Origin of the sequence: Bacillus sp. H1a (assembly GCF_000633475.1) — a bacterium.
GTDB lineage: Bacteria > Bacillota > Bacilli > Bacillales > Bacillaceae_G > Bacillus_A > Bacillus_A paramycoides.
Genome location: NZ_AYMH01000043.1, coordinates 114303 through 171973 on the forward strand (window position 1 = coordinate 114303; position 57671 = coordinate 171973).

Sequence of the window (57671 nt, forward strand, 5' to 3'; positions counted from 1 at the left end):
AGTCTTAATCTGTGCATCTTTGTAAAATGCTAATTTACTGTCATTATACTCTTTTGTATGTTTGTTAAATTGTTCTTTCGCCTTTTGAGCTTCCACATTTAACTCATTAACAGTTTTAACTTTTTCACCAATTTCTTTTAACTTCGTTTCTTTTACTTTTAATTTTTCATACAGCTCTTTTTCATTCGCTAATGCCTTCGTATAATTCTCATTCATCTTTTGGAAAGATTCATAACGGTTTTTATACGACTCTTCCACTGCTTTTGCTTGTTTTTGCAATTTCTTATCTTCAAGCTTCTCTATATTGCTTGGAACCGATTTCGTTTCCTTCTGAGCTTTTTCTAGCAGTTCTTTCTCGTTTTTCATTACTTTTTCACGCTCATCTACATTTGCAGTAGCTTGCTCGATCTTCTGCGTAACTGCTTCATTATGCTCTTTACCTTCTTGTAAAATTTGAGAATATAGTTCTTGCCCTTGCTTCTCTAATTTCTCTAATTTTTTCGTATCATCAACTAAAGATTTTTCTTGTGTCGCTGCTGCTTCAAAAGCCGTATATAAATTTTCTTCTGGCTTTTCACCGAAACATCCTGATAATAATCCTACTGATAATGCTCCAACTACTGCTACTTTTCCATACTTCAACTTCAATTCCTCCAATTATATACGGTTATCGTGCCAGAAGTTCACTGGGAAGTGATTCTCTTCATGATATGCTTCAAATTCATAACCCTTTTCTTTTAGGCCCTTTAAAATTGCCGGCACAGCAGCAACTGATTGCGGGTGAATATCATGCATTAAAATGACTTCTTGCGGTTTTGTTGCACCAGCTAATACATTTTGAGCGATTTGCGCTGCCGCTGCATCAACTGGTGCTTTATTGTATTTCCAGTCTAAAGAGTCAATTGTCCAGTCCCATACTTTCAAACCGTCCTCTACTACTTTATTTCGGAGACCTTCATTTAAACCGGGCGTCGATCCGTATGGAGGACGTGTTAATTTAGGGGATTTCCCAATAATATTTGCGATTAAGCCTTGATCTTCTTTCATTTCATTAACATACTCGCCATTTTTATATAACTTCGCAAAATTGTGTGTCATACTATGCATTCCAACATAATGTCCTTCTGCATTTTCACGTTTTACTAAATCAGGAAACTGTTTCACATTCGCGCCAATTAAAAAGAATGTCGCCTTCGCATCATGCTGTTTTAACATATTCAATAATTCAGCCGTATATTTTCCTGGCCCATCATCAAATGTAAGGTAAGCAACTTTTCTTTCCTTTCCATTAAAACGACTTGGTGCCGTTTTATTCATTTCAACTTTCGTTTGTTCACTTGCAAGCTGTATTACATTTTCTTGTTTCGCAACAGCTTTTGCTGGTGAAGTAATAGATTGAAACATGAAATACCCAATAGCTACTGCTGCAATCGCTATTAAAACGACTACTACTCGTTTAATGTTAAAAGCATTTTCCATTCTATCGAATTCCTCTCCCTATTAATCTTATATGTAAATCACCCAATATAATTATACATCTATTTATTTTATTACACTATATAAACAATTAATATATGAATTATAGTGGGAGCTTTATCAAAATTGTTGTTCCTACCCCTTCTTTACTTATTATACTAAGAGTACCTCCATGAAGCTCTACCATTTTTTTTACGATAGCTAGACCAATGCCTGCACCTGCAACATGATTATTAATTTGATAAAATGACTGCTCTATAAAAGGTAGATGCTCTTCAGCAATTCCAATACCTTGATCTGTCACTTTAATCACTGCTTGTCCTTCACTTTTAGTCACTTCAATGTGGACTGTACTGTTTTCATATGAATATTTAATAGCATTTTGAACAATATTCAAGAAAATTTGCTTTAGCCTATTTCGATCCCCCATCAATTCAATGCGTTCTAGAGTATGGATGAATTGAATTTTCTTCTTTTCAGCGTTAGGAGTTAATTGCCAAATCGTCTCCTCTAGTATATCGTACAATTGCACTTTTTGTTTATATAAATTAAAATGATTTGATTGTAATCTTGAAAAATCTAGCAATTCTTCTACTAAATGAATCAATCGATCTGTTTCACCAGAAATAATACCCATACCTTGCTTTATTTCTTCTTCCGTTAAATGATCTACAGTTTTTAACGTCTCACTCCAACCTTTAATTCCTGTTAAAGGCGTCCGTATTTCATGAGAAATAGAAGCAATAAATTCATTTTTCATCTGTTCTGCTTTTTCTATTTTATCAGACATATAGTTTAAACTATGTGCTAACTCACCTAATTCACCGGGATAGTCTTCTTTAATTCTATCTTTCAGTGTTCCTTCTGCAATTTGTGAAGAAGCTTGAATAATAGATTCAATTGGCTCAACAAATGAATTTGCCAGGCGTCTGCTAATTAAGAAGACAATTCCTGAAATAACAATACCTACAGAAATAGTAAACATCATGATTTCAATAATCTTTGCATTTACATGTGTTAAAACAGTCGTATATTTTAAAACACCGATAGTTTGCCCTTGATGTACGAGTGGACTTAATACTTCTAATTGTTTTTCATTATCTTTCGTAGTAGTAACTTGGTGATACATTTCCCCCTCTAGTAAAGAATAAGGAATATTTACTTTACCTTCTACCTTTTGTCCGCTTGACGACTGTATAATCGTACCGTGCCGATCGATCAATTGTAATTCTGTTCCTTCCAATTGAAAACTTCCAATGATGTCACCACTATATTCGTTCAAACGAATAAAATATAATGAATTATACTCAGAGAAAAAACGTGTACTCGTCTTCGCATGAGATTCTATATACTGCACAATACCATTATAATAATATTGATAAATAGAGACTGAAAATGCTATTTCAAACAATACAAGCATAAGTGTTATGACCGTCATAAAATATAAAGTCACTTTCCGTCTCATTTTATAGTTTCCTTCCACACATATCCTTTACCCCACACTGTCAGGATAAACTGCGGTTCAGATGGATTGCATTCTATCTTTTGACGTAACCGCCTCATATTTACATCTACGACTTTCGTCTCACCTACGTAATTAACTCCCCAAATCATATTTAATATTTCATCCCGTGAAACCGGCTTAGAAGCATGGTCCATTAAATATTGTAGTATCATATATTCTGTAGGGGTTAAATCCACTAATTGCCCATCTTTATATAAACTTTCTTCTGTAAGATTTAATGAAAACGGACCAGATGTAAGTATATTTGTTTTTTCTGCATGCACTTCTATTCTTCTTAATAAGGATTGTATACGTGCCGTTAACTCTACTGGACTAAACGGCTTTGCAATATAATCATCCGCCCCAATTCCTAACCCTTGTACCTTATCCTCATCTTGTACACGTGCGGTTAACATAATAATACCCATTTTTTTATTATTTTCCCGAATAGCTTCACATACTTGAAAACCGTCAATCCCTGGTAACATTACGTCAAGTAGTGCAACTTGAACAGTATGTTGATGTAAAATCTCTAATGCTTCTTCTCCTGTATTAGCCTCTAATACATGAAATCCAGCACGTTTCATATTTAATACAATAAAGCTACGAATTGGTATTTCGTCTTCCAATACTAAAATTGTTGGCATAATTCCCACCTCCTACTCTTGTTGATAATCCGCTAGCGGTTTTATATATGCTTTCACTTTTTCAAACTTTGATTGCTTCGGTACTGCATATACGTGAGAAGCTGTTTTAACTGCTGCCTCGTATCCTTTTATTTTGAACCAGTCTCTCCGCTTAAAAATATGGACTTCAAGCCAAACTTCATTTGTACTTGCATCCAAAAACTTTTGAACATTTGATTCCTTTTGCTGATCTGGGATAGTAATTTTCCCCATTAACTCTTCAGGAATTTTCACAAAATATCCTTTTTCTATATTGATATATCGTTCTTCTATAGGTTTAGTTCCATCTTCACTCCACTGTATGTAACGTTCAAAGAGCAGACTATCACCATGTGATTTATCTTCCCAACCTTTTGGACGTACAGTACGAACAAATTCAATAATGCCGTCTTCATTTACGTCTTTACTTTCCACAACATAATCATTGAATAAATCTTCTTTCCCGTCTATAGGTAATTCCTCATAATGATCCTTATCAAATTTCGCTACATATGTTACACCTGAATGAGCCCCAACTCCCGCATCAATTACAACCGCCTTGGACATTTTGGAAATACATCCAATCTGTATTCTTTGAATACTATTTATAAATGGGTCAAATGAAACTTCAGATATAGTCTTAAACTGCTCAATGAACTCAACTGTCAACTTCTCATCTTTTTCATAAGTAACAAGGCTTATATCATTAAGGCCATTTCTGTTTAGATCTTCTATAAATAGCTTCGTATAATGCCGATTATAAATCTCCTTCATATCATCATTTTCTTCCGAGAAAACATACATAACATGATCTAAAGATTCGCGACTTACAGAGATTCCAATTAATAACTCTCTCTTCCCATTCCCTGTAAAATCACCCACTTCAACGATATCTACTTCTCCTCCATCAAATTTATGCGTGGACTTTATTTTCCACCCATTTCCGATTTCCTCATATACAGCTAAATATACGCTATGATCTTCATTCGGCAATTTATAAAATACGATGGCTTCTTTTTTATTATCTTGTTTAAAATCCATTGACCAAATCATTTGTTTATCTTTATTAGACATCGGAGTAAGCAATCGATAATTAACAGGCAAATCTTTATCTATTTGCTCTTTCAATTCATTTATCCACTTCTCATTTGCAGGAGCCACCATTAAATTTGTCGGAGCTTCAGACATTTTACATCCAGTCAATATAAAGATGATTCCCATAATGCCTATCCATTTCTGCATATGATATCTTTCCTTACTACAGATTTTAAGTATTTCTCTATACTTTTGCTTCTCCAATATTCTCATACATATGAGTATAATTTTTCTAAAATAAAAAATCGTTACAGAAAAGTTACAAATCCATTTCCAAAAAAAAGATTGGCGGAGGCCAATCTTTTTTTACTATTCATTTCGAACTGATTTTGGTGTTACACCTAAATGTTCATTTAATTTATTTGAAATATCTTTTACATTTTTTTCGTTTGGAATGTAATAATAAATACCACCAATACGTTTATCTGTTCCTTCTATTTGCATCTTTTCCATTTGCAGATCCGATCCTGCCATATTTTTCGTAATAGCAAGCATATCATCAAATGTTAAATTTGTTTTCATATTTTTATCAACTGCATCAAGTAAAGAGCCCATTTTGCTAATTGATTGAACAGACATTGCTTTTTTCGCAATTGCTTCAATTACAAGTTGTTGCCTTTGACCACGCATAGCATCACTGTCAATTTTACGCGTTCTTGCAAGTGCAAGTGCTTGCTCTCCATTTAAATGTTGGAAACCTTTTTCTAAATGAATCATACCTGCTTGGTCTTTACTATCTTGTTCTGTGAAAGTAACCGGTACATCAATATCAATACCACCAAGTGAATCTACAATTTGTACAAATGACTCGAAGTTAAACTTCACATAATAATCAACTGGAACATTTAAAAATCGTTCCACTGTATCTCGTGTACTTTCAACACCACCAAATACATGTGCGTGTGTAATTTTATCTAATTTCTTTCTAGATGGAATGTAAACGCGTGAATCACGCGGAATACTTACTAATTTAACTGACTTATCATTTTTATTAATTGTCGCTAATAAAAGTGCATCTGTCCGAACCGCTTCGCCATATTGGCTTTTTCTCATTTCACTTCCGTCTACACCCATAATTAAAATTGAAATATTATCCTTTAAAGGTTCAACTTCTTTATCCCGTTTTGATGACTTATCAATTTTTGCATATGCATCACTTACAACAGCTTTTGCTTTGTTATATATAAACGATCCATATCCTACTCCTCCAAAAATAAGTAGGAAAAATGGAATTAAAATGAACCATTTTATAGACTTTCTTTTAGAACGTTTTTTACTGCTTCTCGTGTTTTGTTCTAATTCAGAGCTCATGTTCATTCTCCTCTCTTTCTCTTTTCCTAGTATAATGTATGTCTAGTAATCTTCATATTGAATTTCCTTTCAATCACCTTACATTTTTGTAAGGTTACATCATGAATCCAATATGTATTCCATTTCACATTATACTCTCGTGCTTATTTTTGGCAAGTCACCATTTACCAACTTCAAAAATTTAACACTTCTAAACATTCTGATTTACAGATTTACCATCCTGTTATTTGTGAATATAAGACTTCAACCTCAAAATCCAGTAAGTATGCAGAGGCAACTTTCCTTTAAAACCCCGATTGGTTCACCTAATAATGAGTAGGGAATGCCCCCACTCATTATAGCTTCACTTTATTGACTCTCATTTGGTGTATACATTATTTGCTTCCCGTTATTATAAATTAAAGCTGAATTTGCTTTAATTTTCGTTTTTTCTATTTCCACATCGTCATTCGAGAAATTCACAATGATTTTAATATCTTTTCCATATGAAGCAGATTGTACTAGCTTATCTTCTGACAGATATGCAAAGTTCGTCATTTCTTCTTTTACTGCCTTTTCATGAACTTCATTCCAAACTTTCAGATGCTGTGTAATTTCTTTTTTATGCTTATTCCACTCTACTTCATCTAAATGGTACAACGGAGGAACATTATACAATAACTCATATAACATACGATTTCCAACTTCATCTTTCACCTTCAAACTTCCCCATTCCCAGTGGTGCGTTGTAATAACGGAATTGTTGTATACTAATTTATATAATGGTACCGAATATACTGGATTTAAATATACTTGTTTATATTCTTCTTTCAACGGTACTTGTTTTGCATATTTTTCAGGAACATTTTGATTTGGTGACCAATATCCACCTACATAATACGGGCTTGTTTTGTTTTTCCTCATATCTTCATCGTCCCATTTAATAACTGGCGTTTCAATTCCATGAGCAAATGCAATCGTACTACTTGCAAAATCATTTCCGCCCTCAGAGCCAACTACCATACCTTTTTCTTGCGCAATATAATCCATTCGTTTTAATCTTGCTTTTAAATCTTGTTCTTGTGTCGTTATATGTTCCGTTGAATAGTCATCATAAATTTCACCCGTTGCATCACAATCAATAAACCATGAATTATACTTAGGTCCATTTTGTAATATATCGTTCATTCGTTCTTTTACACTAGGAAGTGATAATGTCGGATTTAATTTTCGGCCTCTCCCTAAAAACCCTTGCACCTTCTCTCCATTTTTCTTCGTTACAGTTGCTTCTTCATATAACGATGGATCATTAAAGGAAGCTGTGTTCCAATTTTTATCACCTTTTTCGTGAATGGAATGGTAAGAATCATACGGACCAACTAAATATCCCATTTTCTTAGCTTCTGTAACGAAATTAGGTTGCATAAATCCTTGTTCCCAGTTCGGCAAACCAATCCACGCTTTGTCTATCCCTGCTTCTTTCATTTCCTTTAAGATATCTGTTCCATCTGCAGAACCCCATTTACTCACCTCTTCAACTGCATCACCGAGTTCTGACTTTAATAAATGCTTATTTAAGCTATACAACTCCGTCTTCGCTAAGTGATCTACGCCTTTCTTTAATAGTGCACTAGCTTCCTGATCAACTTTCGGGAAAATATCCTCTTTATAAAATTCCTTCATTGATAATACTTCGTTTACATAACGCAAAATAACATTTTTTTGATACTTATCGATGAAATCTTGTTTACTTAATTGCTCAAATACATTCAGTTCTCCAGATTCTGAACTATTCTTTTGAATGAGTTCTTTTATATGGCTAAACAGTGGGCTATTTATTTGCTCCCTTAGCTTTGGCCAATTTACGTTACTTTCTGATAAACCATTTTGATTCCAAAAATAAAAATGACCTGCACCGTAAAGTTTTTCTATCTCTTTATTTTTTCTAGCCTTTTCTTGTAATGTTTTAAATTCACCTTTTTCAACGATATTATTCTTATATAGTTTGGCGATACTTACTGCATCATTATTTGTCACATATAACTGAAATCCATATGTTTTATTTTTATTTATACTCGGGAATTCATGTGTAAAATCAAATCCTATTTTCGGATCTGAATGAAATTTCAATTCATTATTAAACATATTGTTCGCAATATATACAATCGAATATTTCGAACCATTTAATGCGAAAAACTTCATGGAAAATGATTCAGCAAATGAATATGCATCATCCTTCAAAAACTTCTTCCAATTCTCATCATTACTTGGAATTTGCTTACCTTCCCATAACGGAAGTGTATAATTTTCAGCTTGTACTTTCGGCCATGTAAAACTTTCTGCACCAGTCGATTCCACTTCAATATTTAAGTGGTCTTTTTTCTTTTCTAAGTTTACTTTTACTTTTTGATCTGGATATTCCCATGATGTGCGATCCTTGTCTTTTTTTAAATTCGACACCTTCATTTTCGGTAACGGTTGTGATGCCTCTTCCTTTACACCATCATGTTCTACAGTTAACGTGAAAGTCTCTGGATTTACATCATAAGTAAAATCTTTATACGTCGCTTTCTTTATTTTAGACTCTTGTAAAGCATCATTACCATTTACATCACACCCGACTAAAGTCGAAAATGACATTGTTGTAAGAAGACATATTGCTATCATTTTTTTCATCTTCTGCACCTCCACCACTGAATATACAGGGGTTTTGTTACAGGAATGTGGCAAAAAATAATAGAGCTAGCATAATGCTAGCTCCATTCGGAATATGAAAAATAAATTCATGAACGAATCTATTCTGCTTTAAAGAAGATATGTAATACAATAAGACTTTAATCCATGCCTTTTCGCACTAACTAATTATTAGTCCAAACGAATCAAAGTTTTAACAAGCATTCTTTACCTGAAAAAATAAGTGTATATAATATATCCTAAAACTAGCACTAAAATTAATATTCCTGTACCTTTCCAATTCATACCCCCTACCATATCAACGTGGTTACCTGTTTCCGCTCTATTGAGCCCATCATTCAAAGAACCGGTAGGATTATTTTTCAATTCACTTTGTCTCATACGTTCTCTTTTTTCTTCTGCTGACTCTTTTGAACTCATATAATCACCTCCAAAATTAATACGCCCTTACTCAACTATACAAAATTAAAATTCATTTTATATTCTCTTTCTAAAATATTATTTCTTTGAAAAAATTCCGATTAAAAATGTATTCCCCATAACGTAAAGAAAGCTAGCGATGCTAGCTTTCTTTATAATCCAATATGTTCTTCCTTAGTTACAGTAACCCCTTTATGATCGATTTCAAGCTCACATACTTTCATTGCTGTAAATACTCTCGCTAATTGCTCAGCAATTTCTTGCCGCTTCTCATATGGAGTTAATATAAAAATGGATGGTCCCGCGCCACTAAGTGCTGTACCATATGCCCCAAACTCTTTTGCACATTTACGAATAGATGGTAATAACGGTATAAGTTCTAAACGGTACGGCTCGTGAAAATGATCTCTCTCCATCATCTCACCTACAACTTCCCACTTCTTTTGACATAATGCAGCTACTAACACATTGCTAATTGCACTAGCTTTAACAGCCTCATGAAAAGGAAACATCTTTGGTAGTACAGATCGACTTTCATCCGTATTTAGCTCTTCATTTGGAATAAGAGAAATTACGCCTAACTCCTTACTTTCAATCCTCACGACCGAAACATTCTTTCCGTCCAGTGCTCCAATTACAGTTCCACCTAAAATAGAAGCAGCAACATTATCTGGATGTCCTTCAAAATTTGTAGCAATTTGAACTTTTTGATCAGTTGTTAAATGTAAATTTCCAAGTTGATTCGCAAGCTCTATTCCTGCTACAATCGCTGATGCGCTGCTTCCTAGCCCTCTTGTCAACGGAATATTACTAGTAACTTCTATTATATGGGGTGATAAAGAAGAACATACTTTACATGCCGTACTAACAATTAAATTTTTATCGTCTGTTGGAATTGAATCGTCAAAAGAATGTACTACTTGCCACTTATCAGCTTCTCCTTTTACACTCACTTCTAAATATAATGACAATGCTATTCCTACTGAATCAAATCCAGGTCCAACATTCGCTGTGCTAGCAGGAACACGAACTCTTAATGGTATCACGACATAATCACCCCTTTAATATGATCTTTAATTTGTTCTATATCATTTGAAACACTTGCAATGTCTAATTTATTAGAAGAAATTGCGATATCAGGATCTTTCAAACCGTTTCCAGTTAAAACTGCAACAACTGTCTCTCCCTTTTTGATTTTTCCAGATTGAACATGTTTAATTACGCCCGCTAATGAAGCATTGGATCCTGGCTCTGCAAAAACTCCTTCAGTTTTTGCTAACAATCTATACGCATTTAAAATCTCCTCATCTGATACCATATCTATTTCACCATTTGACTGCTCAGCAGCCTCTACTGCATACGACCAACTTGCTGGGTTACCGATGCGAATCGCTGTTGCAATCGTTTCAGGTTCCTCAATTACATGTCCTTTTACAATTGCCGCTGCTCCTTCCGCTTCAAAACCGTGAATTCTTGGCTTCTTATAGCCTTTTTCCTTCTCATATTCACAGAATCCTTTCCAATATGCTGTAATATTCCCAGCATTCCCAACAGGAATAGCTAAAACATCTGGTGCGCTTTGCAACTGGTCACAAATTTCAAATGCCGCTGTTTTTTGTCCTTCAATTCGATAAGGATTCACTGAGTTTACTAATGTAATCGGCTCTTCTGCTGCAATATTTCTTACAGCCCGAAGTGCATCATCAAAGTTTCCTTCTATTGAAATGATCTCCGCTCCATAAGCGACTGCTTGCGCTAATTTTCCATGCGCAATTTTCCCTTCTGGTATTACAATAATACATTTCATTCCGAGGCGTGCCGCATAAGCTGCAGCCGATGCCGATGTATTACCTGTTGATGCACAAATAATTGCCTCTGAACCTTCTTCTTTCGCCTTAGCAACGGCCATTACCATACCACGGTCTTTAAAAGAACCTGTTGGGTTTGCTCCTTCATATTTTCCATATAACTGAATCCCTAATTGCTTTGATATATTTAATAATGGAATAAGAGGTGTATTCCCTTCCATTAAACTGACATCAGGTGTGTTTTCACTCACTGGTAAATAAGAAGCATACTGTTTTAATAGACCTTTATACATATTGTTTTTCCTCCTCAATAATGTAGTAACTGTTTATTTCACTTGCAACATCTTCTATCGCTCCTAGAACTCGTTCGAATTGATATTTTGAAGTTTGATGTGTCACAACAACGACCTCTGCAAGTTCACGATTCAAAGGTAATTGAATGACCTCTTTTAAACTCACAGAATAATTAACGAAACATTCTGTTACTTTTCGCAACATTCCAGGCTCATCTCGTAATGAAATGCGTAAAAAATATTTCGAAACTACTTCTTCATCTCCTTGTAATTCATATGGCTCGGGTTCTTTTAACGCACTTTTGTTTTTCGGAACTTGATTCATATTTTTAACGATTGAAATAATATCACTTACTACAGCAGAACCAGTTGGTAACTTCCCAGCTCCTGGTCCGTAAAACATCACTTCCCCAACCGCTTGACCGTGAACATACACCGCATTGAATTCGTTATTTACATTCGATAATGGATGATGACTTGGCAATAAAGTCGGTTCTACGCTTAAATGAATGGATGATCCTTGTTTCTCCGCTTTACCAATTAATTTCATAGTAAATCCTAACTTTTCGGCCATTTCTAAATCTTCTTTTTCGACCTTTCGAATACCTCTAACTTGAACATCATCTAAAGAAACATTCATCGAAAAACCTAAGTTAGCAAGAATCGCTACCTTTCTCGCAGCATCTAGTCCATCTACATCTGCTGTTGGATCTGATTCTGCGAAACCTAATTTTTGAGCCTCCTGTAAAGCCTCTTCATACGACCATCCATTTTGACTCATCTTTGTTAACATGTAATTAGTTGTTCCATTTACGATTCCCATTATTTTTTCAATTTGATCTGAGGCCAGTCCATCTGCTAATCCTCTTAATATTGGAATTCCACCTGCTACACTTGCTTCATAAAACAAATCGCAATTATTTTCATTTGCTAATTGTAGAAGCTCAGCCCCATATACAGCCATTAAATCTTTATTTGCAGTTACAACATGTTTTTTATTTTGCAAAGCCTTTATAATATGCTGTTTCGCTTCTTCAATTCCGCCCATTACCTCTACTACAATATCAATATTTGAATCATTTAGAACTTCATCCACATTACTCGTTACTACGATTCCCTCAATACAAACATCACGTTCTTTTTCTAAATCACGCACAACGACTGCCTTTACCTTTACTTCGCACCCTGTATCTAGTGCGATTTTTTGGTAATGTTCTTTCAAAATATGGACAACACCACTTCCGACAGTACCTAAACCCAATACCCCAACATTAATTACATTATTCATCTTCTAATCTCCTCCTAAAATTTTATTTTTCGCCTCTATCAATCACCTTGCTCTGCCATTTTTTCATACAGGTGGTGGTTATTTTCATACGTACTAATCGTTTCATGTTACAGCACCTCCCTTCAAAGTAATAAAAAAACACACTCATCCCTAGTAAAGGGACGAATGTGTTTTCGTGGTTCCACCCTTGTTCCAACCCAGACTTATTTTCTTCCAGATTGCTCAAGTTCAGATAACGGCTGATACCGTCAATAATTACTTGATTACTCGTTCACTATTGAAGTTCAAAGGTGGTAAGATCATTTCCCGTGTTAGGAAGCTCGCAGCCTTTGGCTCCCCTCTCTGTAAACCGTAAAAATCATCTCATGTCCTTATCGTTACTTTTTCGTTCATGTTTATTTGTTAACTCATTATACTCGCATAAAAAACAAAATCAATATATTTTTTATTATTTAAAATTTTCAATCTTAAAATCCATAAAAAAACACACTCATCCCTAGTAAAGGGACGAATGTGTTTTCGTGGTTCCACCCTTGTTTCAACCCAGACTTAATTTCTTCCAGATTGCTCAAGTTCAGATAACGGCTGATACCGTCAATAATTACTTGATTACTCGTTCACTATTGAAGTTCAAAGGTGGTAAGATCATTTCTCGTGTTAGGAAGCTCACAGCCTTTGGCTCCCCTCTCTGCAAACCGTAAAAATCATCTCATGTCCTTATCGTTACTTTTTCGTTCATGTCTATTTGTTAACTTATTATAGTTATGAAAATTTTAAAACGCAAGCCTATTTTCACTCACTAATTTAAATATATTTTTTCATTATATTTCACAATAACATTTTACAAAGACTGCTCTTATTACGTATCTTACAACTTCCCAACTTATAAGCCAGCAGTTCACATATGAAAATCTCATTCTAAAACATGAAGATTCCCCTCTCACTAAAACTATATTGATAAAGAAATTTTTAATACAATCTTTTCGTATAACTTTCTTCTAAAGAACGTGTAACTTCCTCTTCTGAAGCATTCACTTTCGCATGCTCCAGTAACATTTTCGCTGCTGAAGGTAGTTCTTTTTTATTTAACCACGATTCTGAATCCCACATTTTTGAACGAATAAAAGCTTTTGCGCAATGAATATAGCATTCTTCTATTTCAACAACGATTCCAAGTAAAGGATTACGTCCATTCGCCTGCATTTCTTTTAATATTTCTTCATCATTTGTAACGTAAGCACGGCCGTTTATTCTTAAAGACTCTCCAAGACCAGGGATAAAAAAGATTAATCCTACGTGCGGATTCGAAATAATATTTAAAATAGAGTCTATACGACGATTACCCGGTCTTTCAGGAATGATAATTTTATTTTTATTTAGGATGTATACAAATCCAGGTGCATCTCCTCTCGGCGAAGCATCACATTCTCCGAATTTATTTGCAGTAGACAATACTAGAAAAGGAGATTTAGATAGAAAATCTACGCAATGATGATCAAGTGATGATATAACTTTTTTCAAAGCGCGTTCACTAGGTTGCCCCAATATTTGTCGTAATTCTTCCTCTGTTGAAATAATCGATTCTATTTCTTTACTTTCAATCCCCACTTATATCCACCTCTTTTTCTTTATTTTCCCAAAATTAAATACAAATATTGTATAATAAAATTTGCAGAAAGGGGGATTAAAATGACAGAGTGGTTAACGATATTTGATCCTGAAAGAACTACACTTGGAAAGAAATTACGTGATGAAGTGCATCGTGACGGTGATTGGCACGAAACATTTCATTGCTGGTTTGTAGAAAAAGATGCTGAAGATATGTTTTTATATTTTCAATTACGCTCTAAAAATAAAAAAGAGGCACCGGGTATATGGGATATTACATCAGCTGGACACATTATGCATGATGAAGATGTACAAATTGGCGGCCTACGTGAAATTGCAGAAGAATTGGGGCTTTCCTTTCAAACTACTGATTTAGCATACAAAGGAATCTTTAAAATAGATTATGAAATTTCAAATCTTATTGATCGTGAGTTTTGTCATATGTATTTTCACAATGTAATAAAACCACTTCCATTTGCACCAGGTGAAGAAGTAGATGATGTGATGAAAATACATGCAACTTCTTTTCTACAACTATTAAAAAAAGATGTCCCATCTATAACAGCTGCTTCTCTTTTAAACAGTAAACCGATCACAATAACATTTGAAGATATTTATCCTTATGAACTTGAATACTATGAATTTGTTGTAGAGCAAGGACAAGAATTGCTAAAAAATAATAGTTTGTAAATAAAATAGGACTCCCAGCTTATATTACGCGGGAGTCCTATTTTATTTTTCATTATTGTTCAAGTGTCTTTAATCTTTTCTCTACTCGCATAAATAAGTGAATAATCAACAATATCATAACAATCATAATCGCTAAAGTTGTATGGGGAAATCTAAACAGAATACTAATAATACTTCCTATCAACATCATAATGAATCCATTTTGTTTCATCACTTCTGCGCTATATTGATTACCCGTATCCCATAATTCCTTATTTTTCATAGATCGTTTCGTCCGGTAACCGTATGCTGCGTTTATATCTGTCGGTGGATTCTTTTGGAGAATAAGTGCGGCAAGTATAAATATACCACCAATCAATATGCTCATTCCTATGTTTACTAGTGCATACATCAATTATATCCCCTCCTAACTTACACTTTCATTATACGGTATAATCCTGTATTTCCCAATTACTAACATGTTTATTTTCTTTCCTTCGATGTTTGGAACATACTTGGAAGTGTTACAAAACGTGCTCCTTTCGTTTTTAACTGCGGAATGATTTTGTCTAGCGCATCTACTGATCCTTGTAAATGTCCACCTGGTGTAGAATGCTGAAGTATTACACTACCTGGAAATGAATTCCCTAACACATTATTTGTGATTGTGTCAGCACTTACACCTTTCCAATCAACTGTATCAACACTCCACTGCACAATCATAAAATTTTGCTCCGTTGCCCATTTCAATTGATTTTCAAGTATTTCACCATACGGTGGACGTATAAATTTAGGAGCATAACCAGCTAAACGACTTAATATTTCTTCCGTTTTTATAATTTGATTACGATACTCTGCCTCATTTACTTTCGCTAAATTCGGATGATTATACGTATGATTACCAATTACATGCCCTTCATTAGCGATACGCTTTACTACATTCGGATGCTTCTCTGCATTTTCACCGAGTAGGAAAAAGGTTGCTTTCACATTATGTTTTTTTAACTTATCTAATATTTTTGGTGTAAATACTAAATCTGGTCCATCATCAAATGTAAGAGCTACTTCCTCTTTATTGTATGGTCCTGAAAATGCATACGCATATTTTTCGACCCACGAAAACGGTGTCCATGACCCCCGATCCGCTTCTTTCATTTGGATTTGATAATTTTGAGGAACATTTAATGCGTATGGCACTGCGCTTATATAGTCTCCATAATAAAATGAGTTATATGGCATATAAGCATACGAAACATCTCGTTCTAGTCCCCATTGAAATGGAACGAACATTTCTGGTGAATAAAAATAATACATGATAAAAACCTCCCTAAAATTTCATATGTCGCTTATATACACTTTGTCAGAGAATTTCTTATCAATATACAAAAATAAGACTGTCCATTATTAGGACAGTCCTATTAATCAATATAATTAATAAATTACTTTACTATCTCTCGGTAATTTTCTCACATGTTTTAAATAACTTGTCACTCTGTCATCATCACCTTGTGGGTATTGATATCCATAAGCGTTAGCAATCTCATTTGCTACTTCCCTAAATAGATCTCCCATTACAAAAAATGACTCCCAAATGTTTTCATATTCTTCATTTGAAAATGTCTTTTTAAATTGCTCCCACATATCTTTTTCAAAATACTGTTCGAAATCCTTCCCAAACTTCCCTGTATTAACAGTAAAGCCTGTTTTCATCCCAATATGCCATTCTAGCATAACAATGAGCATATCTCGTACTGGGCCATCAAGCATTCCTTTCACGTAAGAAAGCTCTTCTCTCCATAGCCCCTTTGCCACATTGGTACTGCACCACCAAAACTCATTACAACAATCCAAAAATTCTTTTGCTGTAGGCTTTTTTATAATATAATCTTTATCGCTTGCTGGTGGAAATTCTCCAATACAATCATCTTTATCAAGAAGCAATTTACTTAAACTATCTTGTCCAACGAATATATTTATCAAATCAACTGGAACTAGCATTAAATCAATTCGATTTCCATCCATGAACTGCATTAAATACGGAAACTTTCCATCTTCATCTGCTGGAACCAATGACATTTCTTCCGGCATCTGCACAATCATTATTTCTCCAAATCGTTTAATCCAACTATGATCACACGTAAAAGACTGTATTTCTCTCACAACATAAATAATATCATAGTCTTGAAAACAATCTTTTTTCACATTTGGATTTACACGTGATCCATTCATAATAACCGCTCTAATTCTCTCATCTTCTTTTGCTGTATTCATAATTAAGTCCAGCATATCTTTTTCAGTTCTCATCTATTTATAACCTCCAATTTTATATATAAACTTATATTGTTATGTATGTTGGAGGTCCACGGGCTAACTGTGTTGCACACGATACACGTTATAATTTTTGAAACTTCTTTTTCATTAGTTTCCCTCCTATCTCCTCACATCTATTAGTCTAAAACGTTCGCATACAAGTAACATATCTTCAGAAAATTCATGATCAACTTCATCCAATTTACTTCTGAAATATCTTTCATGAATCTCCTTCCAATTTGTATAACTTCCGTCCCCTTCGGCAATCGCAAATTCTTCTGTAATTTCATTCATAGGTACTATCGTTACTTCTATCGTTTTTACGATTGCTACTGGATTTTCATCGTGATCTAAAATAACACCGTAGTCTTCTGTAGTTGGTATCGGTATATTCTCTAATTGATAGAAAAGATATGCAGAACAAGTCGCTGTTTTCGTTCTTTCAACCACTTGCTGAGCAAGGCGATTAGGGGTATCACCAAATTTCCATGCACTTACGTTTTGAGGTGCCTCTTCGTTTTTCCAAAACTCCTCCCAATATCGTTGTGCTGCTGCATTCATTAACTCCCACTCCCATCAAAGTCTACTATATGTATAACAGACTCTCAAACCCTATTACTCTTTGACAACTGCCATTACAAATCCATCATACCCTTTACTTCCGACAGTTTGAAGCGCTGTAGCACTTACACGTGGCTCAGCAGCTATTATCTCATAGAAACGACGTATCCCTTGTACACGGGGATCACTACTTGTATTGTCAATAGCTTCCCCTTCAAGTTTGTAATGCTTTTCTACCATTCGCTTCTGATTATACCGAAAATTCTGTTTTATATACAAAAAATAAAGAAGAGACATCCACTCCATTACAGAATAGATATCCCTTCTTTATTTCCTATTCAATTTGTCCCTTACGGATTAGTAGACCAAAGTCCAGCAGATTTAATAAATGTACGTTTATTTAATTTCAGCTGTGCTACGATAAATTCTGCAATATCTTCCGCTTGCATTACTTTATCAGGGTTTCCATCAGTTAATCCTAAATCTACCGCCATATCAGTTGCTACTGTACTTGGTGTTAAAGCTGTTACACGAATGTTATGTTTGCGAACTTCCATCGCTAACGATTCTGTTAAACCAAGAACACCAAATTTAGAAGCACTATATGCACTTGTTACAGGTGCACCTTTTTGCCCTGCTGTAGATGAAATATTAATAATATCACCAGATTGTTGTTCAATCATGCTTGGTAAAGCTGCACGAGTTGCATAGTATACACCCATTAAGTTTACTTGAATGATTTTTTCCCAATCAGCAACGTCTAATTCTAAGAATTTACCGAACTTAGAAATACCAGCGTTATTGATTAAAATATCGATAGATCCTAAACCGTTTTTTAACGTTTCGATTGCAGTAGTTACCTCTTCATATGAAGATACATCCGCAGTCGCAATAACAGCTTTTACGCCTTCTGCTTCCACTTCTTTCGCAACTGCTTTTAAATTTTCTTCTGAACGAGCTAATAGACCTACATTCACGCCTTCTTTCGCTAATGCGATTGCTACAGCACGACCAATCCCTCTACCTGCTCCTGTAATTAAAGCACTTTTACCTTGTATTAATTCTGCCAAGTATAACACTCCTTACTCTTCACTGTTGTTTATTTCTATATTAAAAGTGTATCTATGTTTATATAAAAAGGCAATGATGCACTTTCATGTGCGTAGGTTACTTATAGGTAACTATAGTATTAATACATGTATCTTTAAAGAAAAGTAGTGCTAGGGGAACTCCCCTAGCACTACTTTTCTTCATGATTCGGAATACGTACAATAAATTCCGCACCATGTCCTTCTATGCTCTCAACCTTTATTTCTCCTTGATGTAGATCGACTACTTTTTTTACTATCGCTAATCCTAAACCACTTCCTCCATACACTCGATTTCGTGAAGAATCAGCTTTAAAAAACCGTTCAAATATATGTTGTTTTTGTTCTTCTGAAATACCAATTCCCGTATCATGAATACGTACTTCTACTAATTTCTCATGTTCTTTTAACTGAATTGTAATCGTGCCACCATTTGGCGTGAATTTAATGCTATTATGAATTAGGTTAATCCATACTTGACTCATACTTTCTTGGTCTGCAGTGAAAAGAACTTTCTCTAAATCGAGTTCCAACTCAATTCCTTTTTCATCCCAGAGCGGCTCACTATTTAACACAATCTGTTTCAACTGTTGATCTAATCGATAGGTAACTCTTTCTGGTGAATACTCTTCTGATTCTAAAAGTGTTAACTTTAATAAATTTTGACTCAATTTAGATAATCTCGTTGTTTCAGTTTCAATAATGGTAAGATAATGCTTCCTTTTTTCGTCAGTAAGATTATCATCTTGTAGTGCCCGAGCAAATCCTTTTATAGATGTTAATGGTGACTGTATTTCGTGAGAAACATTCGATACAAACTCTTGTCTCATTTTCTCCATTGTATTTAGCTCATCTGTCATATCGTTAATACTTTTTACAAGTACTCCAATTTCTCCATCATACTTTTCTTCATTTCTTATTTTTACGGAGAAATCTCCTTTTGCAATTTTTTGTATCGGTTCAATGATCGTCCAAATCATCGCCTCTCGCTTCGGTCTCATTAATACTCCGATCAATACCCAAATAAGAACAATAAATACAAAGCCGACCATATCACTAATTAGAAAAGTAATAAAAGGCGATACGTTTATTTCAAGAGCTTTCATTACACTAGAAGATACAAAAAAAGCTATTGACCAAATTATAGTAAGAAAAGTAAAGAGCGCTACTATCGCCCCCATTACTTTTAACATCTTCATCTTACTCATTCTTTCTCTTTGTCTCATTTACTTACCTCTAAGCGATACCCTAAGCCCCTTATCGTCCTAATATTAAACTTCGATAGCTCTTCTTGAAACTTTTCACGCAACCGATTAATATGAACGTCTAGCGTGCGTTCATTCCCTTCAAAATCATATCCCCATACGCCTTCTATTAATTGCTCTCGTGAACAAGTTCTTCCCGCTTTAGATCCTAATGTAAAGAGCAACTCAAATTCTTTTAGCGGCAGCGTCACCGTTTGTTCTCCAACTGTAACTTCAAATGTTTTACGATTTAAAAGTACATTCCCCACTTGAATAGTTTGCGATACTGCAATTTGGTAACGTTTCAATAATGCCTTTACTCTTACAACTAATTCTAACGGATCAAATGGTTTTACAAGATAATCATCTGTTCCGAGGTGAAATCCTTTTACTTTTTGAGATGTTTCACCTTTAGCAGTTAACATAAGAATCGGCATATCATAGTATTTTCTTAATTCATAACATAAATCATACCCATCCATATTTGGCATCATTATATCAAGGATTACCATATCAACTTTTACTTCTTCTATTTTTTTTAGAGCATCCAGTCCATCAACCGCCTCATATGTTTGAAAACCTTCTCGTTCTATAAATACAGAAACGAGTTCTCTAATGTGCGGATCGTCATCTACAATTAATATTTTAGGTATCAAGGAATCATATCCTTTCTGCTTAACATACTTTTTACAACTCTCTAAAATCAACAATCAGTGAGGTTCACCCTCACTGATTGTTTTCATTCTATAATGCACCTTCTTTAATTTTCAACTGCTGCGTTGCAAATTCACGGTACATGTCATGCGTTCGTAATAATTCGTCATGAGATCCACTACCTGTCAAATTCCCTTTTTCAATAAAGATAATTTTATCTGCATCTACTACAGTAGAAAGTCTATGCGCAATAACTAAAGTCGTTCTACCTTTCATTAAGTTATTTAAAGCCTTCTGAACAACCGATTCCGATTTACTATCAAGACTTGAAGTCGCTTCATCTAACATTAGAATTTGCGGATCTCGAAGCAGTGCTCGAGCAATCGCAATTCGTTGTCTTTGTCCTCCAGAAAGCTTCACACCACGCTCTCCCACTTCTGTTGCATACCCGTTTGGTAAATCATGAATAAATGCATCAACATACGCCATCGCTGCTACTTTTTCGATTTCTTCATCAGTCACTTCACCTTCAACACCGTAACAAATATTATCACGAATCGTTCCATCAATTAACGGACTATCTTGTGAAACGTAACCAATTTGACGTCGCCATGACTGTAATGAATATGCTGTAATTGGTTCTTCCCCTAATTTAATAACACCATTCGTTGGCTCATAAAAACGTTCTAACAATGAGAATAAAGTTGTTTTCCCGCTACCACTTGGCCCTACAATTGCCGTTACTTTTCCGGATTCAATCGTGAAATCGATATTTTTCAAGACTTTCTCTTCTTCGTTATACTCGAAATGAACATTTTCAATCACTATCGGCTGCTTTGCATTTGTAACTTTCACACCAGTTTCATGGTCTTCTACTTCATACTCTAAAATTGTATTAATTCTTTCAGTTGCACCAATCGCCTTTTGGAATTGCGTAAAGAACATAGATAACTGACTCATTGGCATTATAATTTGAACTAAATATAAAATAAACGCTACAAGTTCACCCGTTGTTAATGCACCACTAGAAACTCGCATTCCACCGTAGCCTACGATAATAACAAGTAATGCCATTAATACAAACGACATAACTGGTGAAATTAAAGCTTGCACTTTTCCTTCTTTCAAACCAAATTGCAATAACTTTTCGATACCTTTATTACCAGTTTCATATTCTCTTTTTTCTGTATTTGAAGATTTCACTAAGCGAATTTCTGATAGTACTTGTGTTAATACACTAGTAAAAGAAGCCGTTTCATCTTGAAGTGCTTTTGAAATCTTATACATTTTTCGTCCAAGTGGAACTAAAATTAGTACCGATAACGGAATAACCGTTAAAAGTAAAATCGTCATTTTCCAGTCTAAAACAAATAATACAATTAATGATCCAATAATTGAGATACCGCCTGTTAATAAGTTTGACAAATGCTCAGAAATTAATGTTTTAACAACACCTGTATCATTTGTCATACGACTAATTGTATCTCCCGTTCTGTTTTGATCATAATAAGACACTGGTAAGATAAGTACCTTTTTCCATAATCGCTCCCTAAGTCCAGCCACAATTTTTTGCCCGATATAATTCAGTAAATAAATAGACAACCCTGCAGCAATTGTTTGCATAATAAAGAATGCAACTAATCCAATAATTTGTCCCGTACTAATTGATGAAATTGAAAAATTATCGACTAAGCCTTTTGTTAACATTGGAATAAACAAACTCGCTCCAGTAGAAAGCAAGCTCATTAATAAAGCGAAAATAAGAATGCCTTTCGGTGGATTTGTATCTTGAATGAGACGTAAAAACTGCCTCCAATTCCCTTTTTTCTTTTCTGTATTCCTAACTTCCATTGTCTTTCATCTCCTCGTTATAAACAAAACTATTATTTCTAAAACTAGAATACGCTATAAATGTAAACTGAATGTAAACACACTTTTTCTATTTTTACAAAATATACATATAAACTCATCTTTACAACAAGTATAAATATCTGATATTATTACCAGGTACTTATTATTATTCTATGCGAATTATAGACTACGCATAGAAAATATATAACTAATTTTATCAATTAGCTAATTTAAAATACTATATAAATCTCCAGCATCGAAAGGGGTATCCTTTTTGCAAACAAATACACATTCCGAAAAGGAAACAATCATTTTTATTCATGGATTAGTTGGAAATCGCCGCGCCTTCAAAAAAGAGCATAAACGATTTTCTTCTTCCTACAACATTATAACTTATGACTTATTAGGTCACGGTGAAGATAAAGGAGAAGCTATTGAATTTTCATTGCAGCGGCTCGTAAATCAATTATTGAACTTGTATGAAAAAGAGGGTATTAAAGAGGCTCATATTTGCGCCCTAAGCTATGGCTGTTATATCTCTACGACATTTGCGCAAATGCACCCAGAAAAGGTATTAAGCATTTGTCATATTGGTGGACATTATAACAATCCTTCCCTTTTATATAACGTATTTCAAAAGTTTTGGGAGAAGCGAGGAGATGAATATTCTACTTGGCTTTCTCAATATGCTAATACTATTTTTCCAAGTGGGATATTAAAAGCAAATCCGTTCGCTGTTATTTCACGAAATATTTATTATCGTTTCGGATTACAATTACACTCATCCATTATTGCTGAGTCATTACGACATCGCTTAGAATTCGACTTGAAATCTAAATTAAAAGCACTTCCCCATCCTATATTATGGGTAATGGGAGAACATGATCATCTCTATAAATCTTGTCTTTTTGATTTAAAGTCTATTCTTCCAAATGTTTTATATAAAGAAATTCCATTGGCTGGACATGCAGCAAATTTGTTTCGTCCAAACTATTTCCATGATTTATATGCTAAATTTTTGCATGGAAATTTGAAATAAAGGCTACCCTATATTTCTAGTTTATATAACTATGAAAAAGGCTTCCCAAGTTTCCCTGGAAAGCCTTTTCTCTATACGAAAAGTAGTTTATAAACTACTTTTTCTTAGTATGCTTTTGTGTAACCTGTTAGGTGTTTAGACCAGTAAGAGTTATTAATTGAACTAATTCTTACACCAACACTTTCATTCTCTGCACTAATGAACTGACCGTTTCCTAAGTAAACACCCATGTGAGAAAGACCTGATTTATAAGTGTTAGAGAAGTATACTAAATCACCTGGTTGTGGATTGCTAGTTTTTGTTTTAGAGCTCCAGTATCCAGCAACTGTTTGACGAGCGCCTGAATGACCAGTTTTATTTAATACGTAGTGAATGAATCCACTGCAGTCGAAACCAGCAGTAGTTTGACCACCAAATACATATGGTGAACCATTTAAAGATCTAGCGAATCCAGCGATTGAAGATGTATCTCCACCTGTTGGCGCTGTTGGTTTTTGTACTTGATTATTAGTACCTTGGTTATTAGTACCTTCGTTACCACCAGTAACTACATTGTTCACTCCGCCTTTTACAAACTTAACATAATCAGCGCTTACATAACCTGTGCGACCATTATGGTTAACTTTGTACCAACCGTTTTCTGCACCAGTAACGTTTAATACTGTACCGTTTGTTACTCCACCAATTACAGCGTTATATGTAGCTGGACCTGTACGTACTTTTAAAGCACCTGTGTTAACAACATATGAACCACCAGTTTGAACTGTAGTATTATTGTTGTTGTTTGTAGTTGGTTGCTGTGTTTCGTTAGATACAGCTGAACCACCTTTTGTTACGAAGTCTTTACTTACGTATCCAGTTCCACCATTGAAGTTAATTTTAAACCAATCTTGAACTTCACCTACAACTTGTACTGTTTTCCCTTTATTTACAGAACCTAAAACAGTATGAGACGCGCTTGGGCCTGTACGTACGTTTAGTGAAGAAACGTTTACTGTATAAGTACCTGTTCCTTGTTGAACAGTAGTTCCTTTATTGCCACCAGTTGTTACGAAGTCCCCACTTACATAACCTGTTTGACCATTTACATTAACTTTGAACCAACCGTTTTCTTGTCCAATTACTTGTAGTACTTGACCTTCTTTTACTTTAGAAATAACGTCATGTCCTGTACCAGCACCTGAACGTACATTTAATACATCAGCTGTTACTGTGTATTTTAATTCAGAAGTTGTTTCTACATTTTTTGTTTCAGTTACAGTCGTTTGAGTTTGAGTTTGAGTTTGAGTTTGTCCATTAATTTCTTTTAGCGCATCATTTGAAACTTGTGCATGAGCAGAATCCATTCCAGGAACTGCTACGCCTGCTACAGACGCTGCTGCTAAACCTGCGATTACTTTTTTCATAAGTTGTCTTTACTTCCTTTCCCTACTATCCTCTTGAGAAAAACTATAAACTTAATACTTTACAATATTATCAAAGTAAAATATTCATCCAGTTCCATTTTTTAGCAAGAGTTTTATTTTTCACACGTCGTTCATTTTAAACGAATGAAGTGAATTCCGTGTGAACTTCATGTGAACTTTACCATTAAACAGTGTGTTTTTGCAACGATTTTTTCAAATTTCTTATGTATTACATCAAAATCCAATACCTTATTAGTTATTTTAATATAAAATTCATACTTTATATCAAACATAAAAATTTCATTAATCTAATATAAATACACAATAGTTTTCTAGAAAGTTCTTTTCATGAGGCATATTCTTATCATGACAAAAAATACTTCGTTTATCAATAGTATAATATTTTAAGAAAATTAATTTTCTATATTATCTATGATTTTAAACAAAGTGATAATTTGTAAGATTTCACACACAAAAATCCCATCCCACTCGTGAGCATTCCAATTCCAAAAACACAATTGACGATTTGTTTTTTTTACTAACTATGGAATCATTAGGGATTAATTGATAAAATATGTATAGTCACATAAAAAGAGGAGTTACATTCGTGGAAAAAATTATAGACGATCACATAAATAATAATATCGAACTATACTATGCTCTTACGCGATTATTATCATTTACAACATTTAAAAAGGTAACAACTATTGAAACAATGAAATACGAATTAAAAGAGCAGATGAAAACAATTCAGCATACAAGCTCATACCATGTATAAGAAGGTGAACAGATTATATCCCTGTTCACCTTCTATTTTTCATTTTATTTTATTTGTAAACTTTCACACGAGTTTCTAATGGCTGTGATTCCTTATCTCCTGCAGAGACCACTGGTTTACCAAATGGCATTTGCGCAATTAACTTCCAGCTTTCTGGTACATCCCATTCTTTTCTTACTTCATCATCAACTAACGGATTGTAATGTTGTAATGTAGCACCAAAACCTTCAATTTCTAATGCTGTCCAAATCGCAAATTGCAACATTCCTGAAGATTGTTGAGACCATGTAGGGAAATTGTCTTTGTATAACGCAAATTTCTCTTGCAAACTTTCTACTACTTTACTATCTTCGAAATATAGAACTGTTCCATAGCCACTTTTAAATGCATTCATTTTCTCTTCAGTAGGGGCAAAATTATTTTCAGGTACAATTTTTCGTAACGTTTCTTTCGTAACATCCCATAATTTGTCGTGTTGTTCACCTAGCAATACAACAACTCTTGCACTTTGAGAATTAAAAGCCGAAGGTGTATGTTTCACAGCATGATAAATCACTTCTTGAATTCTTTCATCAGAAACTACTTGCTCTTTACTTATCGCATAAATAGATCTTCTGTCTTCAATTGCTGAGTAAAAATCTTTTGCCATCACAATTCCCTCCAAATTTTATTTGAGGCAGTATCATATGTACGAAGCATATAATGCCCCTTAAACTTATCAATAATAAGTTCTTAACTTAATATTATCAACAAACAAAAACAAACTCAAATGATATCCCTTAATTTTTCACTTCCTATACTTCAAAACACAAAAAACAGCTTATCGTCATTCAAATAAGCTGTCTGTATTTTTTATATAGCGACCTACATTATTCCTTCACTTAATTAACCAATTGAAACGCATAGGACATTAGCTTTTGTGTTTCTGTAAAACGTTTTGTTTTACCTTTTGTGCCCATCACAACTGTAATAATACGACTATCACCTTGTTTTGCAGTACCTGTAAAACAATACCCTGCACTATCTGTAAATCCTGTTTTCAGTCCGTCCATTCCTTCTATATATAAACCTTTATTATTCTTGTTTAACATTTCATTTGTAGTTTTAACATTAATATTATTAAATGCTAACTGACTTTGACTTAAGTGCGTCACTTCTAATATCTCTGGATAATCTTTTATAAGATGATAAGCTAATTTAGCTACGTCAGCTGCTGTCATTTTTGTTTCACTTCCATCAGGCTCCTGCAATCCGGAAGCATTCGCGAATTTTGCTTTATCTGACATTTCTAACTGCTTCGCTTTTTCATTCATTAGTTGGACGAAGTTTTTTTCTGTCTGAGCTATATGTTCTGCTAAAGCGACAGCCGAATTATTAGCCGACTCAATCATTAACGCATGGTATAAATCATTAACAGTTAATGTGTCATTAACTTGCACTGGAATTTTCGCACCCTCTGTTTGTGCCGCTTTCGCACTTATTTTCACTGGATCTTCCCAGCGAACTTTCCCATTATGTATACTCTCTAAAAGAAGATACGCCGTCATCATCTTAGACATACTAGCTGGCGCAAAAGCTTCATTTTCATTATATTGATAAATAATATCTCCATCACTCGCATCGATAATCATAGCTGCTTTTGCATCAATTTCCGGTGGTATGTACTTTTGTGGAACTACTTTTTCAGATAGTCCTGTTTTGGGTAGCTCTGCCACTTGTAAAGGCTGACCCTCTACATTGGTTCCACTCTTTTGAGCTCCTTGGAAAAAGAACCAACATATACCCAAAATGATTACTAGTAGGATTGTTACCTTTTCCCATTTTAACCGCTTCATTTCAAAACTCCTTTAGCAAACCTTTAATACATTCACATTTAACCATAACAACAATTACTTTATATCGTCAAGATTAAATGGCATAATTATTCATCTATAGCAATTATTATTTGAATTCCTTTCATATATGCTACACTAAAAATAATTAAATTTAAGAATATTCAATAATAACACGAGACAAAAACATTATAAATAGAAAGGATTTCTACAAATGATACTTCCAAAAACATTAATATACGGTGATACAATTGGGATCTACTCCCCCTCTTCACCAATAACATATACTTCTCCAAAAAGGTTTGAGCGAGCGAAATTATACTTACAACAGAAAGGATTTCGCATACTAGAAGGCTCACTAACAGGTCAATATGATTTTTATCGTTCAGGAAGCATTCAAGAACGTTCAGAAGAACTAAATGAATTGATTAGAAATCCTAACGTTTCGTGTATCATGTCGACAATTGGAGGAATGAATTCCAATTCATTATTACCTTATATTGATTATGCCGCTTTTCAAAAGAATCCTAAAATAATGATTGGCTATTCAGACGCAACAGCGTTATTACTAGGAATTTATGCAAAAACAGGAATTCCTACATTTTATGGTCCAGCACTTGTTCCTTCTTTTGGTGAATTTGAGCCTTTCGTAGATTACACGTACAAATATTTTACAGATACTTTAATAACTGATCAACCTCTTCCTTACAACATAAACCAGCCGTTATTTTGGTCAGATGAATTTATTAATTGGGAAGAAAAAACGAAGAAAAAAGAACTTCGACCGAACAATTGGATTTCAGTAATTGGCGGAAAAGCTACTGGACGGATTATTGGTGGGAACTTAAACACAATACAAGGTATTTGGGGTAGCCCGTACATGCCACATATTCAAGAAGGTGACATTCTATTTATTGAAGATAGCTCAAAAGATGCAGCTACTATTGAAAGAAGTTTTTCATTACTGAAGATTAACGGCGTATTTGATAAAGTTTCAGGTATCACTCTTGGAAAACATGAGCAATTCGATGATTGTGGTACAAATCGAAAACCTTACGAAATACTACTAGAAGTACTACAAAATCAAAAGATTCCTATTCTAGCGGATTTTGATTGTTGTCATACTCATCCAATGATTACTATGCCAATAGGTATTCAAGTGGCGATGGATGCAACAAATAAAACGATACAAATTATAGAACAGTGGAAAATCTAAAGTACACTACCTCTATTCTCTTCAAAACAAAAGCTACGTATTGCCTTCTATTGTTTTACATTAGAAGACATGATACTATATATTTTGGAATGTGAAAGAATCAACAAAAACTATTTCAATATGCATTCAATATAAATAAGAAGCTATTGATTATATACTTCCATTTTAAATATATGTACTTATACGTAAAAGAGAGTGAATATATGAAACCTACTATTAAAAACTATGTATTTCTACATGTAGCCTTCTTGATATATTCTATCATTATGGTTTACATGAAATGGGCTGCGCAATTCCCTATTGCTTCAATCTCATTTTTCATTGCTTATTTCGGGCTCGTTGTACTTTTATTCGGATATGCAATTCTTTGGCAACAAGTAATTAAGCATTTTGAAATATCAAAAGCATATTCACACCGCGGGATTATTATATTATGGTCAATGCTTTGGTCAGTCTTCCTATTTGGAGATACGATACTGTGGAATCATTTACTTGGTGCAGCTATTATTATCGTCGGAATTGTGGTGGTGACAAAAGATGAATAGTTATATGTTATTATTGATTTTCGGGATAATTTTAGCTAATTACTCACAAATTTTATTAAAAAAGGCTACTTTACAACAATATGATTCTAGAATAAAAGAATATGTGAATCCTTATGTCATCATTGGCTACTCTTTATTTGTAATTAATGCCGGATTAAACGTGATTGCCTTAAAGGGGTTAGCATTAAAACAAGCATCTGCATTAGAATCTTTAAGTTACATCATCATATTAATTTTCGGCTGGTATTTCTTAGGAGAAAAAATAACAAAACGAAAAATCATCGGCAACATTATTATCGTCGTTGGTGTAATCGTTTATTGTATACAATAAAAAGATCCGTTTATTACAAACGGATCTTTTTATTATTGCCCTAAATTTTGAATTTTATCTTTCAAATCACGAACTTGTTCTATCGTCTGCATGAGCTCAGAGTTTTTAAACTGCTCTACATCCATTTTTCCTTCCTCTACCTTTTTCATAGAGGCATCAATTAATGTATTTAACTTTTCATTATATCCGACAATTTGCTGGTGAAGATCCTTCGCTACATCTGGTGGTGTTAATTCATTAAAAGCTGGTATATCTTGTTTAATTTCACTAAGTTTCGTTTCCAATTCTTTTCGAGCTTCCCCATCATTAATAGCCTTTTCAGCTAATGCTGGTGCTTCATTTGCAAATGCGCTTATTTTATTCACATAGTCTGTCGCCTTTTGAGCATAATCTATGGAGTTCTTCCCTTCCTCTACTAGCGAGCATCCCATTAAACCAATTGAAACTACAATTGAAAGTAAGATTGTTTTTGTAAACTTCATTTTTACCTCCTAAATACTTGTCATACTTTTATACATTTATAAACACATAGTTTTCTTCTTATACATTCTAGAGAAATCATTTTTCTCCTTTTCAACGTGTATTTCGTACAATATATAATTTTTTTACATTTCTACCTCGTGACTACCTTCATTTAAATATAAAAACAGACATACTTATTTTAAGTATATCTGTTTTCGGGGGCTCATCACTCATCTATCCTGCATCAACTGCGTGTAAAATCCCGATTGGTACGGGAAACACCCCCACCACTCTATCCTCTTACATGCCCTATTACCGTTACAATATCTATTTCTATATGTACACTAATAATATCCTCTATAATGTCGGTATATCCTTGTCCTAAAGGTGTTCCGTAATGTAATAAAATCTCCTTTTTTTCATACACTGACTTCGGTATTGTAAAAATAAATCTCCTCAAATTCCGTTCATCAGCAGGTTCCATAATTAAAATGATACCATCTTCTTCAAACATATAATCACGCCTTCCAACAATCCATTCACTATGGCTCAAGTATTGCCTTGAATGGATAGGTTTTAAACACCCTTTCTCACAATATAAAGCTAAACTTTAATCATTACATACTCATCTCGCTACTACATCATATACAACGATGCCACGAATACGCGTAAAAAAACACAAACCTTGAACTATCAAGAATTTGTGTTTTTCTGCATTTCATTCTTATATACCTTTATCAAGCTCGTATAACCTACGATATTTCTCATTTTCTTTCAGTAACTGTTCATGACTACCTTGCATAGCGATTTGACCATCATCAAGGAAAATAACTTCATCGACATGTTCAATCCCTACTAAATGATGGGTGATCCATATAACTGTCTTTTCTTCAGTTGCAGAAAACATCGTTTCTATTAAAGACAATTCCGTTTTAGGATCTAAACCGATAGTCGGCTCATCAAGTACAATGATTGGCGCTTCTTGCATAAGAGTTCTTGCAAAAGCTACCCTTTGCCTCTCCCCGCCAGAAAATCTCTTACCCATTTCATGCATTTTTGTTTGGAATCCATCAGGAAGAGAAGCAATATGTGAAGCTAGTTGCGCTTTCTCTAGAGCCTTCCATATCTCTTCATCAGTAGCATCTGGTTTACCAATTCGCACATTATTTCCAATTGTCGTATCGAATAAATGTGGTTTTTGGTTTAATACAGAAATATATTTTGACAAAAGGTTCGTATGAGCTTGTTCACCATTCAATAGAACTTGGCCATTCACCGGACGTAGCGCACCAGTTAACAATTTTAATAAAGTAGATTTCCCTGTTCCACTTCTACCTAAAATAGCAATTTTCTTTCCTGCCTTTATGTGTAATGATACACCTTTTAATACCGGCTCGTTACTATTCGGATAATTATACGATATATTATTCAGTTCAATATCTATATGTTTTTGTGCAACGTAATCTTTATCTCCAGGTAACTCATTTCCATCTTGCAGAACGCTATCACTTTCTACGCTATTAAGCCTATGAGCAGATTCTACATATGATGGAATTCGATCGATAGCATCCGATACAGGAATAAGCACATTTGTCACAGATAATGTCATTAATACGAAGGCTGCGATAACTGTAGGGGCAATCTGTTCACTTGCAGATTGATTTCCAGTCCACATAATCATTGAAATGACGACAATACCTACTATTAAATGAATGATACTGTCTCGAATATGGTACCAGCGTTTCACTCTTTTCTCTGTCTTTAACAACTGAGCATTTTGCGCTACATACTCATTAATAAATTCATCTTTTCTACCACTCGCCTGCCAATCAGATAGCCCAAATACAGCATCTGTCAGTTGCTGATACAAACGATTTCTTCCTCGTTTCAAAGTAACATGATGTCGTTTCATCAAGAGTAGCGATACGAACGGAATAAGAAAAACGATAACAGCTAACATACACCCTGCGATAAGTGCAAATACTAAGTCAAATGCACCGATAACAAGAACGAAGATGCTATATACAACTAGTGCTAATATACTAGGGAATATCGTACGCAAATATAGGTTTTGTAAATGCTCTATATCCTCAGACAATACACCTAGTACATCACCAGTTTGAAATCGCGAGCGAAAAAATAACGCCTGCGGTTCTACAATTTTATATAGTTTTGTCCTCATTTTTTCTAATATACGAAGGACGACATCATGCCCAACTAAACGCTCAACATAATGAAAGACAGCTTGCCCTATACTAAACGCACGCGTTGCAACGATTGGAACATATACAGCCATTACATTTTCTGGTCTGAGAGCAGATTTAGAAATTAAATAACCTGAAATGAAAAGTAACATCGCACCTGAACTAACTCCAAGAAGCCCGAGGAAAATAGTCAAAGTCATCCTACCTTTATTTTGCTTTATATAAGGTCTAATCCAGTTACTCATCTCTCTCCCCTCCCTTTCCCATGAAAATGTAATGACTCTTTATCTAAAAGCTCTTCATATGTTCCACTTTCTATTATCTTGCCTTTATTTAAAATAACAATATGATCCATCTGTTTCATCCAATGCAAACGATGTGTTGCAAGAAATACTAACTTACCTTTAAACAGACGTAACATCGCTTGTTTTATTTCAAATTCAGTTTCAATATCAAGATGTGCCGTAGGCTCATCTAATAAAATGATTGGTTTATTACTCAAAAGTGCACGTGCCATCGCAACACGTTGTTCCTGTCCACCACTTAGCATACGCCCACCTTCCCCAATTCTTTCGTGCATCCCATTCGGAAGCGATGCAACAAGTGAACGAAGACCTACCTCATCTATAACTCTCTCAACTTCTTCATCAGTAATATTTGTTTCATAGAAACAAATATTATCTTTTAATGAAAGTGGAAAAATATAAGGTTGCTGCGGAATATAAGCAATATTTTTTTGCCAACTATCACGAGTAGATGCATCAATTCCCACACCGTTTATAATCATATTTCCATCGGACGGATTTAGAAATCCTGCTATCACATCTATTAACGTTGATTTCCCTGCTCCACTTTCACCAATAATGCCAATAGCACCGTTCCCTTTCCAAGTGAAGTGAACCTCGTCTAATATGGCCTTTTCAGATTCTTCATTATTAACTTTTATATTTTGTAGTTTTATGCTGCTCAAAGAATCCCACGTTATATCTACATTTGAATCTTTCGGTTCCATAGCTTTTTGTTGTTTTACGATTTCTTCAATTTGCTCCATTGCAATTTGTCCATCTAATGTTGCATGATAGTTCGCCCCAACTTGCTTAATTGGTAGAAAATATTCGGGAGCTAAAATTAGAATAGTAAGAGCCGGCAATAAAAGAATCGTTCCGTCTATTAAACGAATACCTAAACCTACTGCTACAAAGGCAATTGATAAACTCGTAAAGAAATCTAGTGCAAAAGAAGAAAGAAAAGCAACTCGCAAAGTACGAAGTGTTGCTTTTCTATATCTTTTACTTACTTTTTCAATTTTCCCTTCATGCTGCTTACTTTTCCCTAAATACTTTAATGTCTCTAATCCTTTTAGCGTATCTACAAGGTGATTTGAAAGTACACGATACGTATCATATTGGTTATCAGCCATTTTCTGCGCTGCTAATCCTAAAAGGATCATAAATATAATAACGATCGGGATCGTTACAACTAAAATGATTCCAGACTCTATATCTAGTGTAAAAACATATAAAACAACAAGCGCCGGAACGATACAACTTCGAATCATTCGAGGGATTGTTAATTCAATATATGTTTTGAATTTCTCTATCCCTTCAATCGATAAGGTAACCAGATGACCAGTCCCGTTCGTTTGGACAAATCTCGGCCCTAATGTAAAATATGCTTCTATTAACTGTTTGCGTAATGCTAATCCTGTTTTTTCAGCGAAACGCTCAACCAATATTTGCGATGTTCGCACTAATATTTGACGTGCTGCAAACGTGATTCCAAAATAAACAACTTCATTTAGTACAGCTTGCACTGTTTCTCCATGAAATAAAAAAGTGATTGCTCGTGCTAAAAATACTGTCTGTGCAATAATACTACACGCCTCTAAAACACTAATAAGGCTTAATGTTACATATAAAGCTCGGCTACCAGGATACGATGGAAGTCCTCTTTTTCTTTTCATTAGTACTCCAAATCTTTTTCTGACTTAACAGGTTGTCTAAATACATAGAAACTCCATATTTGACTACCAATAACAAACGGTAAAATAGCAAGTGCAAAATAACTCATTAATTTTAATGCATAAGGCCCTGATGCCGCATTATAAATTGTCAAATCATTCGCCGCTCCTAATGAACTAATCATGACACGCGGGAACATGCCGATAAACACACTCGCACTTAATAAAATGATTGTTAAACTCGTCATAAAGAAAGCCCAACCATCTCTTCTTCTCTTATTTAATAACGTAGATACAAATAACGCTACGAAAGCTCCAATCGGAACCATTATCCACTCTGAACCATGTGCAACGAAAATATCTGTTTTCCATAACCCTACACCTGCAAAAACAAGAAGAATTATTAATGTAATAGGTGCGATTTTTGTTGCGGCAATACGTGCACGTTCTCGCAGTTTTCCTGTTGTACGTATAGTAAGAAATTGTAAACCATGAACAATACATAGAAGAAGAAACATTACTCCTCCAAGTAACGCAAATGGATGAAGTAACTTCATGAATCCACCTACAACATTTTTACTTTCATCAATTGGTACACCTACCATAAAGTTTGCAATTGCAACTCCCCAAAGGATAGGCGGTAGGAGACTTCCAATAAACATGCCCCAATCCCAAAAACCTTTCCATTTATGATTCTCTATTTTCGCACGGAATTTAAAGGAAACACCTCTTATAATTAAAGCAAGAAGCATAAATACAAAAGGAATGTAAAACCCACTAAATAGAGTTGCATACCAGTGCGGGAATGCCGCGAACATAGCGCCACCAGCACAAACAAGCCACACTTCATTCGCGTGCCAAAATGGCCCAATTGTATTTAGGTAAATTCTTTTTTCTAAATCGTTCTTTCCTAAAAATCTTGAAACTATACCTACACCGAAATCGAAACCTTCAAGTACAAAGAAGCCTACAAATAAGATTGAGATAACTACAAACCACAATTCATTAAGAGATAACATAATCTTCCTCCTTATCAAATGGATCATGGCTTTGATAATCCTTTTTCGCTTTCTTATTCGCATGACCTTTAATGATACGAACGAATAAGTAAATAGTAATTCCTCCGATAATTAAATATAGTGATGTGAATGAAATAAGAGAGAATAATACTTCTCCAAATGTAACGTTTGGAGATACAGCATCTTCTGTTTTCATAACACCGAAGACGACCCAAGGTTGACGTCCCATTTCAGTCATAATCCACCCTACTGTATTACCGATAAACGGTAGTGCAATTGCATATACCATTATTTTTAAATACCAAGGTTTTTCAGTTAAGCGATCTTTTCTTGATAAGAACCATCCGTATGCTCCAAGAAGCAACATGAACGTTCCACTCATTACCATCGCTCTAAAACTCCAAAACATTGTGTGTACTGGTGGAATATAATCTCCAGGTCCATATTTTTCTTCATATTGCTTTTGAATTTGATTCATTCCTTCTACTTGACCACTAAATTTATCGTATGACAATAGACTTAGCATGTAAGGAATTTGAATTTCAAACGAATTTTCTTTCTTCTCTGTATCAATTTTCGCAAATACTGTAAATGGTGCTGGGTCCTCACTCGTATTCCATAATGCTTCAGCTGCAGCCATTTTCATCGGATGTGTCTTAATTAAATTTTGCGCTTGTGCATGACCGAAGAATAATACCAATGCTGTTGAAATCGTTCCAACAACGATAGAAACTCGGAAAGACTTCTTAAACACCTCAGTCTCTTGTTGTTTTGTAATTTTCCATGCACTGACACCAGCAATAAAGAATGCACCTGTTGCAAGTGCCGCTGTAATTGTATGTGGGAATTGCACCCATAATTGTGGATTTTGAATAATCGCCAAGAAATCATTCATTTGTGCACGTCCATCTGCTGCCATTTCATATCCTACAGGAGCTTGCATAAATGCATTTGCAGTTAAAATCCAAAATGCTGATAACATTGTTCCAATTGAAAGGAGCCAAATACATAAAAGGTGAATTCGCTTAGGAAGTTTATCCTCACCGAATACCCATAAACCTAGGAATGTAGACTCAATGAAAAATGCTAATAAACCTTCAATTGCAAGTGATGGTCCGAAAACATCACCAACAAAACGTGAATACGTTGACCAGTTCATACCAAACTGAAATTCTTGTAAAATACCTGTTACAACTCCTACTGCGAAGTTAACAAGGAATATTTGTGTCCAAAACTTTGTCATCTTCTTATAAACTTCTTGTCCCTTTACCACATACAACGTTTGCATTAACGCGATGATAAAAGCTAAGCCAATAGATAGCGGAACGAAAAAGTAATGAAAAATCGTTGTAGATGCAAATTGTATTCGTGCCAATTCGAGCGTATCCATGCTAAACTCACTTCCTTCATAATTTTTATATCGTAATATCGATTGAATTGTATGAATTCACTTCATAATGAACAATCCAATCATTTGGAAATACAAAAGATAAATTCGTTTATGTACTTTTTGAAAATATAAATTGTCAGTTTTTTTGATAATTACAAAAGAACTTTTTTACACGATTTATCTTTTCACTATTTCTGTAGTGTTTTATTCGTTAATCGAATTGTATAATATACTCACATAATAAATTCAGCTGATTTTTGACGTATTATTGACATCATTTTGTCTGAAATATGTCATTTGTAATTTTTTTGAATTAGATTTTTCATATTATAAAAACGTATTTTTCAAACATAAAACAAACTCATTTATCAATAATAATTACGTTTTTCTCTTCATACACTTGACTTTCTCATGAAAAAATGTCCTCGAAACCACTCTCAGAAAACACTTGATTTTTGTCAAGAGAAAAATGTATTTCCAAAATTCAAACTAATAATATTGTTATTCACAAATAGAAAAAAACTTCCCTTTCCCTAGACAAAAAGTTTGTTTTTTTGTCATTTTTTCAAATTGTATTCAGTTTGAATTTGTCCATCCCGCATTGAATATTAGCTCATGCCAATCGGGTGGCCACTAAATAATGGGATTAATATAAAAAAGTACCGAGAATAGATTATATTCTCGGTACTTTTATCATTATTTCGTTGTATATTTTCTAACAGCCGGCATAATTTCAGTAGCAATCAATTCAATGTTTTTCTCAATCTTATCAAATGGTACACCGCCAAAATCAATTTGTGCCATAAAACGTTGCTGTCCAAATAATTCATATTGGTAAAGCATTTTTTCAATTATTTGTTGTGGGCTACCTATCATTAACGCGTCACGGTAATCTACTGCATTTGTAAATTGTTGTTTTGGATACCCGCCACCACGTAGTGCAAGCATACCAGCATTAATATGAGGATAATATTCACTCAGGGCATCTTGTGAATTTTCTGCTGTATAAAATAAACTTGTAGTCGCAATTGGCAATGTTGCTGGATCAAAACCACTTTGTTCAGCAGCTTCACGATATGCATCAACTGAAACTTTAAAATTAACTGCTGGACCACCAAGTGTCGTAAGCATCATTGGTACACCCGCGTGTCCTGCCTTAATTGCACTAGCAGGTGGTCCCCCAACAGCACGCCAAATTGGCATATTGTTATTTTTAGCTCTCGGTATAATTACCGCATGCTCAAGTGGCATTCTAAACTGCCCCTTCCATGTAACACTTTCTTCTTTATTTATTTTTAATAAAAGATCCATCTTCTCTTCAAATAATTCTTCATAATCATTTACATCATAACCAAGTAAACTATATCCTCCAATACGAGATCCACGACCAGCAACGATTTCAGCACGACCATTAGAAATTAAATCAATTGTGGCAAAGTCTTCATATACACGCACCGGATCTGACGTACTTAATACTGTCGCAGAACTCGCAATTTTAATGTTTTTCGTAGCTTGTGCAATAGCCCCTAAAATAACTGTATGAGCTTGCGTTGTAAAATGTGCTTGATGACTTTCACCGATAGCAAACACATCAAGTCCTGCTTCATCCGCCAATTTACTTGTTTCAATTAATTCATGGATTCGCTTTTCCGCACTAACTTTCGAACCATTGTGCGGATTTAAAATATGATCCCCAATTGAATATAGTCCAAATTCAATTCCTTTACTTGTATCAATTCGATATTTTTCCATAGTTGCTCTCTCCCTTTTAATTAAGTGGTGCTAACTTCTCTTCTATTTCTTTTCTTCTCTCTTCTAAAAATGGTGGTAAATCAAGCCCTTTTCCTAATTCTTCAACTGCTGAATCTACAGTAAATCCTGGTCCATCCGTCGCAATCTCAAATAAAATTCCATTTGATTCACGGAAATATAAGCTTTTAAAATAAAAACGATCGATAATCCCTGTTGATTGAAACCCTTTATCTTTCACTGCTTCATTCCAATAACTCAGTTCTTCATCATTTTTCACACGAATAGCTAAATGATGAATACTTCCTTTACCAGGTCTTTCACTCTCTCCCTCTTGCTGTTTCACCAAAATTTCTCCAAAAGATTGGCCAGCGATAGATTGATAAATCCCCTCATCGTCTGAACGAGATACTTCTTTATAACCAAACAAATCTGTTAGTGTTTTTGATAATTTATTTAAACTGCGTACTGTCATTTCAACTGTTCCCATACCTAAAATACGATGATTTTCCTCTACAGAAGAATCATCCCATGCAGTCCAATATTCAGGCACTTCTTCACTTTTATTATTTAGTAGCACTAACCGTAAACCGTCCGGATCTTCAAAGTGCAGAGCATCACGACCCGCGTATGTTGTAATTTCTCCATGAGTCACTTGCAATGATTCAAAACGTTTCTTCCAAAATGTAAGACTCTCTGACGAAGGTACGAGTAAACCTATTTGTGTGATTGCATTTGTACCACGAACTGTTCTACCTACATTCGGCATTTCAAAAAATGATAATTCAGTTCCTGCACTACCTGTTAAATCACCATAAAACAAATGATACATAAATGGATTATCTTGATTGACTGTCTTTTTCACCCGGCGTAGCCCTAACACATTTTGATAAAAATCATTATTCACTTGTGCATTTTTTGTCACCATCGAAATGTGGTGATGTCCTGGAATTGTGTACATAATATTTCCTCCTCTGACTATCACTTGATTAGTCAATTGATAGTGTAAAAAAAATTACTCGTGTGGTAATTCTTTTTTTTCACTATGCTTATGAACTTTTGTCATTAACTCGTATAGTATTTTCTGTTCTTCCTCATTCAATACATCATCAAAAAATGATGATTGAAATGCAAGTTGCTCTGGTAATGATCTTTCTAATACCGCTTCACCCTTATCAGTAAGGCTAATCGTTTTCGTTTTCCATTCTTGTTTTCGTGCAATATATCCTTCTTTTTCAAGGCGTGTTAACATTCGAGAAATACCACCTTGTGTAACGGTAACTTTCTCCGCTAACTCCATTTGTGTAAGTGGTTGATAAATTCGTATTTGCATAAGTACATCAAATTGAGCTGTCGTCAAATCAAAACGTTTCAAAAACTCATTTGACATCTGATTACTTTGGTTCGTAAATCGTATTAATCGTAACCAGATTAACGATCCTATCGTATTTTCACGCATGTTTTATCACTTCCTATCGTTAATCTCACTATCACTTTACCAATCAAGTGATAGTAATGCAAGTGAAAATTACATATATTTTCTTCACTCTGATATACAGCAGAAAGAACCCATCTTACAATGGATTTTTTCCGTACAATCATTTTTATAATCTTTATCGTGAGATGTGTAAAATCTCATAAATTGTAATACCGTTCATTGCATTAATTTCAGGCTTCTCTTCATAAAAACTAAATTGACTATATCCCCATTTATCTGGATTATAAACTAATATATTCCCTAAATTCTTTTCTGTATCTTGCGCATTTTGATGCACAGTATTAAATTGAGTCCCAATCAAAGATTTACTTTGAGAGATACTTCCTGCATATTCAACAATATATCTACTCTTCTGAAAATCATCACTTAGATTAACAACTAAAGGAACACCAATATTAATTTGTTGCCATCCAAATGAGTCTAAAATATTGTCGTAATAACCATCAAAGATAAATCTATTCATCCCTTCATGGTTATTCCATATATATAATGGAGCGTAACAATTAAATAAATTTTCATTTTCCCCTGCTTCAGTAATTAAATATGCTTTAAAATTTAGGTCTTGAAAATCGTCTGTTTTATACCCATTATTTTTTATCCTTTGTCTAATTATCCCCATATCATAATCTTTTGGCAAAATGACCTTATATTGCATCCCAATCATGTTTATCACTCACTTTCGATATTATATACATAATGATAAATCGATGTTGGATCGGTGTAAAATAGGTATAAATTATGCTTGGTATCATTTATAATGATACCAAATAAGGGGTTGAAATGAATGGAAATAAATGATCTTATCATATTTAAAACTGTAGCTAATGAAGGCTCTATTAGTAAAGCTGCTAAAGAGTTAGGTTATGTGCAACCAAATGTAACTGAGCGAATCAAAAAATTAGAACAAGAATTAGAAACACCTTTATTACATAGAGATAACAAGGGGGTTTCACTGCTACCTTCAGGTGACATTTTGTTAGATTATACGAATAAAATATTGAATTTATTAGAGGAAGCTAAAAATGAAATTAAAACGAACACTTCTTATCGAATAGCGACGTCACAATCTATTTTAGCTAGTTATTTGAGTGTACGTATTAAAGAAAATTTCAGAAATTATCAAGTATATATAGAAAGTAGTAGCCATCTCCAAAAACTGTTACAAAAAGTTGATATGGTCATAACTTATGAGGATAATCTAGATTCCACCTTTAACAAAGTATTCAGTACAACAATTTCTATTGGCTTATTAAAAGCAAAAGAAAAGTGTAAAGTCGACTATTCAAAGGAACTATTTTTCGTTAGTAACGATACGAAGTGCCCCTTTAGAAATCGGACAATACAATTTCTAAAAGAAAACAATCTATCTCAGCGTCAACTTCAACAGTTAGACTCTTATTCACTTATTGAAGAATTTATTGCTGAAGGAAATGGTATAGCTTTTTTACCGATTAAAAATGATAAATTAGCACCAATTGAAGATGTGGCGATTGAAAAATTATCTATTAACTTCTTTACAACTCAAGACTTAGAAAAAGAGATTCCAGGTGAACTATTTAACAAATAAGGCCGTTATACTTGTTATATTTTTTCGGCAAATCGATATCCCTTGTCGAATCGCTGATATATTTCAAGTTGCGGTCGATAAATTTTAAAAATCGCTGATATATTTCGAGTTGCGGTCGATATATTCGAAAAATCGCCGATATAATTTCATTTATTATCGTACAGCTCAACAAAATAAAAAGAGATGTTACCTAGTTAAAAAGTTCAACTACTAGGGCATCCCTTTTCATCTTGGAGACTTGCCTCATTATCCATACATTTCATTAGACTTTACACGTTCTGCTCCACCCCGGTGCTTTTCTCCTTCTTACTTCTTTTTAAATTCTTCAACTTCTTAAACGTTCCAACTAATCCTTTCGGAAAAACTAGAAGCACGATAATATACAACAAACCAAGAATAATCGTCCATCGTTCAAAAATCGGATACTCAGTCGCTAGTTCTGATAAATAATATTTCAGTGATTCAATAATCCCAGCTCCAGCAATGGCTCCGATTAACGTTCCAACTCCTCCGATCATTGTCATCAATAATGCATTTAGCGTCATATCAATTGAAAATACCGTCGTATTTACAAAACGCAATGTGATAACGAATAATCCTCCGCTAATCGCAGCTACTATCCCTGCCACTACACTCGCGATAATTTTATAATGAAGAACTTTATACCCAAGTGCTTCAACACGTTGTTCATTTTGTGAAATTGCCTTTAATACTTTTCCAATAGAAGATTTTGTGAACAATCGTAACAAAATAAAAATAGTAATTAAACATATAAGTGTTACGTAATAATACGTAAAACGATCACGGAATATATCTGGTACACCAAATGTAAATCCATCTCCTCCATGAGTCAGTGAACGCCATTTTTCAGCAAGTACAAAAAACAATTGGGAAATAGCGAGCGTTAACATTGCATAAAAATGACTTTTCAAACGTAACGAAAGCAAACCGATTATATAGCTTACAATAGCTGAAATAATTACAGCGGCCGCTATTCCTATAAAAAAGTTCGTTATCGATATTCCTTGCCGATCAAATAATAGTGCTACCCCATATGCTCCTATACCAAAGAACATGCAATGACCAAATGAAACAATACCTGTATATCCAAGCAGCACATCAAAACTCATAGCGAAAATAGCAAAGATGAAGATTTGAGTGAACAAAATTAACAAGCTCCGTGAATCATTTACGAACGGAAATACACTTAAACAAATGAGCATAAATAATCCAAAGTATACTTTGATTCGATCCGATATGCTGTTCACCATTTCACCCCTTTTCACCAACGAGCCCCGTTGGCTTCACTATCAAGAAAAATAGTAACATTAACATATTGATTGCAAGCGATAAATCTGGCATAAAATACGCTGTAAAAGCTCCGGCTAAACCGACGATTAAAGAAGCTATCGCCGAACCTTGTACACTACCTAATCCTCCAATGATAACTACTATAAAAGCTAAAATTGCGTACTGCATGCCCATCTCAGCGAAAATAACGCCTGAATATGGTGCAAGTAGGAAACCACCTAACGCAGCCATCCCCGCTCCTAATAAAAAGACAAACGAGAATATCGCTTTTACGTTAATACCAAGGGCCTGAACCATCTCTTTATCCATTACACCCGCGCGAATCATTAGTCCTATCTTTGTTTTTTTCAGCAGTAATAGTAAAGCAATGTAAATTAGTATCCCAACTAAAATGACGAATAGGCGATATTTAATTAGTATAACGCCTCCAAATGTAAAACTTCCTTGTAACCATAACGGTAATTTTGCCCCAATGGGATTTGGTCCCCAAAATATTTTGATGCACTCGCTAAGAACGAGCATTCCTCCGAGCGTAACGAGAAGCTGCCGAACATGGTTTCCATACACTGGCCTAATAAGAAATCTTTCTAAAATGAAACCAAGAAACATCCCCATAGCGACTGCTCCAATTAGCGCTAATAAATAACTCCCTGTCATATTGAATAACCAAACGCCTGTAAATGCTCCCCATGCAAATAAACCGCCATGTGCAAAATTCAGTACGCTCATTAAACCGAAAATAAGTGATAGACCAGACGCTAATAAAAAAATAAGCATCCCTGTCGAAACGCCGTTTACAAATAAGTTAATTAGCACATCCACGTTCTATCCCCCCGTATCAATGTTAAGAAATACCTAAATATTTATGACATGTTTCCTTATCCTCTCGCAGTTCCTCCATGAAACCGTTATGCACAATGCGCCCATTATCCATAATGTAGAAGTAATCACCGATTTGACTAGCCATCATGAAATTTTGTTCAACAAGTAAAACAGTCGTTTTCTCCTTCATTTTCAAAATTGCTACCATTAATTTTTCTATCATAATTGGAGACAGCCCTTTACTCGGCTCATCAATAAGCAATAGTCCATCACTATTGATAAATGCTCTTGAAATCGCCAGCATTTGTTTTTGTCCCCCGCTTAAAAGTCCGCTTTTTTTATACCAAAATTGCTTTAAGTCTGGAAAAAGTTCAAGCATCCATTCTAGCTTCTCTTCCGCTTCTTCCCCGTTTTTCCCCTTAGCAAGTACGAATGTCTCTTCTACCGTTAAATCATGAAAAACCCCTTGATTTTCCGGCACATAGCCTATACCTTTTCTTGAAATTAAATGTGTAGATAGTCCATTTACTTTTGTACTATCATAATAAACTTCTCCATTTGCTATCCGGTGAAATCCCATAACTGAGCGCAATGTTGTTGTTTTTCCAGCTCCATTTCTTCCAAACAATACAGTAATCGTCCCTTTCTCAACCGAGAGGGATACTCCTTGTAAAATATGAAACTGATCTAAATACGTCTCAATATTATTCACTTGTAATAGTGCCACTGTATAATCCCCCTAAATAAGCACTTTGTACACGTTCATCTTTCATCATCTCTTCCGGTAATCCTTCAGCCAATAACTCACCATGAAATAAAACGATAAGATGATCTGATAAACCTAGCACCATATCCATTTTGTGTTCAATAAGTACAATTGTGCTCTCTGGATTCTTTTTAATATTTTCGATTACTTGTAATATAGCCGGAACTTCCTCAACTGAAATACCTGCCGTCGGCTCATCAAGTAGTAATACATCTGTCTTTAATGCTAACAACATAGCAAGCTCTAACTTTCTTTTTTCCCCGTGAGCTAAATCTTTTGCCAATACGTCCCCTTTCTCGTGAAGTAGTACTGTTTTTAAAAGACGTCTCGCCTCTCCAGTTTGCTGCTTTAACTTAGCTGAATTCGGAAAGAAACTATAATAATCTTGAACGAATGATTGAACACTTAAACGCACATTTTCAAGCACTGTTAGCTCTGGGAAAATATTCGTCAGTTGAAAAGAACGACCAATTCCTAAGCGTGTTCGATCTGAGATTGATAGCTTTGTAATATCCTGCCCTTTAAAATAAACTTCACCTTTCGTCGGAGAAATTTGCCCACTTAGTAGATTGAATAAAGTTGTCTTTCCGGCACCATTCGGTCCAATAATTGAAATGAGCTTTCCTTTTTGTACCGTTACATTAACATCCTTAATAACATGATGTTCACCAAAAGATACACAAAGATTTTTAGTCTCTAACAAATGTGTCACAAGATCCCTCCCTTAAAAGCGCTTGTGTTTAAATTTTTAAAAGAAACGAGTATAAAGAGGGAATTCCCTCTTTATACAAATAGTACTGAAAATTCAGTTTATTTATTTTGAACTGATGGTTCTGTTTCTTTCATCGTTAATTCTCTCTCTAGCACTGGTACAGGATAATCAACACCCTCTTGCTTTTTCAACGTTATAGAATACAGAGTTTGTAATGCTTGATGATCTTTCTCTCTAAATTTCATCTTGCCTTTCGGTGTATCAAATTCCATTCCTTCCATTTTCTTAATAAGTGTATCTACATCCGTATCGCCCTTCGTTTTCTTTAAAGCTTCGACGATAGAAATCGCCGCGGACATTCCTCCCGCTGTAAATAAATCTGGAACAGCACCATTAAAACGTTTTTTATGTTCTTCTACTAACCAATCATTCACTTTATTTTTAGGAAGTGTGTGATAATATACAGAAAATCCTTGCATTCCTACTAACGCATCCATCGTTTTTAATGCTGGTATATCAGGTGCACCAGTAGAAATTTTAATGCCTTGTGCTTCCACATTCATATCTTTCAACTGTTTCCATGGAGAATTCGCACCTGCCCAAACGATAAATAAATAATCTGGTTTTGAGCTTATAATATTTTGAATATTTGCAGTGAAGTCAGTTGAATTTGTATCAGCATATTGCTCGTTTACAATATTCGCACCTAATTTCTTCGCTCCAGCCTTGAATGCAGCAATCCCCTCACGACCGTAAGCATTATCTTGTGCTAGCGTTGCTATTTTCACATCTTTTTTAGCAATTGCCGCAGCACCAGCCACTGCATCTTGAGATGAATTTCTACCTGTTCTAAAAATATATTTATTCCAGTTCTTTCCGGTAATGCTATCAGCCACTGCCGGTTCTACAACCATAATTTTTTCATATTCTTGAGCTATCGGTAATACTGCTAATGTATCACTTGAACTAGAAGATCCGACTAAAAAATCAACTTTCTCTTCTTCTAATAATTTTGTAGCCTTCTTAACTGCTACATCAGCTTTCGTTTCTGTATCTTCTACAACAAACTTAATCTTCTTCCCTTCCACTTTCCCTGTTCCACCTGTTGCATAGTCTAACCCTAATTCAAATCCATTTACCGTTTGTTTTCCATACGATTCTAGCGGACCTGTTAATGAGGCAAGAACTCCTACCTTAATCGTTTTTTCATCTTCTGTACTTGTCTTCTTTCCTGAACAAGCTGCCGTTACTAATAATGATCCCAAAACACAACCAGTCACCAATGTTTTTAGCCACTTACGTTTTTTCATCGACATTGTGATCCTCCCCATACTTTACTTTCTGATAGAATCAAATACGCCAAAGTAACCCATCCGTAATTATGACTTTTTCTTTGAATACTATAAACAAGGTTGTTAGTATAAATGTATTTTCTCCGATTTCCATTCAATACCTTTACAATTTGATATAAATATTTTATTCCTATACATACAACATTTCCACACTATTAAACTTCTACCCTTTCTAACAAGTATTTTGAGTCTCCAGCATTAATTTGCTTTCTTAAAAAATTGAATTCTTTGGAGTAAACCATCTGCAATTATTATATTTCCTTGACTATCTACATCTATTCCTTGTGGTGAAAAGAACTGTCCTGACATACCGTTAAAACTTCCAAAAGACTCTAAAAAAATTCCATTCTCATTATAAATATTTACACGATTATTAGAAGTATCTGTGACATAAACCGTATTATTTATATCAATTTCAATTCCTATTGGCAAAAAGAGATCTCCTGGACCCTCTCTCCAATTTTCTAGCGGATCTAAGTTTCCTGCCCCATTATTTGTACCCCATTTAGTAAGAAATTTACCGTTGTTATCAAATTTTTGAATCCTATTATTAATCCGATCAACAACATAAACATTATCTTTTGAATCAATTGCTAATTGCATAGGTTGTGAAAACTCTCCCTCTCCACTTCCCTTTCTCCCCCATTCTTTCATATATACAAAGAATGGATTGAATTTTTGAATACGGTTATTTTCTGAATCAGCTATAAATATGTTTCCTTTACTATCAATTGCTATTCCAGATGGAAATTGAAAAAATCCTGGTAATACTCCAAATGAACCATATGAAGCAAGCACTGTCCCTGAATTAGTAAACTTTTGGATACGATGATTTACAGAATCAGATACATACACATTATTGTAACGATCCATTGCAATTTGTCTCGGAACAAAAAACTGTCCTGGAAGACTTCCGAATCCAAGTGGTCCACCAGCACCAAATAAACTTCCCCACTTCCCAACAATCTTCCCAGATACATCATATTTTAAAATTCGATGATTAAAGGAATCAGATACAAAAACATTCCCATTCGTGTCTCTTTCAACATCATAAGGCCCTGAGTACTGTGTATCTCCATTCCTTTCATTACCTATGATTTTCTTCATTATCGCTGTTAAACCTACCTCATTATATAAAAGTACACGATTATTTCCCGTATCCGTAATAAAGATATTCCCTTGACCATCTGGAAGAACTTGATTGGGATAAACAAATTGAAAAAAGTTACCTACTGTATATAAAAATTGATCTTTATTTGTAAATTTCATTATCCGATTATTATATGTATCTGCTACATATAACGATCCAGATATTGAATCGAAATTTATTCCTCTTGGATGATAGAATTGATATGGACCTAAACCTGCACTTCCATTTCCGATTACCCGCTGAAACTCCCCATTTTTATCAAACACTTGAATACGATTGTTATATGTGTCCGCAATATAAATCTCATCTTGTTTATTTATCGCGATTCCTTGCGGTAAAGCAAATTCTCCATTCGCCTTTCCATAACTCCCGATTGTTTGAATATACTCTCCATCTGGGCTATATTTTTGAATACGATGATTGTACTCATCCGTAATATAGTAATTGTTATTGCTATCTACTGCAATTTCCCTAGGAAAAGAGAACTGCGCATTTCCTTGACCTTTCGTGCCCCAACTTTTAATAAATTGAAACTGCTCATTAAATTTTTGAATACGATAATTTGCTGTATCCGCGACTAAAATATTACCTTCCTTATCAACAGCAATACCAAATGGCATATTAAACTGTCCCGTACCTTCGCCTAAAGTTCCTATAGCGTCAACAATTTCTCCATTCTTATCTATTTTCACAACCCTATTATTTCCCATATCAACAACATACAAGTATCCTTTTGCATCCCTTGCCATTGCTACAGGCGTCCTTAATAACTTAGAAGTATCTTGCTCACTCCCCCATGATTTCACATATTTTACAGCCGAGGCACTTCCTACAGAAGTAAACATCCCAAGACTCACAGTAACAATGAAAAAGCAACATATAATTTTTTTGATAAAATCCATCCTTACTACCACCTGATCACAGTAGCTGCCCAAGTATACCCAGTACCTGCACTAACAGCTACTGCAATATCTCCAGGCTGTAATTTCCCTTGTTCATTTGCAAAGTGAAGACCGATACACGGGTCAAGCGCTGACATATGCCCATAATGATCTAAATATACAACTTGTTCTTCTACTAAGCCCAGCCCCTGTAACAATTCTATTAACATAGAGCGTTTTGTATGCAGTGGTAACAATACTTTAATATCTTTGGGAGTTAATCCACTTTTTCTTAATGCCTCCCGAATAACCTTTTCAAAGTTAGGAGTTGAAATCGGGTCTAAACGTTCTTTCATACTAATAGGATCTATTACATCGATATAATGTTGTCGATTCTCAACCGTATCATAACTAGCAAGTTGTTTCGATCCACCTGCCGGGATACGAACATCTTCGTGAAATGAGCCATCCGTTATAATAGCACTTCCTAATATTTCACCATTTATAGCTCCTTTTTTTACTAAAGCTGCACTTCCACCATCAGCGAAATTAAACATAAAACGTGAGCGCGGGTTATCATAATCTACAATTTGAGATTCTTTACATCCACCTACTAACAAAATATTTTCAATTGATTTATCGGAATTGAGCATATCTTTTGCGACTTTGAGGACAATTGGAAAACAAGAACTAACATTCATAATTTCAAAAGCATAGGCATTTTTCAATCCAAGTTCATGCTGAATTTTTGGGGCACTAGACCATACGTGGTAATCTTTATGTGGGCTGCCAAAATAAATGACTACATCAATAGATAGAGGATCGATTTCCAATAAAATTGGCTTTGCGGCAGCAATTGCTAAATCTGATGCATGCATCGTTTCGTCTGCGACATGTTTTTCATATAATCCAAACTTTTCTATAATAATTTTTTCAGGAATACCTGTTTTTGCAGATAAATCTGCCGCTGTCTCTACACCTTTTGGGAAGAAAACACCAGTCGCTTCAATCCCAATATTCATTAGACCACTCCCCCTTCTTTCGGCACCATCATAGTAGCTACACCTGTTAATACTAATTCTCCATTTTGATTATGACACTCAGTAACTAATTTTAATATTCTCTTCTCTTTAAAAAACTCTTGGACAGTTGCAGTAGCTGTAATTGTATCCCCTATAAAAACCGGTGCTGTAAATTTAATAGTTTGTTCCATATAAACAGATCCTTTTCCTGGTAAATGAACCCCTAATAATTGAGATAATAAACTAGAAGTTAGTAAACCATGAGCTATTCTTTGATTAAATCTAGTTTTTTTCGCATACTCATGATCAATATGGATTGGATTAAAATCCCCACTCAAGCCTGCAAATAGAACAAAATCTGTTTCCGTTATTGTTTTACTACATGTTGCCTGTTGGCCAGGGCTATATATGGTCATGCCTTCACCTACTTTTCAATTGATTAACTAACTGTACTTTTTGAATTTTACCAGTCGCATTTTTAGGTAATTCCTCTAGAAATACAATCTCTTTTGGAATTTTATATTTTGCTAGAAATAAACGACAATGATCGATTACTTCTTTTTCAGTTAATACACTTCTACTCTTTTTCACAACAAAGGCGATTGGAACCTCTCCCCACTTTAAATGTTGCGTACCAATGACCGCTACCTCACATACTTCCGAAAGCTTATTAATGACTTGTTCTACTTCAAGTGGATAAATATTTTCACCACCTGAAATTATCATTTCTTTTTTTCTACCGACAATGTATACAAAACCATCTTCATCAACTTTAGCTAAATCACCCGTATATAACCAACCATCTTGGATAGTTGCCTCTGTTGCATCTGGTCGATTCCAATATTCCCTCATTACATTCGGCCCTCTAATAATTAACTCTCCAACTTCACCAACTTCAACTTTATTTTTATTTTCATCGATAAGTACATAATCACAAAACAGAACAGGTTTTCCAATTGAGCCTACTTTACGTCTTGCATCTTCTTCTGAAAGCATAAATACGGTTGGTGATGTTTCCGTCATACCAAAACCTTGACCAAATAAAAATCCTCTATCTATAAACTCTTGTATCAACTCTTCTGGACACGGAGCACCACCGTTATAAAACCAGCGAACTGATTGTAAATTCGTAGTTTCAAAATTTGAGCAATTAATTAATGATTGATGAATTGTAGGTACTCCCATCACAACAGTCACTTTATGTTTTTCTATCATGGAAAGAGCTGTAGTTGGCTCGAATTTTCTTGGAATAATGATCATTCCACCTGCAAACAAAGTCGGAAATGCAAATAAACCCATCCCCCCAATATGAAATAAAGGCAATAATACAATACAACGATCGTGAATAGTTAGATCAATCGCTAGCGTATTATTAAGCGCATTCCAAAACATATTTTTTTGTGTAAGTACAGCCCCTTTCGGTGTTCCTGTTGTTCCCGATGTATAACATATAACAAAGGATGCGCTTTCATTTATATCCTCAAAATATTGCGTTTTTCTATCTTCTATTTCTTTTAAACTATTAATCGAAATAACTCTTTGTACATATGATACCTTCTCCATTGAAAGTGCCATGTTTTGAAATGTTTCCTCTACAAATAAAACTGTAGTTCCACTATCTTTCAACTGGAATATAAGTTCATTTTCTGTTAATCGTATATTAAGTGGTACAGCAATACATTCTGCCTTCGCTATAGCAAATAAAAGGACAATATATTCCAAACTGTTTTGTGATAAAATAGCTATCCTCTCTCCTTTTTGCATATTTAAATCGCAAATTAAATATGCTGCTACTTTACTCACATACTCATGTAATTGTTTATAAGTTATTTCCTCTGCTTCCGTAATAATGGCAATGCGATCTGGATGTAAATACGCTCTTTTTTCAATCCAATAAGCAATGCCTTGCATATTTCTCTCCCCCTATCTTTTCTTCAACCCTTCGAATATTAATGCCATCGCTGATTCAAAAGCATTTTCAGGAACATCTTGCCCTTCCCAATGTCCCCATCGCATACCTAGAAACTGTCCAATTGACATAAGACAATATGCGGTTGTTTCCGTATCAAGCCTTTTAAACTCCTCCGCTTCCATACCTGCCGATAAACTTTTGATAAATCCAGTTGCCAATTTTGCATAGTACCATTTATATATTTCGTTATCAACGACAACTGCTTGTTGTACTATATTATATAAATTCGGTCGTGTTTTTACCCATCGAAAAAATGCTTGAAAACCTCTTCTTTGTGCCTCCTCATTACTAGATCCCCCTTTCATTTCTTCTTTAATAATTAAGCGTAATTCACGGTTAAACTTGCGAATTAATTCATCAAATATATCTTTTTTAGTTGGAAAATAATTATAAAATGTTCCGTGTGCCACATTTGCTTCTTGCGTAATATTCACAATAGAAGCCTCATAATATCCTTTACTACCAAATACTTTTTCTGCAGCACACAATAACTTTTCTCTCGTTTCAAGTCCTTTTGTTGTTAAGTTTTTTACATCCACTATTATTTTTTCTGACACCTGAATCACCTCTTAGATTTGATTATAAATTTATTTCTGAATTTTACAACTATTTTAATTAGGCAAAATCCGACAAGTACTTTTCCGTACACTAAAAAAGACTAACCTAAAATAGGTTAGTCTTTTACTTTCAGTTAGCGTTAAATTCGACCTTCTCTAACCCTTCAACCAATTGTTTCTTATCTAGCCCTTCCCCTATTATCACCAAGTTTGTCGGGAAACCGAAATCCTGTTCTAATAAAGTTGGTACCCCAAATGAATATTGTAATAAGTGTGGGTACTTATCCCCATGGAATTTCACGAAACCTTTCACACGATAAATGCCATCAGGTAAATTTGAAAGCCATTCATATAATTTATCTTGATCGATTGATTTCGTAAATTGATATGTCATCGTTTGTATATGCAAATGCTGTTGTACATGTAATGTTTCATGCTCTTCATTACTTCCAAATTCAGCTTCTTCTATATCATTCAAAGATATATTGCAATACTTTGTTTCATACAATTTCGCATGATTATTGATTGCTTTTACGTCTTCAAATACTTTGTTCTTATCTTCCTCTGTTAATAAATCTGATTTATTAATGAGAATATGGCTTCCATATTTCAATTGCTCATGTAATAGCTGTTGTACATTTGCACTTAATACACTTCGATTTAACCATCTCACTGCATCTAATACGACTACTATAGATTTCACTTCAAGGAAAGGTGCTAGAATTGGTGATACACATGCATCTAACACTTCAATTGGATGTGCGACACCTGTTGTTTCTATATAAATTACATCCGGTCTTTCTTGTTGATATAAAGAATGTAATTGTATTTCAAGCTCTTCTTTTAACGTACAACAAATACATCCTTTTAGAAGTTCTCTTAACACATTCTCTTTTCCAATAATATCTGTATCTACCGAGTATTCACCTATTTCATTCATTAAAACAGCAACTTTTCGATTTTTCTTCTTTTCTGCTAATAATAAGTTTTGCAGTAACGTTGATTTTCCGCTTCCTAAAAAACCACCTAATATATGAATTTCTACTTTACTCATATGACCGACCATCCATTTCTCTACTTCAAATCTCTTCAAAGCGTAATTATTACGATTTATATTTATCATTTTATTAAAAGAATAACTATTTGTAAACAAAACTGCCCGATTATCGTTTCATTTTTCATTCACTTCATGAGCAACTCTAATTCCAGACTCGATTGCTCCTTGCATCCACCCGTGTGTTAACGTCGTATGTTCTCCTGCAAAGTGCACCCTTCCAGCTGCTGGTGTAATATACGGAAACAATTCAAGCTCTTGCCCTGGTTCAAAAGCTGTAAATGCTCCGCAAGAATACGGGTTTTGACTCCAACTAAAAGAAGCACCTGTAACAAACTCACTATAAACCACGTTACCATATATTTGCGCTAAATTTTTTAATGCATAACGAATACGTTCTCTATTCGAGAGACTATCCCATGTTAGCGCCTCATCTGCCCACGTATAACTTGCTAAAACGATAGCTGCCCCTGGTGTATGAATGCCATAACTCGGATAATATGTAAAGCGTATAGGTAAATCTGTAATTGATTTCCCGCCACACTGCCCCGCTCTTTCCCAAAATCTACTTTTGAACTCTATCGCAATTTTAGTCGCTGCAATATAATTCAATTCACGGATTGCCCGTCTTTTAAAATAAGAGAATAAATGATACGGCTGGACTTCTACAAAGCGCAAAGCTGAAAATGGAATTGTGACAATGGCTATATCACCCGTTATTATAAATCGCTCTAACGTTTGTTCACGGTTTACTTGCATCATCACTTTATTATCTTCTTGAATTATTTTTTCTACTTTATATGACATGAAAATATTATTCTTTAGCTGTTGTAAAAATGAATTTGGTAATGCATCCATCCCTCCCGTTATCTCGTAATATTTTGTCGTTGAAGTAAAAAAAATCATTTCCCGCAATACTTCAATTAAAGACATTCCCATATATGCTTCCATATCAAGAAGTACACCGATCATATCTATTGCTCCATCAGAATAATACTCGGTTAAAAAAGAACCGAGTGAATATGTTTTATACTTTTTTTCAACAATAATCCAGTTTTTATTAGGATCTTTCTTAATATAATTAAGTATCGGTTCTAATACCTCTAACATTAATCCTTCTGCCGTTTTCCCTCTTTCTTTTTCTAAAACTGGATATCCGAGTAAACTTGGATCATTTTCAAACATATTCAATCTCGTTCTAATATTATTCGTATAGATTATATCTGAAGAAGTTTTATTAATAAAAAGATTTAACTTTAGTTTAAATTTACGAATGTAAGCTAAAGTTAAATCATGAGTCTCCGGAATACGCATAGGGCCTGCGTTAAAATATAATCCTGCGCTAAATGGCTTACGAATTGTATACACCCTGCCGCCTATTCTGTTATTTGCTTCTATAATCGTTACCTCGTGCCCAGCTTCTTTTAATAAAGATGCTGCAACTAATCCAGATATCCCCGCACCAGCAATTGTAATCCTTTTGGGGTTAGTTGTTTTGGCAAGCCCCTCATGGATAATTTGAAGCATTTTTTCCATCGATAATGGATTCCCCATGCCAATTCCCCTTTTATGAAGGATTTTACTGAATTATATTCGTTTAGCAGGGTTCCTATGTTTCGGTCAAGTAATTGGGCAGATATATTTTCAATCACTTGAATATCTTTCATAAAATGTAATAAAATAGATATGAAACTATAGAAGTAAGACGTATTATCTTACATAATAAAATTAACGAAATAGCGAGGAATTTTGAAATGAAAAAAGGTATTAACCGTGTTGTATTAGTAGGAACAGGAGCAGTAGGATGTAGCTATGCTTACTGTATGATTAACCAAGCTGTCGCTGAAGAATTTGTTTTAGTTGATGTAAATGAAGCAAAAGCAGAAGGAGAAGCAATGGACTTAAGCCATGCCGTACCTTTCGCACCAGCTCCAACAAAAGTTTGGAAAGGTAGTTATGAAGATTGTAAAGACGCAGATCTTGTTGTAATAACAGCTGGATTACCACAAAAGCCAGGTGAAACACGCTTAGATTTAGTCGAGAAAAACGCTAAAATCTTCAAACAAATTGTTCGTAGCATTATGGACAGCGGATTTGATGGTATCTTCTTAATCGCAACTAACCCTGTAGATATTTTAACTTACGTAACTTGGAAAGAATCTGGTTTACCGAAAGAACGAGTAATCGGTTCTGGTACAACACTTGATTCTGCTCGTTTCCGCTATATGTTAGGTGAGTACTTCGATATTGGACCTCATAACATTCACGCTTATATTATTGGAGAGCACGGTGATACAGAACTTCCAGTTTGGAGTCACGTATCAGTTGGTATTCAAAAACTAGAAACACTTCTTGAAAAAGACAACACATATAACCAAAAAGATTTAGATGAAATCTTTATAAACGTTCGTGACGCAGCTTACCACATTATTGAACGAAAAGGTGCTACATACTACGGCATTGGTATGTCACTGCTGCGTGTTACGAAAGCAATCTTGAACAATGAAAACAGCGTATTAACTGTATCAGCATATCTTGAAGGTCAATACGGCCAACAAGACGTTTATATCGGCGTACCTGCTGTCTTAAACCGCGGCGGTGTTCGTGAAATTTTAGAAGTTGAATTAAGTGAAGAAGAAGAATTAAAATTCGATCATTCTGTTCAAGTATTAAAAGAAACACTGGCTCCTGTACTTTAATCAAATATTTAGTAAAAAAAGCAATCCAACTTATATTGGATTGCTTTTTATTTCCTCTCAATATAAACGTTAATATTCTCCATGGCAGAAAGGAGTGATTTCATGGATGATTCTTGGCCGATTGGAACCCTCTTACTAGCTGTAACATCCTTAATATTCTTAAGAACACTATTTCCAAAGAAAAAATAACTGATGTTTTCACCAAGAGAAAACATCAGTTACATTTTCTATCATTTATTATCTTTAATCGGTTCATCATTATTTACGTCAAGTACATCTAATAAAAAGATAAAGATTGGAATCCCGATAATAAGCCCCCATATTCCGAGGAAATGCTCTGAAAAGATAAGAATCATAAATGTATAAAAAACAGGCAAATTCGTTTTTGCAGACATAAATTTTGGATTTAAAAAATAACTTTCAAGAGCATGGATTACTGTAATGAATACTAGTATGTATACAACATACATAACCCCACCGACGTTATAGGCAATTATACAAAGTGGAAACAAGGAAATAATAACACCAGCAACTGGAATCAAGCCGAGTAGAAAGACCATGACAGCTAATACAAGAAGCTGCGGAAATCCTAAAATGACAAGTGCGATTACAGTGAGAACACAATTTACAACCGCAATTAAAAACTGTGCTTCAATCACCTTTCCAAACGATCTTGCAAATCTTTCGCCGAAATATGCAATCTCCTCATAAAAAATCTTTAATTTACTATCTTTAAATTTGGACGTGAATGAAATAATTCGCTCTTTTTCTAATAAGAAAAATAAGCTTAAAATAAGAGACAATAATATTTGTAAACTTACCTTTCCTATGTTTGCTATTGATTGATAAATGACATCCACACCTTGTTCAATATATTTTGATACTTCCATTTCATTAATTGCTGAAAGTACGTATCTAATCATCTCATTATCAGGTGGATGTTGAAAAAATAATTTAAATTGATAAATTAATTGTGAAATTTGTATCGTTAGTACCGGTAAATACTTATACAATGTTGTGACAATAAAGGTCACTAATATTATATATAAACAAGCAATAACTACCTTCCTATTCACTTTCAATTTCTTTGAAATAAAGCGTTGAAACCGATCCATTAAAAATGTCAGTATAAACGTAATTAAGATTAAATTGATCATACTTTTTAATCCGTATAATACAAGTGCTAATATTATTAAAACGAGCAACCGTTGAAACCCTCTACTTCGAAAGAAATTTTTCACTTCATTCATTAAGATTTAACCTCCCCCTTCAATGGATGGAAATTGGATATATTACAAAATATGCTTATCCGTTGTAATACTATTACATTTTATGAACTTCTATAGACAATCTTTCTTACTAATTAGAAAGAATCCTTTTTTTCTTTTGGAAAATAATTTTTATATACGTAATATCCTCCGGCACATGCCAATAGGACAATCCCTCCTGCGATAGACAACGTTACCTTTACCCATTTTTTCATGTTGCTTCCCCCACTCTACAAGTTGCTCACTAGTAAATTTTCAGATTGAAAAAAGAGAGTTATCTTCTTAACTCTCTCTAGACAAAATGCTAAACGATACAATTAATTATTTCAATCAAATCATTGCTTTTTTTCCATTCGCTTCGCTAACAATTCCTTCACTTGGTTATAGGTTAACCCTGAATTTTTATTTAAACGTTTTACTTCCTCAACATCAGTACCTACCACTGTATATTTTTTATCATCACTCATATTTTCACTTCCTTTTTCACCGGATTATTTCTTATATTTCTTCCCTAAATGCACATAAATTAACACCAATACAAAAAAGGAAGCTGTTTCTATCCCCAGCTTCCTTCTCATTATATATTGTATT

The 57671-nt window shown here is 34.4% G+C and carries 55 protein-coding genes, 1 pseudogene and 2 other annotated features (1 of these 58 only partly in view); of the genes and pseudogenes, 8 read left to right on the top strand and 48 right to left on the bottom strand.

Features of this window, described 5'->3' with window-relative positions; all coding sequences use genetic code 11:
• From U860_RS0120510 to U860_RS0120570, 12 genes are all read right to left on the bottom strand, one after another.
• Positions 1-642, bottom strand: the 5' portion of a protein-coding gene (locus U860_RS0120510; protein WP_025149980.1) for a YkyA family protein. Its footprint begins 15 nt before the window's first position; only the first 642 of its 657 coding nucleotides appear in the window; the start codon lies at positions 640-642; its stop codon lies beyond the left edge, outside the window.
• Between the two features lie 15 nt (positions 643-657).
• Positions 658-1479 carry a peptidoglycan-N-acetylglucosamine deacetylase gene (locus U860_RS0120515; protein WP_025149981.1) on the bottom strand — a complete coding sequence of 274 codons (822 nt, stop codon included), beginning with the start codon at positions 1477-1479 and terminating at the stop codon, positions 658-660.
• A 100-nt stretch (positions 1480-1579) separates the two neighbouring features.
• Positions 1580-2941 carry a HAMP domain-containing sensor histidine kinase gene (locus U860_RS0120520; protein WP_025149982.1) on the bottom strand — a complete coding sequence of 454 codons (1362 nt, stop codon included), beginning with the start codon at positions 2939-2941 and terminating at the stop codon, positions 1580-1582.
• Complete coding sequence (locus tag U860_RS0120525; RefSeq protein ID WP_025149983.1) at positions 2938-3627, bottom strand: response regulator transcription factor; 690 nt, start codon at positions 3625-3627, stop codon at positions 2938-2940. The genes U860_RS0120520 and U860_RS0120525 overlap by 4 nt, the downstream gene beginning before the upstream one ends.
• 12 nt (positions 3628-3639) lie before the next feature.
• Complete coding sequence (locus U860_RS0120530; protein ID WP_025149984.1) at positions 3640-4887, bottom strand: hypothetical protein; 1248 nt, start codon at positions 4885-4887, stop codon at positions 3640-3642.
• A 162-nt stretch (positions 4888-5049) separates the two neighbouring features.
• Complete coding sequence (locus tag U860_RS0120535; protein ID WP_205206350.1) at positions 5050-6057, bottom strand: LCP family protein; 1008 nt, start codon at positions 6055-6057, stop codon at positions 5050-5052.
• Positions 6058-6399: 342 nt separating this feature from the next.
• On the bottom strand, positions 6400-8706 hold the full coding sequence (locus U860_RS0120540; protein ID WP_025149986.1) for a glycoside hydrolase: 2307 nt from the start codon (positions 8704-8706) through the stop codon (positions 6400-6402).
• 225 nt (positions 8707-8931) lie between these two features.
• Positions 8932-9144 carry a DUF6366 family protein gene (locus U860_RS0120545; RefSeq protein WP_025149987.1) on the bottom strand — a complete coding sequence of 71 codons (213 nt, stop codon included), beginning with the start codon at positions 9142-9144 and terminating at the stop codon, positions 8932-8934.
• Positions 9145-9296: 152 nt separating this feature from the next.
• On the bottom strand, positions 9297-10190 hold the full coding sequence (thrB, locus tag U860_RS0120550) for a homoserine kinase (RefSeq protein ID WP_025149988.1): 894 nt from the start codon (positions 10188-10190) through the stop codon (positions 9297-9299).
• On the bottom strand, positions 10187-11245 hold the full coding sequence (thrC, locus tag U860_RS0120555) for a threonine synthase (protein ID WP_002171465.1): 1059 nt from the start codon (positions 11243-11245) through the stop codon (positions 10187-10189). Before thrC ends, thrB begins: the two co-directional genes overlap by 4 nt.
• Positions 11238-12533 carry a homoserine dehydrogenase gene (locus U860_RS0120560; RefSeq protein WP_025149989.1) on the bottom strand — a complete coding sequence of 432 codons (1296 nt, stop codon included), beginning with the start codon at positions 12531-12533 and terminating at the stop codon, positions 11238-11240. The genes thrC and U860_RS0120560 overlap by 8 nt, the downstream gene beginning before the upstream one ends.
• A gap of 154 nt (positions 12534-12687) precedes the next feature.
• Positions 12688-12920: a binding site (T-box leader), on the bottom strand.
• A gap of 113 nt (positions 12921-13033) precedes the next feature.
• Positions 13034-13266, bottom strand: a binding site (T-box leader).
• Positions 13267-13502: 236 nt separating this feature from the next.
• Complete coding sequence (locus tag U860_RS0120570) at positions 13503-14141, bottom strand: pyridoxamine 5'-phosphate oxidase family protein (RefSeq protein WP_025149990.1); 639 nt, start codon at positions 14139-14141, stop codon at positions 13503-13505.
• An 81-nt stretch (positions 14142-14222) separates the two neighbouring features.
• On the opposite strand from U860_RS0120570, the gene U860_RS0120575 reads away from it, so the two are divergent.
• A complete protein-coding gene (locus tag U860_RS0120575) occupies positions 14223-14831 on the top strand; it encodes an NUDIX domain-containing protein (protein ID WP_025149991.1) in 609 nt (202 codons plus the stop codon).
• A 52-nt stretch (positions 14832-14883) separates the two neighbouring features.
• Here the strand turns inward: U860_RS0120575 and U860_RS0120580 are convergent, their stop codons facing one another.
• The 9 genes and pseudogenes from U860_RS0120580 to U860_RS0120620 form a co-directional block, all read right to left on the bottom strand.
• Positions 14884-15222 carry an SdpI family protein gene (locus U860_RS0120580; RefSeq protein ID WP_025149992.1) on the bottom strand — a complete coding sequence of 113 codons (339 nt, stop codon included), beginning with the start codon at positions 15220-15222 and terminating at the stop codon, positions 14884-14886.
• 71 nt (positions 15223-15293) lie between these two features.
• On the bottom strand, positions 15294-16124 hold the full coding sequence (locus tag U860_RS0120585) for a peptidoglycan-N-acetylglucosamine deacetylase (RefSeq protein WP_025149993.1): 831 nt from the start codon (positions 16122-16124) through the stop codon (positions 15294-15296).
• A 117-nt stretch (positions 16125-16241) separates the two neighbouring features.
• Positions 16242-17114, bottom strand: a complete 873-nt coding sequence (locus tag U860_RS0120590; protein WP_025149994.1) for an aminoglycoside 6-adenylyltransferase — start codon at positions 17112-17114, stop codon at positions 16242-16244.
• A gap of 126 nt (positions 17115-17240) precedes the next feature.
• Entirely contained in the window at positions 17241-17681 is a 441-nt protein-coding gene (locus U860_RS0120595; RefSeq protein WP_025149995.1) for an ASCH domain-containing protein, read from the bottom strand.
• Positions 17682-17735: 54 nt separating this feature from the next.
• A pseudogene (locus U860_RS0120600) lies at positions 17736-17897 on the bottom strand (O-methyltransferase family 3); the annotation flags it as partial.
• Positions 17898-18031: 134 nt separating this feature from the next.
• Positions 18032-18751, bottom strand: coding sequence for a 3-ketoacyl-ACP reductase (locus U860_RS0120605; RefSeq protein WP_002171458.1), 720 nt, complete (start codon positions 18749-18751; stop codon positions 18032-18034).
• Between the two features lie 170 nt (positions 18752-18921).
• Complete coding sequence (gene hitS / locus U860_RS0120610) at positions 18922-19995, bottom strand: envelope stress sensor histidine kinase HitS (RefSeq protein WP_025149997.1); 1074 nt, start codon at positions 19993-19995, stop codon at positions 18922-18924.
• Complete coding sequence (gene hitR, locus U860_RS0120615) at positions 19992-20669, bottom strand: envelope stress response regulator transcription factor HitR (protein ID WP_025149998.1); 678 nt, start codon at positions 20667-20669, stop codon at positions 19992-19994. The genes hitS and hitR overlap by 4 nt, the downstream gene beginning before the upstream one ends.
• A gap of 88 nt (positions 20670-20757) precedes the next feature.
• A complete protein-coding gene (locus tag U860_RS0120620) occupies positions 20758-22518 on the bottom strand; it encodes an ABC transporter ATP-binding protein (protein ID WP_025149999.1) in 1761 nt (586 codons plus the stop codon).
• A 274-nt stretch (positions 22519-22792) separates the two neighbouring features.
• Here U860_RS0120620 and U860_RS0120625 point away from each other — a divergent pair, with 274 nt between their 5' ends.
• A complete protein-coding gene (locus tag U860_RS0120625) occupies positions 22793-23557 on the top strand; it encodes an alpha/beta hydrolase (RefSeq protein WP_002171454.1) in 765 nt (254 codons plus the stop codon).
• Between the two features lie 104 nt (positions 23558-23661).
• On the opposite strand, the gene entFM is transcribed toward U860_RS0120625, so the two are convergent.
• Positions 23662-24963: an enterotoxin EntFM gene (gene entFM / locus U860_RS0120630; protein WP_025150000.1), complete on the bottom strand. Its 1302-nt coding sequence runs from the start codon at positions 24961-24963 to the stop codon at positions 23662-23664.
• Positions 24964-25570: 607 nt separating this feature from the next.
• Here entFM and U860_RS36000 point away from each other — a divergent pair.
• Positions 25571-25741: a hypothetical protein gene (locus U860_RS36000; RefSeq protein ID WP_081806825.1), complete on the top strand. Its 171-nt coding sequence runs from the start codon at positions 25571-25573 to the stop codon at positions 25739-25741.
• Positions 25742-25790: 49 nt separating this feature from the next.
• Here U860_RS36000 and U860_RS0120640 read toward each other — a convergent pair whose 3' ends face one another.
• Together U860_RS0120640 and U860_RS0120645 are read right to left on the bottom strand one after the other, a co-directional pair.
• Positions 25791-26390, bottom strand: coding sequence for a nitroreductase family protein (locus tag U860_RS0120640; protein WP_029953046.1), 600 nt, complete (start codon positions 26388-26390; stop codon positions 25791-25793).
• Positions 26391-26622: 232 nt separating this feature from the next.
• Positions 26623-27576: a D-alanyl-D-alanine carboxypeptidase family protein gene (locus U860_RS0120645; RefSeq protein ID WP_025150002.1), complete on the bottom strand. Its 954-nt coding sequence runs from the start codon at positions 27574-27576 to the stop codon at positions 26623-26625.
• A gap of 211 nt (positions 27577-27787) precedes the next feature.
• Here U860_RS0120645 and U860_RS0120650 point away from each other — a divergent pair, with 211 nt between their 5' ends.
• The 3 genes from U860_RS0120650 (at position 27788) to U860_RS0120660 (ending at position 29665) form a co-directional block, all read left to right on the top strand.
• On the top strand, positions 27788-28789 hold the full coding sequence (locus U860_RS0120650) for a S66 peptidase family protein (RefSeq protein WP_025150003.1): 1002 nt from the start codon (positions 27788-27790) through the stop codon (positions 28787-28789).
• A gap of 203 nt (positions 28790-28992) precedes the next feature.
• On the top strand, positions 28993-29334 hold the full coding sequence (locus U860_RS0120655; RefSeq protein WP_025150004.1) for an EamA family transporter: 342 nt from the start codon (positions 28993-28995) through the stop codon (positions 29332-29334).
• Entirely contained in the window at positions 29327-29665 is a 339-nt protein-coding gene (locus U860_RS0120660; protein ID WP_025150005.1) for an EamA family transporter, read from the top strand. The genes U860_RS0120655 and U860_RS0120660 overlap by 8 nt, the downstream gene beginning before the upstream one ends.
• Before the next feature lie 32 nt (positions 29666-29697).
• On the opposite strand, the gene U860_RS0120665 is transcribed toward U860_RS0120660, so the two are convergent.
• From U860_RS0120665 to U860_RS0120710, 10 genes are all read right to left on the bottom strand, one after another.
• Positions 29698-30147, bottom strand: a complete 450-nt coding sequence (locus tag U860_RS0120665) for a DUF6376 family protein (protein ID WP_025150006.1) — start codon at positions 30145-30147, stop codon at positions 29698-29700.
• Positions 30148-30419: 272 nt separating this feature from the next.
• The gene (locus tag U860_RS0120670; protein WP_002171443.1) at positions 30420-30641 is read right to left on the bottom strand and encodes a hypothetical protein; all 222 of its coding nucleotides are present in this window, start codon (positions 30639-30641) and stop codon (positions 30420-30422) included.
• A gap of 210 nt (positions 30642-30851) precedes the next feature.
• Entirely contained in the window at positions 30852-32576 is a 1725-nt protein-coding gene (cydC, locus tag U860_RS0120675; RefSeq protein ID WP_025150007.1) for a thiol reductant ABC exporter subunit CydC, read from the bottom strand.
• Positions 32573-34294 carry a thiol reductant ABC exporter subunit CydD gene (gene cydD / locus U860_RS0120680; RefSeq protein WP_025150008.1) on the bottom strand — a complete coding sequence of 574 codons (1722 nt, stop codon included), beginning with the start codon at positions 34292-34294 and terminating at the stop codon, positions 32573-32575. Before cydD ends, cydC begins: the two co-directional genes overlap by 4 nt.
• A complete protein-coding gene (cydB, locus tag U860_RS0120685) occupies positions 34294-35310 on the bottom strand; it encodes a cytochrome d ubiquinol oxidase subunit II (protein WP_025150009.1) in 1017 nt (338 codons plus the stop codon). The genes cydD and cydB overlap by 1 nt, the downstream gene beginning before the upstream one ends.
• Positions 35297-36700 (bottom strand): cytochrome ubiquinol oxidase subunit I, encoded by a 1404-nt coding sequence (gene cydA, locus U860_RS0120690; RefSeq protein ID WP_025150010.1) that lies wholly within the window; start codon positions 36698-36700, stop codon positions 35297-35299. The genes cydB and cydA overlap by 14 nt, the downstream gene beginning before the upstream one ends.
• Positions 36701-37396: 696 nt before the next feature.
• The gene (locus U860_RS0120695) at positions 37397-38452 is read right to left on the bottom strand and encodes an LLM class flavin-dependent oxidoreductase (protein ID WP_025150011.1); all 1056 of its coding nucleotides are present in this window, start codon (positions 38450-38452) and stop codon (positions 37397-37399) included.
• Between the two features lie 16 nt (positions 38453-38468).
• The gene (locus U860_RS0120700) at positions 38469-39410 is read right to left on the bottom strand and encodes a ring-cleaving dioxygenase (protein ID WP_025150012.1); all 942 of its coding nucleotides are present in this window, start codon (positions 39408-39410) and stop codon (positions 38469-38471) included.
• A gap of 54 nt (positions 39411-39464) precedes the next feature.
• Positions 39465-39908: a MarR family transcriptional regulator gene (locus U860_RS0120705; RefSeq protein ID WP_025150013.1), complete on the bottom strand. Its 444-nt coding sequence runs from the start codon at positions 39906-39908 to the stop codon at positions 39465-39467.
• A 154-nt stretch (positions 39909-40062) separates the two neighbouring features.
• On the bottom strand, positions 40063-40611 hold the full coding sequence (locus U860_RS0120710; RefSeq protein WP_025150014.1) for a DUF4865 family protein: 549 nt from the start codon (positions 40609-40611) through the stop codon (positions 40063-40065).
• A gap of 120 nt (positions 40612-40731) precedes the next feature.
• Here U860_RS0120710 and U860_RS0120715 point away from each other — a divergent pair, with 120 nt between their 5' ends.
• Positions 40732-41514, top strand: coding sequence for a LysR family transcriptional regulator (locus U860_RS0120715; protein ID WP_025150015.1), 783 nt, complete (start codon positions 40732-40734; stop codon positions 41512-41514).
• A gap of 269 nt (positions 41515-41783) precedes the next feature.
• Here the strand turns inward: U860_RS0120715 and U860_RS0120720 are convergent, their stop codons facing one another.
• The 12 genes from U860_RS0120720 to U860_RS0120775 all read right to left on the bottom strand — a co-directional run bounded on the left by U860_RS0120720 (position 41784) and on the right by U860_RS0120775 (position 54667).
• Entirely contained in the window at positions 41784-42737 is a 954-nt protein-coding gene (locus U860_RS0120720) for a branched-chain amino acid ABC transporter permease (RefSeq protein WP_025150016.1), read from the bottom strand.
• Positions 42738-42786: 49 nt separating this feature from the next.
• On the bottom strand, positions 42787-43647 hold the full coding sequence (locus U860_RS0120725) for a branched-chain amino acid ABC transporter permease (RefSeq protein ID WP_025150017.1): 861 nt from the start codon (positions 43645-43647) through the stop codon (positions 42787-42789).
• A gap of 22 nt (positions 43648-43669) precedes the next feature.
• The gene (locus tag U860_RS0120730; protein ID WP_025150018.1) at positions 43670-44374 is read right to left on the bottom strand and encodes an ABC transporter ATP-binding protein; all 705 of its coding nucleotides are present in this window, start codon (positions 44372-44374) and stop codon (positions 43670-43672) included.
• The gene (locus U860_RS0120735) at positions 44352-45125 is read right to left on the bottom strand and encodes an ABC transporter ATP-binding protein (protein ID WP_025150019.1); all 774 of its coding nucleotides are present in this window, start codon (positions 45123-45125) and stop codon (positions 44352-44354) included. The genes U860_RS0120730 and U860_RS0120735 overlap by 23 nt, the downstream gene beginning before the upstream one ends.
• Positions 45126-45223: 98 nt before the next feature.
• Positions 45224-46441 (bottom strand): substrate-binding domain-containing protein, encoded by a 1218-nt coding sequence (locus U860_RS0120740; RefSeq protein ID WP_025150020.1) that lies wholly within the window; start codon positions 46439-46441, stop codon positions 45224-45226.
• Positions 46442-46675: 234 nt separating this feature from the next.
• On the bottom strand, positions 46676-48472 hold the full coding sequence (locus U860_RS0120745; RefSeq protein ID WP_025150021.1) for a 6-bladed beta-propeller: 1797 nt from the start codon (positions 48470-48472) through the stop codon (positions 46676-46678).
• A 62-nt stretch (positions 48473-48534) separates the two neighbouring features.
• Positions 48535-49530, bottom strand: coding sequence for a 3-oxoacyl-ACP synthase (locus tag U860_RS0120750; protein WP_025150022.1), 996 nt, complete (start codon positions 49528-49530; stop codon positions 48535-48537).
• A complete protein-coding gene (locus U860_RS0120755) occupies positions 49530-49946 on the bottom strand; it encodes a MaoC family dehydratase (RefSeq protein ID WP_025150023.1) in 417 nt (138 codons plus the stop codon). Before U860_RS0120755 ends, U860_RS0120750 begins: the two co-directional genes overlap by 1 nt.
• Positions 49947-49950: 4 nt before the next feature.
• Positions 49951-51441 carry an o-succinylbenzoate--CoA ligase gene (locus tag U860_RS0120760; protein ID WP_025150024.1) on the bottom strand — a complete coding sequence of 497 codons (1491 nt, stop codon included), beginning with the start codon at positions 51439-51441 and terminating at the stop codon, positions 49951-49953.
• Between the two features lie 12 nt (positions 51442-51453).
• A complete protein-coding gene (locus U860_RS0120765; protein ID WP_025150025.1) occupies positions 51454-52059 on the bottom strand; it encodes a TetR/AcrR family transcriptional regulator in 606 nt (201 codons plus the stop codon).
• A 130-nt stretch (positions 52060-52189) separates the two neighbouring features.
• Positions 52190-53113: a GTP-binding protein gene (locus U860_RS0120770; RefSeq protein WP_033795464.1), complete on the bottom strand. Its 924-nt coding sequence runs from the start codon at positions 53111-53113 to the stop codon at positions 52190-52192.
• A 117-nt stretch (positions 53114-53230) separates the two neighbouring features.
• Positions 53231-54667: a flavin monoamine oxidase family protein gene (locus U860_RS0120775; protein ID WP_025150027.1), complete on the bottom strand. Its 1437-nt coding sequence runs from the start codon at positions 54665-54667 to the stop codon at positions 53231-53233.
• A gap of 200 nt (positions 54668-54867) precedes the next feature.
• Between U860_RS0120775 and U860_RS0120780 the strand changes: the two genes are divergently transcribed.
• Positions 54868-55812 carry an L-lactate dehydrogenase gene (locus tag U860_RS0120780; protein WP_002171426.1) on the top strand — a complete coding sequence of 315 codons (945 nt, stop codon included), beginning with the start codon at positions 54868-54870 and terminating at the stop codon, positions 55810-55812.
• Positions 55813-56042: 230 nt separating this feature from the next.
• Here the strand turns inward: U860_RS0120780 and U860_RS0120790 are convergent, their stop codons facing one another.
• Positions 56043-57062, bottom strand: a complete 1020-nt coding sequence (locus tag U860_RS0120790) for an AI-2E family transporter (RefSeq protein ID WP_025150028.1) — start codon at positions 57060-57062, stop codon at positions 56043-56045.
• Positions 57063-57415: 353 nt separating this feature from the next.
• Complete coding sequence (locus U860_RS36905) at positions 57416-57547, bottom strand: hypothetical protein (protein ID WP_001278569.1); 132 nt, start codon at positions 57545-57547, stop codon at positions 57416-57418.
• Positions 57548-57671: the final 124 nt, after the last annotated feature.

What these genes read in the sequence shown, in the direction of transcription:
- U860_RS36905 (WP_001278569.1), bottom strand. Translation starts at nt 57,547, where the DNA reads ATGAGTGATGATAAAAAATATACAGTGGTAGGTACTGATGTTGAGGAA.
- cydA (WP_025150010.1), bottom strand. Translation starts at nt 36,700, where the DNA reads ATGGATACGCTCGAATTGGCACGAATACAATTTGCATCTACAACGATT.
- U860_RS0120595 (WP_025149995.1), bottom strand. Translation starts at nt 17,681, where the DNA reads ATGAATGCAGCAGCACAACGATATTGGGAGGAGTTTTGGAAAAACGAA.
- U860_RS0120540 (WP_025149986.1), bottom strand. Translation starts at nt 8,706, where the DNA reads ATGAAAAAAATGATAGCAATATGTCTTCTTACAACAATGTCATTTTCG.
- U860_RS0120560 (WP_025149989.1), bottom strand. Translation starts at nt 12,533, where the DNA reads ATGAATAATGTAATTAATGTTGGGGTATTGGGTTTAGGTACTGTCGGA.
- U860_RS0120760 (WP_025150024.1), bottom strand. Translation starts at nt 51,441, where the DNA reads ATGCAAGGCATTGCTTATTGGATTGAAAAAAGAGCGTATTTACATCCA.
- U860_RS0120580 (WP_025149992.1), bottom strand. Translation starts at nt 15,222, where the DNA reads ATGTATGCACTAGTAAACATAGGAATGAGCATATTGATTGGTGGTATA.
- U860_RS0120720 (WP_025150016.1), bottom strand. Translation starts at nt 42,737, where the DNA reads ATGCTCATTTGTTTAAGTGTATTTCCGTTCGTAAATGATTCACGGAGC.
- U860_RS0120640 (WP_029953046.1), bottom strand. Translation starts at nt 26,390, where the DNA reads ATGGCAAAAGATTTTTACTCAGCAATTGAAGACAGAAGATCTATTTAT.
- U860_RS0120755 (WP_025150023.1), bottom strand. Translation starts at nt 49,946, where the DNA reads ATGACCATATATAGCCCTGGCCAACAGGCAACATGTAGTAAAACAATA.
- U860_RS0120620 (WP_025149999.1), bottom strand. Translation starts at nt 22,518, where the DNA reads ATGGAAGTTAGGAATACAGAAAAGAAAAAAGGGAATTGGAGGCAGTTT.
- U860_RS0120515 (WP_025149981.1), bottom strand. Translation starts at nt 1,479, where the DNA reads ATGGAAAATGCTTTTAACATTAAACGAGTAGTAGTCGTTTTAATAGCG.
- U860_RS0120530 (WP_025149984.1), bottom strand. Translation starts at nt 4,887, where the DNA reads ATGCAGAAATGGATAGGCATTATGGGAATCATCTTTATATTGACTGGA.
- U860_RS0120585 (WP_025149993.1), bottom strand. Translation starts at nt 16,124, where the DNA reads ATGTATTATTTTTATTCACCAGAAATGTTCGTTCCATTTCAATGGGGA.
- U860_RS0120590 (WP_025149994.1), bottom strand. Translation starts at nt 17,114, where the DNA reads ATGAGAACTGAAAAAGATATGCTGGACTTAATTATGAATACAGCAAAA.
- U860_RS0120700 (WP_025150012.1), bottom strand. Translation starts at nt 39,410, where the DNA reads ATGTACACAATTCCAGGACATCACCACATTTCGATGGTGACAAAAAAT.
- U860_RS0120650 (WP_025150003.1), top strand. Translation starts at nt 27,788, where the DNA reads ATGATACTTCCAAAAACATTAATATACGGTGATACAATTGGGATCTAC.
- hitS (WP_025149997.1), bottom strand. Translation starts at nt 19,995, where the DNA reads ATGAGACAAAGAGAAAGAATGAGTAAGATGAAGATGTTAAAAGTAATG.
- U860_RS0120745 (WP_025150021.1), bottom strand. Translation starts at nt 48,472, where the DNA reads ATGTTTACTTCTGTAGGAAGTGCCTCGGCTGTAAAATATGTGAAATCA.
- U860_RS0120655 (WP_025150004.1), top strand. Translation starts at nt 28,993, where the DNA reads ATGAAACCTACTATTAAAAACTATGTATTTCTACATGTAGCCTTCTTG.
- U860_RS0120770 (WP_033795464.1), bottom strand. Translation starts at nt 53,113, where the DNA reads ATGAGTAAAGTAGAAATTCATATATTAGGTGGTTTTTTAGGAAGCGGA.
- U860_RS0120535 (WP_205206350.1), bottom strand. Translation starts at nt 6,057, where the DNA reads ATGAACATGAGCTCTGAATTAGAACAAAACACGAGAAGCAGTAAAAAA.
- U860_RS0120545 (WP_025149987.1), bottom strand. Translation starts at nt 9,144, where the DNA reads ATGAGTTCAAAAGAGTCAGCAGAAGAAAAAAGAGAACGTATGAGACAA.
- cydB (WP_025150009.1), bottom strand. Translation starts at nt 35,310, where the DNA reads ATGTTATCTCTTAATGAATTGTGGTTTGTAGTTATCTCAATCTTATTT.
- U860_RS0120575 (WP_025149991.1), top strand. Translation starts at nt 14,223, where the DNA reads ATGACAGAGTGGTTAACGATATTTGATCCTGAAAGAACTACACTTGGA.
- U860_RS0120775 (WP_025150027.1), bottom strand. Translation starts at nt 54,667, where the DNA reads ATGGGGAATCCATTATCGATGGAAAAAATGCTTCAAATTATCCATGAG.
- U860_RS0120660 (WP_025150005.1), top strand. Translation starts at nt 29,327, where the DNA reads ATGAATAGTTATATGTTATTATTGATTTTCGGGATAATTTTAGCTAAT.
- U860_RS0120705 (WP_025150013.1), bottom strand. Translation starts at nt 39,908, where the DNA reads ATGCGTGAAAATACGATAGGATCGTTAATCTGGTTACGATTAATACGA.
- U860_RS0120780 (WP_002171426.1), top strand. Translation starts at nt 54,868, where the DNA reads ATGAAAAAAGGTATTAACCGTGTTGTATTAGTAGGAACAGGAGCAGTA.
- entFM (WP_025150000.1), bottom strand. Translation starts at nt 24,963, where the DNA reads ATGAAAAAAGTAATCGCAGGTTTAGCAGCAGCGTCTGTAGCAGGCGTA.
- U860_RS0120710 (WP_025150014.1), bottom strand. Translation starts at nt 40,611, where the DNA reads ATGATTGGGATGCAATATAAGGTCATTTTGCCAAAAGATTATGATATG.
- U860_RS0120520 (WP_025149982.1), bottom strand. Translation starts at nt 2,941, where the DNA reads ATGAGACGGAAAGTGACTTTATATTTTATGACGGTCATAACACTTATG.
- cydC (WP_025150007.1), bottom strand. Translation starts at nt 32,576, where the DNA reads ATGAGTAACTGGATTAGACCTTATATAAAGCAAAATAAAGGTAGGATG.
- U860_RS0120665 (WP_025150006.1), bottom strand. Translation starts at nt 30,147, where the DNA reads ATGAAGTTTACAAAAACAATCTTACTTTCAATTGTAGTTTCAATTGGT.
- U860_RS0120525 (WP_025149983.1), bottom strand. Translation starts at nt 3,627, where the DNA reads ATGCCAACAATTTTAGTATTGGAAGACGAAATACCAATTCGTAGCTTT.
- U860_RS0120645 (WP_025150002.1), bottom strand. Translation starts at nt 27,576, where the DNA reads ATGAAGCGGTTAAAATGGGAAAAGGTAACAATCCTACTAGTAATCATT.
- U860_RS0120695 (WP_025150011.1), bottom strand. Translation starts at nt 38,452, where the DNA reads ATGGAAAAATATCGAATTGATACAAGTAAAGGAATTGAATTTGGACTA.
- U860_RS0120670 (WP_002171443.1), bottom strand. Translation starts at nt 30,641, where the DNA reads ATGTTTGAAGAAGATGGTATCATTTTAATTATGGAACCTGCTGATGAA.
- U860_RS0120740 (WP_025150020.1), bottom strand. Translation starts at nt 46,441, where the DNA reads ATGTCGATGAAAAAACGTAAGTGGCTAAAAACATTGGTGACTGGTTGT.
- U860_RS0120750 (WP_025150022.1), bottom strand. Translation starts at nt 49,530, where the DNA reads ATGAATATTGGGATTGAAGCGACTGGTGTTTTCTTCCCAAAAGGTGTA.
- U860_RS0120790 (WP_025150028.1), bottom strand. Translation starts at nt 57,062, where the DNA reads ATGAATGAAGTGAAAAATTTCTTTCGAAGTAGAGGGTTTCAACGGTTG.
- U860_RS0120715 (WP_025150015.1), top strand. Translation starts at nt 40,732, where the DNA reads ATGGAAATAAATGATCTTATCATATTTAAAACTGTAGCTAATGAAGGC.
- thrC (WP_002171465.1), bottom strand. Translation starts at nt 11,245, where the DNA reads ATGTATAAAGGTCTATTAAAACAGTATGCTTCTTATTTACCAGTGAGT.
- cydD (WP_025150008.1), bottom strand. Translation starts at nt 34,294, where the DNA reads ATGAAAAGAAAAAGAGGACTTCCATCGTATCCTGGTAGCCGAGCTTTA.